This window comes from Streptomyces sp. NPDC003011 (genome assembly GCF_053591515.1).
Map to the genome: position 1 here is coordinate 1 of NZ_JBSFTY010000033.1, position 56,527 is coordinate 56,527.

Below are 56,527 nucleotides of genomic sequence, written 5' to 3' on the forward strand. Positions count from 1 at the left end.
ACGGTCGTCGGCGGTGGCCGGGTCGGCCGACGTCCCTGGATTCAACCAGGTTCGCGGGCCGCGCCGCAGACGCCGGTCAGCGGGGGGTGCCGAAGGTGGCGGAGGTCGAGGGAGCGGTGGTGTCGGGGAGGGGCGCGGTGAGCAGACCCGGCGAGACGAGGTCCAAGGGGGTGGACCACGCGGTCAGCGTGAGGGGCGCGGCGGCACTGAGCGGACGTATCAGCGGTGACATCGCGGCCGCCCCGGCCAGCACGGGCGCCGTCAGCGAATGGACGGACTCATGGTGCCGGTTCCCGGCGGGCGCCGGCACCCCGGGCAGCAGCGGCGCGGACACCTCGGTCGGGGCGACCGGGGTGCTGCCGAGCGGCCCCTGTCCCTGCGCGAGCAGGGGACCCACCCCGCGGCGCCGCTGGCTCTCGGGCGCCGTGGCGGCTCCCGTGCCCTGCGTGCGCGCCGGAGTCACATTGCTGCCGGCGCCGGTGGCGCCGCGCGCGTCCGCCGCCATGTCGCCGGGCGTCACGGTGCTGACGCCGCCGAGCGCGATGGCGGCCAGGGACACCGCTCCGGCCGCGGCGGCCGCGAACCGCAGTCCGCGCGAGGCCGACCGCTCGGCCTCGTGACGGCTGACGTCATGGATACGGAAGGCCCGGTTCCCGGAGGAGGGCGGCAGCACGGAGGGGTGCGCACGAGCCGGCACGTAGTCGAACTCGAACCGCTCGCCACGCCGCAGGCCGAAGACCCCGGTGGTTCCGGGACGTGCGGACAGTCCGCCGGTCAATCCCGGTCCGCCGAAGGGCGAGCCGTCACCGTCGTCCGCGTCGCCCCCCGCGGGAAGCCCCTGAAGACGGGCCAGGAAACTCTCGGAGGGCGGTGGCGGGGCGGCCTCCGCGAAGACGTTCTTCAGTCGGCGCTGCGCGTCGGCCTCTGCCTTGCACTTGGCGCAGGTGGCCAGGTGCGCGAGGACACGGTCGCGCGACTCATGACCGAGCTCTCCGTCCACCAGGGCGGCGAGTCGGTCTCCCAGATGCTGTTCGGACGGGGTAGGACGTGATCCACTCACGCGGACGCGCCCCCTCCCCCCAGCGCGGGAACACGGGCCATGAAGGAGCGACGCTCGGCCCGGGCCTCCGGCGAGCGGTGCGCGAGCGCCTTGCGCAACTGCGAGCGGCCGCGGTGGATCCGGGACCGGACCGTGCCGAGCTTGACGCCCAGGGTCGCGGCGATCTCCTCGTACGACAGGCCTTCGATGTCGCACAGGACGACCGCGGCGCGGAACTCCGGGGCGAGGGTGTCGAGGGCCTGCTGGACGTCCGCGTCGAAGTGGGCGTCGTTGAACACCTGCTGGGGTGATGGCTCGCGGCTGGGCAGTCGCTCGGCCGCGTCCTCGCCGAGGGCGTCGAAGCGGATGCGCTGCTTGCGGCGGACCATGTCCAGGAAGAGATTGGTGGTGATGCGGTGCAGCCAGCCCTCGAAAGTGCCCGGCGTGTACGTCGATAGGGAGCGGAAGACGCGGACGAAGACCTCCTGCGTGAGGTCCTCGGCGTCGTGCTGGTTGCCCGTCAGTCGATACGCGAGCCGGTAGACCCGGCCACTGTGCGTGCTGACGATCTCCTCCCAGGTGGGCGGAGTCCACGCCTGCCCGTCCGCGTCGCTGGAGAAGGTCGCGGTCCGGTCGTACTCAGCGGCGTGGCTGTGGTCAGCAGCGGTGTCGTTCACGGATTTGGGCCTGCCCGCCGACCCGAGAAAGCGCCGCAGCACTCCTCCCCGATCCACAGGTACGGCCGCACCTCCCCTGTCGGCTCTGGTGGTGTCCAGTGGAGCCCCTACCATAGCCACCTCGCCCGTTAGCTCCGGATAAGCGGTTTTACGAGAAATTGATCTGGGGTGACACGGCTCGTGCGGCTGCGTCAGCACTTGCTTGAGCCCCTGCTCGCCATCGTGATCCAACTGTGTCCCCCCGGGTCGTCTCCCACCCCTATAAACGCCCGGTCCCATCTGCGGGTTCCCGGCACCAACGGATACAGTCACGCCCAGGCAACCATGGGGACAGGAGAGGGTCATTACCGGCAACCGGCAGACGAGCTGGGCGTTCGCCGACGCCTATGTCGCCGAGGACGAAACCCTGCGCTGGGCCCGTGACCGGGCCCGCGAGGCGGGGCTGCGCTCGGTGTCGCCCGGCACGGGTGCGGCGCTGCGGTTGCTGGCGGCCACCGTCGACGCCAAGGCGGTCGCCGAGATCGGCACCGGGACGGGCGTGTCCGGGATCCATCTGCTGCACGGCATGCGCCCGGACGGCGTCCTCACCACGGTCGACCCCGAGCCGGAGCACCAGCAGTTCGCCCGCCAGGCTTTCCGTGCCTGCGGCTTCGCCAGCAACCGGGCCCGCTTCATCCCCGGGCGCGCCCTGGACGTACTGCCCCGGCTCGCGGACGCCGGCTACGACCTGGTCTTCTGTGACGGCGACCGCCAGGAATTCCTGGACTATCTCGCTGAATCGTTGCGCCTGCTGCGCCCCGGTGGGCTGGTCGTTTTCGAGGGCGTCTTCGCGAACGGCCGGACGGTGGACTCGGGCCCGCAGCCCACGGAGGTCCTGCGGCTGCGGGAGCTGCTGCGCGCGGTGCGCGAGAGCCAGGAGCTGATGCCGTCCCTGCTGCCGGTCGGCGACGGACTGCTGTGCGCCGTCAAACGATGAGGCCCACCGGCTGACGCGAGGCCCGTCGGTCCGAGGCCCGTCGATGTGGGTTCCGCGTGTTCAATCCGTGTTCTCTCCCGGCGTGTCCCGGGCTGTCGAGCCGTGAAAAACGCTGCCCCGGCACCGTGTGCGATGCCGGGGCAGCCGAAAGGGTATGGTCGCTTCCGCGTCAGCCGACGACCTTCTTGAGGGCGTCACCGAGCGCGTCGGCCTCGTCAGGGGTCAGCTCGACGACGAGTCGACCGCCGCCTTCGAGCGGAACGCGCATGACAATGCCCCGCCCCTCCTTGGTCACCTCGAGCGGGCCATCGCCCGTCCGCGGCTTCATGGCCGCCATGCTCGTTCCCCTTCCTGAAACCAGCTCATAGTCAAAGCCGACAGCCCTGGAGGGCACGCGCATTCCTGGAGTGGGACACGCGACACCGGCATCGAACACATTGCTTCCAGGCCATTATCCCGCATCTCAGGACCCGATGACCAACATCAGTCGGCATCGCTTGGGCAACGCGCGCGAGCAAAACCACTCAATTCGGCGGTGTGACTGCGATACTGCGCCGCCGCACGGACATTCTCCGACCGGATGCCGTCCCGAATTCTTTGACGCAGGTCACACGTCCGGTCGGGGCCCCGGGCGGCGATCTCCGCCATGCTGTCCTTCGGACACTGGGACGTACTGACCGGTACGTCCGAGCCGCGGACACCGGAGGGGAACGCCATGGCCGACACCGTGCTGTACGAGGTGAGCGACGGACTCGCGACGATCACGCTGAACCGCCCCGAGGCGATGAACGCGCTGAACATCGCGACCAAGGTCGCCCTCCGGGACGCGGTGCGGTCCGCGGCGGACGACGACGCCGTACGGGCGGTGCTGCTGACCGCCGCCGGGGACCGGGCGTTCTGCGTGGGGCAGGACCTCAAGGAGCACATCGGGCTGCTGGTCACCGACCGCGAGGCGGGCACGGAGCAGACCATGAGCACGGTGCGGGAGCACTACAACCCGGTCGTGCGGGCGCTCACCGGCATGCGCAAGCCCGTGGTGGCGGGGGTGAACGGGGTGGCGGCCGGGGCCGGGTTCGGTTTCGCGCTCGCCGCGGACTACCGGGTGGTGGCGGACACGGCGGCCTTCAACACGTCCTTCGCGGGCGTGGCGCTGACCGCGGACTCGGGCATCTCCTGGACGCTGCCCCGGGTCGTCGGGCCCGGCCGGGCGGCCGACCTGCTGCTGTTCCCGCGCAGTGTTCCGGCGCAGGAGGCGTACGAGCTGGGCATCGCGAACCGGCTGGTGCCGGCGGCGGAATTGCGGAGCGAGGCGGAGAAGGTGGCGCGGGCACTGGCCGCGGGGCCGACGGTGGCGTACGGGGCGATCAAGGAGGCGATGGCGTACGGGCTGTCGCACTCCCTGGAGGAGACGCTGGAGAAGGAGGACGAGCTCCAGACGCGGGCGGGGTCGTCCGAGGACCACGCCATCGCGGTGCAGGCGTTCGTGAACAAGGCCAGGCCCACGTATCTGGGCCGGTGAATGCGGGCCGGCGGCTCGCTCGCGGGCGGCGGGCCGGCCGGGACCGGCCGGCCGGGTCGTCCTCCGTGCCGTGTCCCCGTGTCCCTAGGAGGCGCGCCTCGCCACGCACGTCTCCAGGTGATCGTCGACCAGTCCGCACGCCTGCATCAGCGCGTACGCCGTCGTCGGGCCGATGAAGCGCAGGCCCCGTTTCTTGAGGGCCTTCGACAGGGCCGTCGACTCGGGGGTGACCGCCGGCACGTCGGAGAGGGTCTTCGGGGCCGGGCGGGCGGCCGGGTCCGGGGCGTGGGACCAGATGAGGTCGTCCAGCTCGCCCGGGGCCCAGTCGGCCAGCACGCGCGCGTTGGCGAGCGTCGCGTCGACCTTGGCGCGGTTGCGGATGATGCCCGGGTCGGCGAGCAGGCGCTCGCGGTCGTCGTCGGTGAAGGCGGCGACCGAGGCGATCCGGAAGTCGGCGAAGGCCGTACGGAAGGTCGGGCGGCGGCGCAGGATCGTGATCCAGGACAGGCCCGACTGGAAGGCCTCCAGGCACAGGCGCTCGAACAGCGCGTCGTCGCCGTGGACCGGGCGGCCCCACTCCTCGTCGTGGTACGTCACGTAGTCCGCGGTGGACAGGGCCCAGGGGCAGCGCGGCGCGCCGTCCGGACCGGCCCGGGCGGCGCCGTCGCTCACGGCTGCTCCTGCGGCCGGACCGGCTTGTCCATGGACAGGTGGGCCGCGGTGGCCCGGGCGCCGGCCAGCGCGGACTCCAGGTCGGCGATACGGGCGTCCCGCTCGGCGAGTTCGGCGGCGAGGCGGCCGAGCGCGTCGTCGACGTCCGCCATGCGGTAGCCGCGGGCGGCGAGCGGGAAGCGCAGGCTCTCGATGTCCGCGCGGTTCACCGGGCGGTCGGGAGGCAGTGGGTCCCGCAGTCGCTCGGGGGCGGCCTCCGGCAGCGGGCCGTCGCCCTCGCCGCCGCCCACGACGGCGAGCGTCACCGCGGCGACCACCACGGCCAGCGCGATGACCAGGAACAAGAACATAACCATCGCTGAGGTCCCCACGCTCTGTGTGCTCGGCTTCGAATGTGTCAGGGTCCGATCGTGCCATGCGAGTCTGACAGTTAGGGTCGCAGGCGGTCGGTCGCCGGGACGAACTAGGAGAGGTCACAGGGGATGCTCAGGCTGGGCAGGCGGGAATTCGGACCGCACGAGCCGGTGATCATGGCGATCGTGAACCGGACCCCGGACTCCTTCTACGACCAGGGGGCGACCTTCCTCGACGAACCCGCCCTCGCGCGCGTGGAGCGCGCGGTGGCGGAGGGCGCGGCCATCGTCGACATCGGCGGGGTCAAGGCCGGGCCGGGCGAGGAGGTGACCGCCGAGGAGGAGGCGCGGCGGACCGTCGGGTTCGTGGCGGAGGTGCGGCGGCGCTTCCCGGACGTCGTCATCAGCGTGGACACCTGGCGGGCCGAGGTCGGTGAGGCGGTCTGCGAGGCCGGGGCGGATCTGCTGAACGACGCGTGGGGCGGCGTGGATCCCGGGCTGGCGGAGGTCGCCGCGCGGTACGGCGTGGGCCTGGTGTGCACGCACGCGGGGGGCGCGCAGCCCCGGACACGGCCGCACCGGGTGACGTACGACGACGTCATGGCCGACATCCTCGCGGTGACCGTGGGGCTGGCCGAGCGGGCGGTGGCCCTGGGGGTGCCCCGGGAGTCCGTGCTGATCGATCCCGGGCACGACTTCGGGAAGAACACGCGGCACAGCCTGGAGGCGACGCGGCGGCTGGGCGAGATGGTGGCGACCGGGTGGCCGGTGCTGGTGTCGCTGTCCAACAAGGACTTCGTGGGCGAGACGCTGGACAGGCCCGTGAAGGAGCGGGTGGTGGGGACGCTGGCGACGACGGCGGTGTCGGCGTGGCTGGGGGCGCAGGTGTACCGGGTGCACGAGGTCGCCGAGACGCGGCAGGTGCTGGACATGGTGGCGTCGATCGCGGGGCACCGGGAGCCGGCGGTGGCGCGGAGGGGGCTGGCGTAGGGTTTTCGTCGCCCCCGCCGCCCCTTCCCGTCCCGTCCCTGGGGGCTGCGCCACCAGACCCCATCGGCCCGAAGGGCCTCGTCCTCAAGCGCCGGACGGGCTGTCATGGCGCCCCGCTAGCGGCCCGCCTCCTTCGACACCAGCGCGACCGCCTCGTCCACGTCGTCCGTGAGGTGGAACAGGAGGAGGTCCTTCTCCGAGGCCTTGCCCTGGGCGATCAGGGTGTTCTTGAGCCAGTCGACCAGCCCGCCCCAGTACTCCGTACCGAAGAGGACGATCGGGAAGCGGGTGACCTTCTGGGTCTGGACCAGGGTCAGTGCCTCGAAGAGTTCGTCCAGCGTGCCGAGGCCGCCCGGCAGGACCACGAAGCCCTGCGCGTACTTGACGAACATCATCTTGCGGACGAAGAAGTAGCGGAAGTTGAGGCCGATGTCGACGTACTGGTTCAGGCCCTGCTCGAAGGGCAGTTCGATGCCCAGCCCGACGGAGATGCCCTTCGCCTCGCAGGCGCCCTTGTTCGCGGCCTCCATGGCGCCGGGGCCGCCGCCGGTGATGACGGCGAAACCGGCTTCGACCAGGCCGCGGCCGAGGCGCACCCCCGCCTCGTACTCCGGTGAGTCCGCGGGCGTCCGGGCCGAGCCGAACACGCTGATCGCGGCCGGGAGTTCGGCGAGTGTGCCGAAGCCCTCGATGAACTCCGACTGGATGCGCAGGACCCGCCACGGGTCGGTGTGGACCCAGTCGGAGGGGCCGCCCGCGTCCAGCAGCCGCTGGTCGGTCGTGCTCGCCTGGACCTGCTCCCGCCTGCGGAGCACCGGTCCCAGGCGCTGCTCCTCCGGCGGCTGCTTCGCGCCCTCGGGGTTGCCAGTAGCCATGTGTGCTCCCTCCGCTTGCGGGTCTTTCCATCTCAGCGTAGATCCACGCGGGTTACGGACGGGGGACGTGAGCATGTCCGCCTTGAAGCGCCCTCGGACACACCTGCGCCGTCCCGTGCGCCCTCACGCCGTCAGCCAGCTCCGCAGCCGCTCCTCGGCCTCCGGGATCAGGGACGCCTTCACCCGCTCGTCCGCCTTGTGCGCCAGCAGCGGCTCGCCGGGGCTGTAGTTCACCGCGGGCACGCCCAGCGCGCTGAAGCGGGCCACGTCCGTCCAGCCGAACTTGGGGCGGGCCTCGCCGCCGACGGCCGCCATGAAGGCCTGGGCGGCCGGGTGGGTGAGGCCGGGGCGGGCGCCGCCGGTGTGGTCGTCGACCACGAACTCGTCGACACCGCAGTCCGCGAAGTAGGCGCGGACGAAGGCCTCCGCCTCCTCCTCGCTGCGGTCGGGCGCGTAGCGGAAGTTGACGACGAGGGTGCAGGCGTCGGGGATGACGTTGGTGGCGACACCGCCCTCGACGCGTACGGCGTTGAGGCCCTCGTGGAACCGGAGGCCGTCCACGACCGGCTCGCGGGGCTCGTACGCGGCGAGCTTGGCGAGCGCCGGGGCGGCGGCGTGAATGGCGTTGGAGCCCATCCACGCGCGCGCGGAGTGCGCCCGCTCCCCCTTGAACTTCAGGAACACCCTGAGCGTGCCCTGGCAGCCGCCCTCCACCTGACCGTCCGTCGGCTCCAGCAGGACCGCGAAGTCGCCCTCCAGCCACTCGGGGTGGGCCGCGGCCACGTGCTTGAGGCCGTTCAGGTCCGAGGCGACCTCCTCGTTGTCGTAGAAGACGAAGGTGAGGTCTCGGTTGGGCGCCGGGACCGTGGCCGCGATGCGCAGCTGCACCGCCACCCCGGACTTCATGTCACACGTACCGCAGCCCCACAGGTAGCCCTCGTCGTCGAGCCGGGAGGGGACGTTGTCCGCGATCGGGACGGTGTCGATGTGGCCGGCGAGGATGACGCGTTCCGGTCGGCCCAGATTCGTGCGGGCGACCACGTTGTTGCCGTACCGGTCGACCGTCAGGTGCGGCAGCGCGCGCAGGGCTACCTCGATCGCGTCCGCCAGCGGCTTCTCGGTGCCGCTCTCGGAGGGGAAGTCGACGAGCTGCGCGGTGAGCCGAGCGGCGTCCAGGGTGAGGTCAAGTGAGGTGTCGGCCATGCTGTCGACCTTAACGCCCGGGCCGTCGGCGGACTGTCCACAGGCGGCACCGCACGCACAGTACTCTCCAGTATCTTGTGCGAATGCCAGAGCAGTCCCCTCCTCCCAAGCGTCGCGGCCGCCTCCTGCGTATCGGGGCGGCCCTCGTGGTCCTGTGCGCCGTCGCCGGTTACCTCGTGGTGCAGTACGTCACCGGAGGCGCGAACACTCCCGGCTGCAAGGTCGTCTCCGGCGAGGACGGCGGAGCCGGCTACGAGTTCAGTCCGGAGCAGGCCGTCAACGCGGCGACGATCGCGGCCGTCGGCACCGGGCGCGGCATGCCCGAGCGGGCCGTGACGATCGCGCTCGCCACCGCGCTCCAGGAGTCGGCGCTGCGCAACATCGACTACGGCGACCGCGACTCGCTCGGCCTGTTCCAGCAGCGGCCCTCGCAGGGCTGGGGCACGCCGAAGGAGATCATGGACCCGACGTACTCGGCGGACATCTTCTACGAGCACCTGGCGAAGGTGCCGGACTACCGGGACCTCCCGCTGACGGTCGCCGCGCAGAAGGTGCAGCGCAGCGGTTATCCGACGGCGTACGCCAAGCACGAGCCGGATGCCGCGCTGCTCGCCGCCGCCCTCACCGGGCAGTCGGCGGCCACGCTGACCTGCGAGGGGCGCCCGGCCACCACCCAGGCCGCCGGTCCGGACGCGGTGCGCTCGGCCCTGGTGCGCGACTTCGGCCGGGACGTGCTGGAGCCGGCCTCGGCCGAGGTGGACGGTTCGCCGACGCCGACACCGACGCCGAAGCCGTCCGCGAGCGCCGCGGGCGGCAGCGACGGGCGGACCGTCACGCTGCCCGTGACCGAGGACACGGCCCCGGGCCCGGACCGCGGCCTGCGCGAACGCGGCTGGCAGCTGGCGCACTGGGCGGTCGCCAACGCGTCCGCGCTGCACATCGAGCGTGTCACGTACGCCGGGCGGGAGTGGGTCGCCGGCACCACGGACAGCCAGTGGCGTACGGCGGACACGGCCGACGCGCAACGGGCCACGGACGCGGTCCGGATCGTGACCGCGCAGTAGTACGGGCGCTCACCCCCAAGGGTTACGCGGGCCATCTGACGGCGGCCGTGTGGGCAGGTTTTCGCCCGGTCACCCCCGTATGCGGCAGATCCCGTGCCGTCACAGGGCTGTAAGGATTCGGCGGACTTTCGGGCCGGGCTCTTTTTGCCCGTTTTTATCCACAGGCGATAATGCGACGCATTGCCAACTCTTTACATCGCGTCGCCGCAACCTTCGCAGGCTTCGAGCGGTAGTCACTGCGTCCGAGCCCGGACGATCACAGCCGAATGAAGGAGCAACATGTCCCTCCCCCTGACCCGACGGATCGCCCGTGCCGCGCTGCTCGTCGCTGCGGGAGCGGCCGCCGGGGTCGGTGCGGCCGGCTCCGCCAGCGCGGCCCCCGAGCTGCCGGCCACTCCGAACCTCGGTGGGCTGACCGCCCTGGACGGGGCGAACGTCGGCAACACCGTCGACGGTGCGGCGCAGAACCTGAGCGGGACCGCGGGTGACACCGGCAGCAAGGCGGTCAAGAAGGCGGTGCCGGTCGCCGGCAAGACCAGCGGCAAGGTCGTGAAGAAGGCGACGCCGGTGGCGCAGAAGGTGGCGGGCGAGGCGGCCGGCTCCGCCGGGGACGTGGTGGGCGACACCGCGTCGACCGCGACGAAGGGCGGACTGCCGGCGGACGCGGTCGCCAAGGACGGGCTGCCGGCGGCGGACTCGCTGCCGCTGAAGGGGCTTCCCCTCGGCTGACGCCGGCTTGCCGCCCGCTGTACGGCGACGGGGTCCAGGGTGTCACCTGGGCCCCGTCGCCTTGTGCGCCGACGGACGCCGGCGCCATGACGCCGGCAGGGGGCGTGGCGGCTACGTGAGCCGCTTCACCGCTGCCCTGATCCGCTCGTCCGTCGCCGTCAGGGCCACGCGGACAAAGGTCTTGCCGGCCTCGCCGTAGAAGTCGCCCGGGGCCACCAGGACGCCGAGGCCGGCCAGGTGCGCGACCGTGTCCCAGCACGACTCGTCGCGGGTGGCCCAGAGGTAGAGGCTGGCCTCGCTGTGCTCGATGCGCAAGCCGTGGGCGAGCAGCGCCTCGCGCAGGGCGGCGCGGCGGGCGGCGTAGCGTTCGCGCTGTTCGCGGACGTGGGTGTCGTCGCCGAGGGCCGCGACCACCGCCGCCTGGGTCGGGGCCGGCGTCATCATGCCGCCGTGCTTGCGGATCTCCAGCAGCGGCCCGAGGACGGCCGGGTCGCCGGCCAGGAAGGCCGCGCGGTAGCCCGCCAGGTTCGAGCGCTTGGAGAGCGAGTGGACGGCGACGATGCCGTCGTAGGAGCCGCCGTTCACGTCCGGGTGCAGGACCGAGACCGGGTCGGCCTCCCACCCCAGCTCCAAGTAGCACTCGTCGGAGAAGAGCAGGATGCCGTGCTCGCGGGCCCAGGCGACGATCCGGGTCAGCTCGTCCTTGGGGATGACCCGGCCCGTGGGGTTGGACGGGGAGTTGAGCCAGAGCAGCTTCAGGCCGGCCGGGTCCAGGGTCGTCGGGTCGTCGTAGACCTCGTACTCCGCGCGGGCCAGCCGCGCGCCGACCTCGTAGGTCGGATAGGCCAGGCGCGGATAGGCCACCCGGTCGCCGGGGCCGAGGCCCAGCTGGGTGGGGAGCCAGGCGACGAGTTCCTTGGAACCGACGACCGGCAGGACGTGCCGGTGGGTGACCTCGCGGGCGCCCAGGCGGCGCTCCAGCCAGCCGGTGATCGCGTCACGCAGCGCCGGGGTGCCCCAGACCGTCGGATAGCCCGGCGAGTCCGCGGCGCCGACCAGCGCCTTCCGGATCAGCTCGGGGACCGGGTCGACCGGAGTGCCGACGGACAGGTCGACGATGCCGTCCGGGTGCGCGGCGGCCGTCTTCTTGTACGGCTCCAGCTTGTCCCAGGGGAAGGTGGGCAGGCGGTCGGAGACTGCGGACACGGTGCTCGGCTCACTTTCTTCGGTACGGCAAACGCCTCGGCCCCGTACGGCGATCAAGGGCGATCGGGCCGTACGGGACCGGGGCGATGAGGGTCCCCCGGTCCCAGCGCGGTCGGGACATGGGGGAGGTGCGGACCGCTCCTACTGGTTCTGCGGCGGCAGCGCGGCGACGAAGGGGTGGTCGCGCTCGATCAGGCCCAGCTTGCTGGCGCCGCCCGGGGAGCCGAGCTCGTCGAAGAACTCGACGTTCGCCTTGTAATAGTCCTTCCACTCCTCGGGAGTGTCGTCCTCGTAGAAGATCGCCTCGACCGGGCAGACCGGCTCACAGGCACCACAGTCGACGCATTCGTCCGGGTGGATGTACAAGGACCGGGAGCCCTCGTAAATGCAGTCGACCGGGCACTCCTCGATGCACGCCTTGTCCTTGACGTCGACACAAGGCTGCGCGATGACGTAGGTCACGCTGTCGTTCCTCCTCGATAGGGCGCTGGCGGGCCTCCTCAGGCTCCGCCGCCTGGCGCGCGGGAGCGCGGCGTCGTCGATGCCCGCACCTAGTATCTCCGTTCCCGGGCATGATCCGAACAGGAGGGGTGAACTGACCTGTGGAAATCTCTGCGACAGGACGCCTCGTGGTCCGTATCTCCGCAGCTGACGTGGGCAAACGGGTGTCCGTCCGGCGGCTGGGCGACGGTGGGGCCACGCGTGAGAAGTTCACCGACACGGTGGGTGTTCTCACATCATGGGACGACGGTGTGCTGCTGATCACGCGCCGGGACGGCCGCAGTGTCCGCATTCCGGAATCCGCGCTGGTCGCGGGCAAGGTCGTCCCGTCCGCACCGGCCCGGCGGCGGGGCCCCGCGGCGTCCTACGAGGAGCTGGCGCGCGTCGCCGCCCGGGCCTGGCGGCCCGTGGAGAGCGAACGGCTGGGCGGGTGGGAACTGCGGGCCGCCGGCGGGTTCACCCGGCGGGCCAACTCCGTACTCCCGCTGGGCGACCCCGGCCGCCCGCTCGACGAGGCCCTGAGCGCCGTACGGCAGTGGTACGGCGACCGTGGGCTGCCCGCCTACGTGCAGACCGCGACCGGGGCCGAGGGGACGCAGGAAGCCCTGTGCGCGGAGCTGGAGCGGCGGGGCTGGACGCGGGAGGTGAGCGCCGAGCTGTGGATCGGCGCGCTGGCGCCCCTCGCCGACCGGGGGGAGCCGGCCGGCGTCACGCTGTCCCGGACGGCGGACGAGGCGTGGCTCGCGCGCTACCAGCGAAAAGGGGTGAGCGAGGTGGCGCTGAAGGTGCTGGGGAGCGGCCCGTCGGTGTGGTTCGCCACGGTTCCCGGCCCGGCGGAGGGCGCGGCTCCCGCGGCCATCGGGCGGTGTGTCGTCGACGGGCGGTGGGCCTCCTTCGCCGCCGTCGAGGTGGATCCGCGCCAGCGGCGGCGGGGGCTGGCCACCGCCGTGCTGGCGGCGCTGGCCCGGCGGGCGCTCGACGAAGGCGCCTCGGCCGCGTGGCTCCAGGTCGAGACGGACAACGCGGGGGCGCGGGCGCTGTACGCCGGGACGGGGTTCTCGGCGCACCACGCGTACCACCACTACCGCGAACCCGGAAGTGTCGAGAACCAGCGGTAGTGATCGCCGTGAAAGGGCACCAGCCTGCTATGCGTCCCCCCTGCCCCCCACCGCCCGAACGCTCCGCCGAACTGCGCCGGCGGTTCGCCGAAGAGGCCCGCGCCGAGCGGCCCGACCTGGCCACGCTGTGTCTGCTGGTGGGCGCGGAGGCGGACGGGACGCTGGACGAGGCGGGTATCGACGCCGCGCAGATCGAGCTGGACCGGCTGGCCGGACAGCTGCCGTTCCGGCCCGGCGGGCCGCGCTCCTGGGCGGTCGCGCTGCGCGAGATGCTCGGGGAGCGGTGCGGTTTCCACGGCACCCCCGCCGACTACCAGCGCCTGGAGTCCTCGCTGCTGCACGAGGTGCTGCGGCGGCGGCGCGGGCTGCCCATCCTCCTGGCGGTGGTGTGGATGGAGGTGGCGCGGCGGGCCGGTGCGCCGGTGTACGGGGTGGCTCTGCCGGGGCATTTCGTGGTCGGGCTCGGAGCGCAGGAGGAGCAGGTGCTGGCCGACCCCTTCGACGGGGGGCGGGTGCTGACCGGCTCCGACGCGGAGCTGCTGGTGGCGGGGGCGACGGGGGGTTCGTTGCATCCGTCGATGCTGCGTCCCGCGGAGTCGCTGGACGTGGTGCTGCGGATCCTGAACAACGTCCGGGCGTGGGCGGCGGCCCGGCCGGAGCGGTCGGATGTGGCGTTGTGGGCCGTCGACCTGTCGCTGCTGCTGCCCGCGCATCCGGCGCGGCTTCGGTACGAGCGGGCGCAACTGCTGGTGCAGCGGGGGGACTTCGTGCAGGGGGCCCAGGAGCTGGAGACGTACGCCGAGGTCGTGGGGGCGGTGGACGAGCCGGCCGCGGCGCGGGTGCGGGAGCAGGCGCGGGCGGCGCGGGCCATGCTCAATTAGTCCCGTCACGAAGCCCCTGCCCGGTGCGGGCAGGGGCTCGTTCGTCCGGCCGGGCGGGGGTCAGCTCGGGTTCACGTCGATGACCTGGATGCGCTCCGCCGGTGTCTTGCCGCGCAGCGCCTTGCCCAGCGCGGAGGCGACGTCCTGCGGCAGGACGTCCCGCTTCCCGCTCGCGCCCTCGATCTGCACGCCGTCGAAGGTGGTGCCGTACGCCTCCTGGAGCGCCTGAAGGTCGTACGTCTCCACGAGCTTGCCGTCGACGGCCTTGAAGCCGAGGATCTTCGGCAGTGACAAGGAGCCGAACTTGATGCTGTGCGCCGCGTCGGTCTGCACGGTGACGACTTCGGACATCGCGGGCTCCGCGAACTCCGTCATCATCCGGTCGACCTCGGCGTTCGGGACGGTCGGCTGCCTGGTGGTCGTCGGGAGCGCCACCGCGGAGGCCGTGCCGGTCTCGACCTGGGTGCGGTACGCCTCCTCGACCGACTCGGTCGACTTGCCGACGTCGATGCCCTTGCCCGGCTTGCCGTACACGGCGACGGCCTTGCCGTTCTCGAACTTGATCGTGCCGTCGGTCGCCGACCCGGCGCCGCCGGCGGCCTCCTGGAGTTCGGCGTGCAGCTTCTCCTCGTCGACCGGCATGACCGGCTCGACGACCCGGTGGTTGCCGAAGAGCGAACCGATCACGGAGACCGGGTTGTAGTCGCTCTGCGCGGCGCCGCTCACCGTGGACTGCATGTCGAACTGGAGCCCGGCCTGCTCCGGCTTCAGCGTGACGGTCCTGCCGTCCACCGAGAGCTTGAGGTCCTTGTTCACCCGGGCGTCGAAGGCCTTGTTGAGCTTCTCGACGGCGTCGTCGCGGGTACCGCCGCCGATGTCGACGCCGAGCACGGTGGTGCCCTTGGGCACGTCGGAGTGGTTCATGAGCAGCCCGGCGCCGTACGCGACACCGCCGACCACGATCACCGCGCCGACCAGCAGCCCGAGCTTGCTGCGCCCCTTCTTCCTCTTTTTGGACGCGGACGCGGCGGGCGCGGTCTGCGTGCCCGTCTCGCCCGACTTCGGGGGCGTGTGCGGGAGCGGCCCGTCGGTGTGCGCGCCCGGCGGGAACGTCGGGTTCCGGTCGGACGGCACGACGGGGATACCGCTGGTGACGGTGTGCCCGGAGACGTTGTCCGCGGCACCGCCGAAGCCGGGGGAACCGGGCTCGGGGGCCGGCTTCTGCGGGGTGAGGATCGCGGTGTCGTCGCTCATACCGGCGGGGCGGGGGGCGGGGGCTCCTGCGGGGCCGGCGCCGGGACCCGCGTGGCGGCCGCTTCCGGGGGGTGTTCCGGGGCCACCGGGGCCGGTGCCGGGAGCGACGGGTCCGCCGGGGCCGGAGGGGCGGCCCGGGCCGTTCTGCGCACCGGGCCCGGAGGGGCCGTTGAAGGCGCCGGGGCCACCGGGGCCGCCGGGGGCGGAAGGGCCACCGGGGGCGGAAGGGCCACCCGGGGCACCGGGACCGCCGAGACCGGGCGAGCCGCTCGCGTGCCGGGGACCGCCGGAGGCGCCGGGGCCACCTGGACGGCCGAGGCCGTCGGACGCACCGGGCCCGCCAGGTCCGCCGGAGCCGCCGGGTCCGCGGAGGCCGTCAGCGCCGGAAGCGCCGCCGGGACCGCCGGGGTGAGCACCGGGCCCGCCGAAGCCGTCCGGTGCGTTGAAGTCGCGGGAACCGCCGAAGGGATCGGCTCCCGGGCCGGTGGGCGGTACCAGCGGTCCGTCGCCGGTGACCGGGCCGCCGGTCGGGCCGGCGGGGCCATGCGGACCGCTCGGTCCACCCGGCCCGCCGTGACCGTTCGGACCGCTGAACCCGCTGGGGCCGCCCTGGCCGCCGTAAGCGTCCTGGCCGTTCTGGCCGCCGTAGGCACCTTGGCCGTTCTGGTGGCCCTGACCGCCCTGACCGCCGTAGCTGCTCAGACCCTCGTCATAGGCGCTCAGAGCGCTCTGACCGTTCTGGGCGTTCTGGGCGTTCTGGGCGCCGCCATTCTGGCCGCCCTGGTCCCCGCCGTTCTCCGAGAAGTACGGCAGGTCGTCGCGGCGCGAGTCACCGGGGCGGGAGCCGTTGCCGCGCGGGCCCGCGCCCAGCGCCTCGGTGACGTCGAAGGATCCCGTGCCGCCACCGTGCCCGGGGGCCACCGGACCTCCGGTCGCACCGGACAGCCCGGCGCCGTTCGTGCCGCCGGGACGGGAGCCGCCCCGCACGCTCATGGAGCCGACCACGCCGCCGGGACGCGCACCGCCGGAGGCAGGCGTACCGGCACCGGTACCACCGGCACCGGTACCACCGCCGGAGGCACCCGCGCCCGAACCGCCCGGCGCACCGGCCCCGTTGGTGGAGCCGCCGCTCTGACCGCCCTTGGCCGGGCCGGACTTGCGGGGCACGAACCAGTCGCTCGGCTTCCCGTCCGCGCCCGGCGCGGGCTCGGCGGACGGTTCGGCGGTGCCCGTGGACGCGGACGCGGACGTGGCGGAGCCCGGCGTCGGCGCCTCGGCGTCCGCGCTGTCGTCGGACCCCTCGCTCTCGCCGACGGGCTTGCGCATGACGACCGGCGGAATCGGCCGTGATCCGGGGATGTTGATCCGGATCCGGGTCGTCAGCGTGGTCTCGGTCTTGCGTTCCTCCGGCGGCCGCGCGGCCGAACGGCCCGCGTCCGGACCGCCGTCGGAAGCCGTGGGCGTCCCGTACGGCGGCGTGCCCGAGGGGTAGGCGGCTCCGCCGCGCCCGTTGGGCCCGGAGGACGGACTGTCAGTTTCACGACTCAAGGCAGGTTCTCCCGGTTGGCTCCGCCGCCCGCGTTACGACCTCTCTCGGGCGGCTCGGCGGCGCGCACCACCATACTGGCCACTTCTGGCGCGTATCCCACGACCGCTGGGGAAACCCACACGGGAATCGCACGGGCGGGGTCCGGCGAAGTGGTACGTCACTTCCCAAGTCGGACGCCGTCACCGCCCGGTTGCCGCCCCGGACCAAGCGTGGCGCAGATCACAGCCACGGCCATCCCTCCGAACAGGAAGAGGTACGCGCTTCTTCCCGCGGCGAAGACGAAGTCGCCCTCCGGCCGGCTGGCGATGAGCAGGACGACCGCGAGCATCCAGCCGCCGGCGGGCGCGACGGCCCCGCCCCGGCTGCCGACGGCCCGCGCCCCGCCCAGGCAGAGGCCCGCCTCGCCGGCGAGCGCGAGCAGCAGCCCGCCGGGGAACCAGCCGGACTGCACCAGCGCCCCGGCCACCGCGACGACCGCGCCGAGCACGAAAAGCCCCAGACAGGCGGCGGCCCGCCCGGCAGAGGGCCGCTGCAACGGCTGGGCCAGCGCGGACGTCGTCCGGTCGCTCATCGCGTCTCCTCGATCCCGGCGAACAGATCGGTCTCCCGAGCCCCGGAGGGTGCCGCCTCCCCGCGCACCAACTCGTAGTACTCGGTGGCGAAGACGGGCTGGGCGAGTGCGTTGGAGAGGGCGAAGTACGGCTCGGCCACGTCGATCTGCGTGGCGTGCGCGCGCATCGCGGCGGCCTTCGCGGCGGCGTACGCGGTGCCGTCGATCCCGGCGGTGATCCGCTCGTCGCCGACCACACCCGGTACGTCGCCGACGTCGGCCGCCTTGTCGAAGCGCAGGCCGGGCAGGTCCCGCTCCAGCCGGGCGAAAGCCTCGTCGGCGACGGAGCGGGGCACCCGGTTCCAGTAGACCTTGGCGATCTCGCACCCCGACTCCGTGGCCAGCTCGACGGCCCGCATGGCCACCCGGTGCGCCTGGATGTGGTCGGGGTGGCCGTAGCCGCCGTTCTCGTCGTACGTGACGAGCACCTGGGGGCGTACCTCGCGGATGACCTCGACCAGGTACCCGGCGGCCTCGTCGAGGTCCGCCTGCCAGAAGCAGTACGGGTCGTCGTTGTCGGCGAGGCCCATCATCCCGGAGTCCTGGTAGCGGCCGGCGCCGCCGAGCTGACGGAAGTCGTCGACGCCGAGCGCGCGCATGGCCTCCGTGAGCTCACGGAGCCGGTGCTCGCCCAGGGCGGCGCCGGTCAGGTGGGCGAGTGCGGGCGGGATGACCTCGCCGCGCTCGCCGAGCGTGCAGGTGACCAGGGTCACCCGGGCACCTTCGGCCGCGTAGCGGGCCATGGTCGCGCCGTTGTTGATCGACTCGTCGTCCGGGTGCGCGTGCACCAGCAGCAGCCGCCGGGCGGGCAGTTCCGTCATGACCCCACCCTACGAGGCCCCTGGCCTCCCCCCTTCACCTCCCCGGACCGCGTGGGGAGGTGAGGGGGCTCACAAGGAATCCTGCGGGCGCCGTGCGAGCGGACTCCTGCGAGGGCCGCCCGCAGGGCGTCCGGGGTCTGCGCGGGACGGGGATCCGCTCGCGTCCACTGTCTGGCCGGATCATCGGGGCGGGGCAGGGCGGGGCGGCGGTAGGGCTGGGCTGGGCTGCGAGCGCGGCGGATGACACGGCGGTGCTGGGCTTGTCCGTCTGTGTGAGCCGGTCATGACCAGGGGCTTCCTGGTCGCGAACTCCGGCAGTCACGGCAGTGGCCGGGTTCGGAAGAACGGAAGGCCCGGTCACAGCCGTCGCAGGTCTGGAGGGGGAGTCGAACGGCCGGCGAGGCAGGGGGTGCTCGGAACGGTGGCGGCGGTGGCAGCTGCGCGGACAGGCGGTGCGCGAGGAAGGCCGCGGGTCGTCGTAGGCCCTCGGGCGGGAGATCGGTGGTCAGGGCCTGCCGTACGGCGGTGGGGCTGACGTCTCGCTCCAGCCAGGCGGCCACGCCGGGAGCGAGGTGGGCCGTGTCGCAGGCGGAGAGGAGGAGGTCCGGGGCCTGGCGGCGGAGGTCGGCGAGGAGATCCGTCGCGGCCTGAAGGAGGGCGGGAGCGGGGTGAGCGGGGCGCGGTACGGCGGGGAGGGGTTTGCGGGGGGCCGGTTTCCTCGGCGTCGGGCGGGCGGGTCGTACCGCCGTCTCGTCGTCCGTCCGGCGGCTCCCGGGCTGGTTGCAGGAGATCGTGCGGGTGACGATGCGGCCGCCGGGGACACGTCGGCGTTCGCGGCGCAGGTAACCGTGGGTCTCCAGTTCGCGCAGGGCCGCGGCGATACGGGTCGAACCCTCGGGGAAGCGGGCGGTGAGGGTCTTGATGTCGACGCGGGCGCCCGCGGGAAGCGACTGGATGTGGACGCCCAGCCCGATCGCGAGCCCCGACAGCTCCGGGTGCTGGGCGAGGTGGTTGCCGATCACCGTGAAGCGGGTGGTGTGGCGGGTGTTGTCGTGGGTGAGGCCGCTGCCGGGAGGGGTGTACCGGTGGGTGTGGTTTTTGCCCGCGTCGCGGGACCGGGCGTGCGGGGGCACGCTAGTGTCGTGCGTATCCATCAGGAAGGTGCTTTCTTCCTCGGTGGTCAGGCCCTCGCACTGGGATTGCCGTCCCGGCGGGGGCCGTCGCATGTCTGCGGTTGTGTTGCGCTGAGCGTAGGGCAGGCAACCACTGCCGAATCCAGCCGAGTTGGTGATGTTCACTCGCGCGGGTGAGAGGCGCCCGGCGCGGCGGGAGGGCGGGGTGGGGCTTGGTGGGGTGCTTTCACCGTCGTGGTCATTGGGGGAAGGCGCCCCTGCCACCGGAGCACGCGTTTCTGGGATCCGGCGTCCGCTCGGAGGCAGGGCAGCGTCGCGGCTCCACCTCGAACGTCTGCGGGAAGCAGGGCAGTTGCGGAACACTGAACGTCAGGCGATGCCGATGGACCACGAGGAGCACGCCGGAGTCGACCGTCCGAAGGCCGACCGGGCGCAGATCCGCCGGCTGATCAGAACTTGATGCTGCCGATCATGCCCGCGATGTTCGTCGTCAGCTCGCTGATCGTCGGGGCCACCGTCGACGAGGCCAGGTAGAAGCCGAGCAGGACACACACGACCGCGTGTCCGCCCTTCAGACCTGACTTCTTGATCAACAGGAAGACGATGATCGCCAGCAGCACCACCGCCGAAATCGAGAGTGCCACGGCGGCTCACCTCCAAAGAACCCAGGGACGTGGGGGATCGGACGGGAACGGAACTATGGGGGCAGATAAATCCGTACGACAGCCAGCAGGTTGATACCCACCATGCGCTAGTGATCATAACTATCCGCACTCGCGCATTGATCGGCGCACAGCCGCACAAGGGGGCGCATGGCCAATATGGTCGTGGCATGACGACCGAGCCTGTCTCCTTCCCCCGTCGGCACGCCCGTACCCAGCGGTTCACCCTCGGCGCGCCGCGCGCGTTCACCGTGGCGCCCGACGGGTCGCGTGTCGTGTTCCTGCGTTCCGAGGCGGGTACCGACCGGGCCAATTCGCTGTGGGTCCTCGACCTGCCGGAGGGCGGGGAACGCGTGGCGGCCGACCCGCGCGCCCTGCTGGGCGGAGCGACGGAGCGCCTCTCGCCCGAGGAGCGGGCGCGGCGCGAGCGCAGCCGCGAGGGCGGCGCCGGCATCGTCGGCTACGCCACCGACGCGGCCGTCGAGTTGGCGAGTTTCGCCTTGTCAGGGCGGCTTTTCGCGGCGGAGCTGCGGGCCGGTACGGCACGCGAACTCCGCGTCCCCGGACCGGTGATCGACCCGCGCCCCTCCCCCGACGGACGGCACATCGCGTACGTCGCGCGGGGCGGCCTGCGGGTCACCGGCGCCGAGGGCGAGGGTGACCGGCCGCTGGCCGAGTCCGAGTCGGAGCAGGTCACGTACGGTCTGGCGGAGTTCATCGCGGCCGAGGAGATGCACCGGCTGCGGGGGTTCTGGTGGTCACCGGAGTCGGACCGGCTGCTGGTGGCACGGGTGGACGACACGCCGGTGCGGCGGTGGTGGATCTCCGATCCGGCCCGTCCGGAGCGTGATCCACAACACGTGCCGTACCCGGCGGCGGGCACGGACAACGCGGACGTACGGCTGTTCGTGATCGGCCTGGACGGGGCGCGTACGGAGGTTGTCTGGGACTGGGCGCGCTATCCGTACGTGGCGCATGTGCACTGGTCAGCGGCGGGTGCGCCACTGCTGCTCGTCCAGGCGCGCGACCAGCGCAGTCAGCTGTTCCTGGCCGTCGATCCGGACACCGGTTCGACCCGGATGGTGCACGCGGACGAAGATCCAGTTTGGCTTGATCTTTTCCCCGGGGTGCCGTGCTGGAGCCCGTCGGGGCAGCTGGTGCGGATCGCCGACGAGGGTGGCGCGCGGGTCCTCGCGGTGGGTGAACGCCCGTTGACCCGGGCGCAGTTGCACGTCCGGGCGGTGCTGGACGTCTCCGACGACGACGTGCTGGTCTCGGCGTCGGCCGGCGAGGACGCGGAGAGCCCCGAGACCGGCGAGGTGCACGTGTACCGGGTGAACGAGCTCGGAGTGGAGCGGGTGTCACAGGAGCCCGGCGTGCACTCGGCGGTGCGCGCGGGGGGCGTGACCGTCCTGGTGTCCGCGACGCTCGACCGGCCGGGCTCCCGGGTGCAGGTACTGCGGGAGGGGAAGCGGGCGGCGACTGTCCCCTCTTACGCCGAAGATCCCGGCCTGTCCCCGCGCGTGACACTCACCGAGGGGGGCGCACGCCGAATCCCGTGCGCCGTGCTTATGCCTACGGACTACACCGGAGACACCCCCCTGCCGGTGCTGATGGATCCCTACGGCGGTCCGCACGGTCCGCGGGTGGTCGCCGCACACAACGCGCACCTCACCTCGCAGTGGTTCGCCGACCAGGGGTTCGCGGTGGTCGTCGCGGACGGGCGGGGCACTCCCGGCCGCTCCCCCGCCTGGGAGAAGGCGATCCACCACGACTTCACCGTGTCCCTGGAGGACCAGGTCGACGCGCTCCAGGACCTCGCGAAGACGTACCCCCTCGACCTGTCCCGGGTGGCGATCCGCGGCTGGTCGTACGGCGGCTGGCTGGCGGGGCTCGCGGTGCTGCGCCGCCCGGACGTCTTCCACGCGGGGATCGCGGGCGCGCCGGTGACGGACTGGCGGCTGTACGACACGCACTACACGGAGCGGTACCTGGGCGACCCGGCCGCCCACCCGGAGTCGTACGCGAAGAGCTCCCTGGTCACGGACGAGGGCCTGTCCTCCCCCGCCGAGCCGCACCGCCCCCTGATGGTCGTGCACGGCACGGCCGACGACAACGTCGTCTTCGCGCACGCCCTGCGCCTGTCCTCCGCCCTGCTGTCCGCCGGCCGCCCGCACGAGGTGCTGCCGCTGTCCGGGGTGACCCACATGACCCCCCAGGAACAGGTGGCGGAGAACCTGCTCCTGCTTCAGGTGGACTTCCTGAAGCGGGCGCTCGGCCTGGCCTGAGCGGCCGATCACACGCAGGGCCGGTGCGAGGCGGTGCGTGGCCGTCAGCCATCGTCCTCATCGGCCTCCGTGCTCGTGACCACGGCGACGGCGACGGCGCTACGCACTCGCTTGGCATCCGCTCAGCTCTGGGACTCGGCCCAGAAGTTGAGGATCCTCGAGAAACCCGCCCGTACGGCGCCGCGCCGTGTGAGCACGGACCGGTCGACTCCGGAGAAGAGAGCGGCGAGGGAGACGTCGGCGGGCAGGACCCGGCCCGCCGCCTCCACGGTCACCTTCCTGCCGCTCCCGAGACCCGACTGCCGCACCGTGACGACGGCACCGGGATCCTCGGCGTCGGGCCGCCGGGACAGCTGGTACGCCCGGCGGTTGATCGCCGTGAGCCTGTACGCGTCGCCCAGATACGTCATGCGCAGGGAGCGCCCCCGGTGCGTGAGCGCCCATCGGTTCCGGCTCATCCGCACGAGCCCGTCGCCCACCCGGAGCGTCGCGCGGTTGAGGGCCGGCATCGACAGGACGTCCGCGTGCAGGCCACGCGTCTCGAACGTGGCCGTGGGGATCAGAGCGCCGCGCACATCCGTGACGATCACGTTCGGTACGTCCCGGCCCGCCGGATACACCACCCGAATGTCTCCGAGCTGCGGAGAAGTGCCCACCCAGCCGAACTTCGTTCGCCCGACGGGCTGTTTCTCCTTCCAGGACGTGAGCGTGAACGGGCTGATGGTCGTGTGCATGTCGTCCCTCGCTAGCCGACCGGGGTGAGCGCGCCGCCCAGCTTCTTCGCGGGGCAGGTGCCGATCTTGACGAGTTTCTTGACTCCCTCGGAGAACGTCCACCCGCGTTCGGCCTGTTCCGCGCGGTCCCGGACGAAACCGGCGTCGTACTCCGCGGGCAGGCGGTGGACGTCGTGACCGCCCTCAGCGCTGGTCAGGGGCGGGTGAGGCAGCCGACGGCAACGACAGGCCCGTGGCAGGCGGCGCCGACCCGGGCCCGGGAGGCACCGAGGGCCGGGGTGTGACGGTCGGCCAGTGGCGGCGTGACGGTCGGCGGCGTGAGGGGCGTGACGGTCGGCCGGTGCGGCGTGGCGTGGCAACGGGCCGGGAGACATGGCGCTCCCGGCCCGTTTACGGCACCCGCACGGCCGTACGCTGTTCAGCCTGACGCGTCCGTATATCGGGATCGGGTCGGCCAAGTTGCCTGCGTGTTAACGCGATTCGTGGGCGTTTGTATGGTTATTCCCGTCCCTCCGCGTGACCGTCGGGCGTGGTCTCCGGCGGGACCACCTGCTTCTCCTCCGCGAAGTGGCACGCCGAGTCGTGGGCCGCCGGGCCGGACGCGTACCGGAACTCGGCGGGCACCGCGAGCGCCGGCACCTCCAGCGCGCAGCGCTCCCGTGCCTTCCAGCAGCGGGTGCGGAAGCGGCAGCCGGAGGGGATGTTCGTCGGGGACGGCACGTCGCCCGCCAGGATGATGCGCTCCCGGTGCTGGCGGGCCTCCGGGTCGGGCACGGGGACGGCGGACAGCAGCGCCTGGGTGTAGGGGTGCGTGGGATGGTCGTAGATCTCGGTGTCCTTGCCGGTCTCCACGATCCGCCCGAGGTACATGACCCCGACCCGGTCCGAGATGTGCCGGACGATCGACAGGTCGTGCGCGATGAAGACGTAGGACAGGTCGAACGCGTCCTGGAGGCTCGCCATCAGGTTGATGACCTGCGCCTGCACCGACACGTCGAGCGCTGACACCGGCTCGTCGGCGACGATGATCTCGGGGCGCAGCGCCAGCCCCCGTGCGATGCCGATGCGCTGGCGCTGGCCGCCGGAGAACTGGTGCGGATAGCGGTTGATGTACTCCGGGTTGAGACCGACGACGTCCAGCAGGTCCTGGACCTTGCGGCGCCGGTCGCCCTTCGGGGCCACCTCGGGGTGGATGTCGTACGGCTCTCCGATGATGTCGCCGACCGTCATGCGCGGGTTGAGCGAGGTGTACGGGTCCTGGAAGACCATCTGGATGTTGCGGCGGACCGCTTTCAGCGCCCGGCCGGACAGTCTGGTGATGTCCTCGCCCTTGTAGCGGATCTCCCCCGCCGTCGGTCTCTCCAGGTTGACCAGCATCCTGGCGACCGTCGACTTGCCGCAGCCGGACTCGCCGACGATGCCGAGGGTCTCGCCCCGGTCCAGTGCGAAGTCGACGCCGTCGACCGCCTTCACCGCGCCGACATGCTTGCGGAAGAGGATGCCCCGGGTGAGCGGGTAGTGCTTGACCAGGCCGCTGACCTGGAGGATCGGCTCAGCCATGCAGGCACTCCCGCCAGAAGTGGCAGGCGCTGCCCCGGTCCTCGTCGACCTCGTAGAGCGGGGGGACGTCGGTCCGGCACACGTCCTGGGCCATCGGGCAGCGCGGGTGGAAGGGACAGCCGGGCGGGATGTGCAGGAGGTTGGGCGGCAGGCCCTTGATGGCGTAGAGCTCCTGGCCCTTCTGGTCCAGGCGCGGGATGGAGTCCAGCAGACCCCGCGTGTACGGGTGGGCGGGCGCCTTGTAGAGGTCGTGGACCGGGGCCGACTCGACGATCTTGCCCGCGTACATCACGGCGATCCGGTCGGCCACGTCGGCGACCACGCCCAGGTCGTGGGTGATGAGGATCAGCCCCATGGCGTACTCGCGCTGCAACTCGGCGAGCAGGTCCATGACCTGGGCCTGGACCGTCACGTCCAGGGCGGTCGTCGGTTCGTCGGCGATGATCAGCGCGGGTTCCAGCGCGAGCGCCATCGCGATCATGATGCGCTGGCGCATGCCGCCGGAGAACTGGTGCGGGTACTGCCTGACCCGTTCCCGGGCGGCGGGGATGCGGACGTGGTCCATCAGCTCGACGGCCTTCGCCCGGGCGTCCTTCCTCGACATCCCCCGGTGCACGACGAACATCTCGCCGAGCTGGTCGCCCACCGAGAGCACCGGGTTCAGGGAGGACAGCGCGTCCTGGAAGATCATCGCCATCTCGGCGCCGCGGATCTTCCGCCGCTCCTCCTCCTTCAGCTTCAGCAGGTCCGTGCCCCGGAAGAGGATCTCGCCGCCGGTGATCCGGCCGGGCGGCATGTCGAGGATGCCCATCACCGCCTGCGCGGTCACCGACTTGCCGGAGCCGGACTCGCCGAGCACGGCGAGGGTCTCGCCCGCGTCCACGCCGTAGTTCACCCCGTTGACGGCCCGGGCGACCCCGTCCCGGGTCCGGAACTCCACGTGCAGGTCGCGCACTTCGAGCAGCATGACGGCGGCTCACCTCAGCTTCGGGTCGAGGGCGTCGCGCACCGCGTCGCCGAGCATGATGAACGCGAGCACGGTGACGGCGAGCGCCCCGGCCGGCCACAGCAGCATGTGCGGGGCGTTGCGGATGTAGGCGGACGCCGAGGAGATGTCGATCCCCCAGCTGACCGTCGGCGGTTTCAGGCCGACGCCGAGGTACGACAGGGTCGCCTCCAGCGCGATGTACGTGCCCAGCGCGATGGTCGCCACGACGATCACCGGCGCGACCGCGTTGGGCGTGATGTGCCGCAGCAGCAGGCGGGAGTTGGAGGCGCCCAGGGCCCGGGCGGCCTGTACGTAGTCGTGCTGCCGGGCGGTGATGACCGCGCCGCGGGCGATCCGGGAGATCTGCGGCCAGCCGAGCAGCACCATGAACCCGATCACCGGCCACACGGTGTCGCTGGTGACGACGGACAGCAGGACCAGGCCGCCGAGGACCACCGGGATCGCGAAGAAGACGTCGGTGGCGCGGGACAGGACCGAGTCCCAGAACCCGCCGAAGAACCCGGCGAGCCCGCCGAGCACCGACCCGAGCAGGGACACCCCGAGGGTGGCGCAGACGCCGACCGTGACGGACGTACGGGCGCCGTGGACGGTGCGGGTGTAGACGTCACAGCCCTGTCCGTCGAAGCCGAAGGGGTGGCCCGGCTGCGAGCCCTCCTGGGCCTTGGCGAGGTCGCACGTGAGGGGGTTGCCCGGGGCGATCAGCGACGGCCACAGGGAGATGACGACGAGGAAGCAGATCACCAGGCCGGAGAGGAGGAAGACCGGGTTGCGGCGCAGGTCGCGCCAGGCGTCGGACCAGAGGCTTCTCGGCCTGCCCCCGGGTTCCGTGCCGTCCGGCCCGCCCGGCCCCTTCTCCAGGGTCGTCGCCTCGCTGGTGGCGAGGTCCATCGCGCCGCCCATGCCGGTCGCGGCGATCACTCCCTCGGGTTCCCGGGGTTCAGGCATAGCGGATCCTGGGGTCGAAGACGGCGTACAGCAGGTCGACGATCAGGTTGGCGACCAGGAACACCAGCACGAGGACCGTCACGAAGCCGACGACGGTCTGGGTGTTCTGGCGGAGGATGCCCTGGTAGAGCTGGTAGCCGACGCCGTGGATGTTGAAGATCCGCTCGGTGACGATCGCCCCGCCCATCAGGGCGCCGATGTCGGTGCCGATGAAGGTGACCACGGGGATCAGCGAGTTGCGCAGCAGGTGCCGGGTGATCACCCGGCGCCGGGGCAGCCCCTTGGCGACGGCGGTACGGACGTAGTCGGAGCGCCGGTTCTCCGCGATGGAGGTCCGGGTCAGCCGGGTCACGTACGCCAGCGACACCGAGGCGAGCACCAGGCCCGGCACGATCAGCTCGCCGAAGGCGGCGTCCGTCGACACGGACGGCTTGATCCAGCCCCACTCGACGCCGAGGAGCAGCTGGAGCAGCAGGCCGGTGACGAAGGTGGGGACGGAGATCACGACGAGGGTGAGCATCAGGACCGAGGTGTCGACGGGCCGGCCGCGGCGCAGACCCGTGATCACGCCCAGGGTGATGCCGAGGACGATCTCGAAGAGGATCGCCACGACGGTCAGCCGGATGGTGACCGGGAACGCCGTCGCCATCAGCTCGGTGACCTTCTGGCCGTTGAACGCGGTGCCGAAGTCGCCGGTGAAGACGTTGCCCATGTAGGTCAGGTACTGCTGCCAGGCCGGCTTATCGAGGCCGAACTCCTGCTTGAGCCGGTCGGCCGTGGCCGGATCGCACTGCCGCTCGCCGCACAGGCCGGCGACGGGGTCGCCCATCACGTTGACCATGAGGAAGATCAGCAGGGTGGACCCGACGAAGACCGGGATCATCTGGAGCAGGCGCCGGACGACGTACCGTCCCATGAACGCTCAGCCGGCCTTGATCTCGTCGTAGACGGGGACGCTGAACGGGTTGAGCCGGACGTCGGAGAGCCGCTCCGAGTAGCCGGCGCTGCCGTTCTGGTACCAGAGCGGGATGGCGCCCATGTTGTCCCTCAGGACCTCTTCGGCCTCCTGGAACTTCTCCACCGCCTTGGCCGTGTCGGTCTCGGCGTTGGCCTCGTCGACGAGCCTGTCGAAGTCCTTGTTGCTCCACTTGCCGTCGTTGGAGGAGGCGTTGGTGTAGTAGAGCGGCTGGAGGAAGTTCTGGATCAGCGGGTAGTCCATCTGCCAGCCGGCCCGGAACGGGCCGGGCATCTTCTCGTCGCCGATCCGGTTGCGGAAGTCGGCGAAGGTGCCGATCGGGTTGCCGACGCAGGCCTTGTCGTTGTCGAGGGCGTTGTTGACGGAGTTGCAGACCGCGTCGACCCACTCCCGGTGCGAGCCGGTGTCCGCGTTGTACGTGATCTTGACCTGGCCGCCGGGGAGGCCGCCGCCCTCCTCGATCAGCTTCTTGGCCTCGTCGGGCCTGTGCTCGCAGGCCTCGCCGCACAGGCCCTCTTTGTAGCCCCCGTCCTCGCCGAGGACCGGGGAGGTCCAGTCGGTGGCGGGGGTGCGGGTCTTCTGGAAGATCGTGTCGGTGATCTGCTCCCGGTCGATGGCCATGGACAGGCCCCTGCGGACCTTCTCCATGCCCGGTTTGCTCCACTTGGCGTCGTAGTGCGGGAAGGAGAGCGTCTGGATGATGCCGGCGGGGGTGTTGATGTACCGGTCGCCGAGGTCGCTCGCGACGTTCTTGAGCTGGGAGGCGGGGACGTCGTCGACCAGGTCGAGGTTGCCCGCCATCAGGTCGGTGTAGGCGGTGTTGTTGTCGGTGTAGACCTTGAGGTCGACGCCGCCGTTGCGCGCCTTGTCCTCGCCGGGGTAGCCGTCCCACTTCCGCAGGGACATCTGGGAGCCCTTGGTGTACGACTCGACGGTGTACGGGCCGTTGCCGACCGGCTTCCGCACCCAGGCGTCGTGGTCGTCGAAGAACGCGCGCGGGAGCGGGGCGTAGGCGGGGTAGCCGAGGGTGTCGGGGAAGGTCGAGAACTTCTGGTTGAGCCTGACGGTGAAGGTTCTGTCGTCGACGACCTTCAACCCGGAGAGGGTGTCCGCGCTCTGCTTGCCGCCGTCCTCCGGGTGCGTCTTGTCGTAGCCCTCGATGTACCCGAAGAAGTACGCGTTCTTCTGGTTGTTCTTCAGACTCGCGCCGTAGTTCCAGGCGTCGACGAAGGACTTGGCGGTGACCTTCTCGCCGTTGCTGAAGGTCCAGCCGTCCTTGACGGTGATGGTGAAGTTCCGCGAGTCCGAGGTCTCGATCCTCTCGGCCAGCATGTCCTCGGCCTCGCCGGTCTCCGGGTCGTACCTCTTCAGGCTCCGGAAGATCATGTCGAGGACCTTGCCGCCCTGCACCTCGTTGGTGTTGGCCGGCTCCAGCGGGTTCTGCGGGTCTCCCCAGGAGGCGCTGAGCACCGCGGCGCCGTCCCCGCCGCTGTCGCTGCCGCCGCCTCCGCAGGCCGTCGCCGCGAGGGCGGCCGCCACCGCGCAGGCGGCCCATGTGGCGTGCGTGGCTCCACGCATGGAGTGCCTCCTCTGAGTGCCCGCGCAGCGCGCTGGGCGCCCGGCGCCGGGATGCTGATCCGTTACGGGCCAATATCGTCACAAACACGCCATACCGCACGCGAGCACGGGCCGTACGGGTCACCGCTCGCACAGCCGTCCGCCGACGTCACCGGCAGGAGGGACAGAAACGGCCGGGGAACATCGCCACGCCCTCACCAGGCAGGCTTCACCGGTATGGACCAATGACTGTCTCCCTTCCGTCAGCGGATTGTTTCCGCAGGCCACACGGCCTTCACGCGCCGTTGACGGGTGCCGAGCAGCGCTGATAGACACACTCATCAATCCGTCGGCGTCACCCGGTTCCGGTCCGATCCAGCACTCCAACAAGCCGTCCCTGTGCGAGCGATGACGCGAGGTCACGACCATGAGCACACCAGTCCACGGCAGAGGGCTCCCGGGCCCGAGGAACGCACGCGCCGCCAAGCTCGTCGCCGTCGCCGTCGCGGGCGCCCTGGCCTTCTCGGCCGGACTCGCGACGCCGCTCGACCCGGCGCCCCGGCAGGCCTCGGCCGCCGAGGGCGACCGCGTCCTGACCGTCGCGGTCGCGCAGAGCGTGGACTCGCTGAGCCCGTTCCTCGCCTCCCGGCTGCTCAGCACGAGCATCCACCGGCTGACGTACGAGTACCTCACCAACTACGACCCGGGGGACGCGCACGCCGTCCCCGGCCTGGCAACCGAGTGGAAGTCGTCCCCCGACAAGCTGACCTGGACCTACACGATCCGCTCCGACTCCATGTGGTCGGACGGCGAGCAGGCCACCGCCGAGGACGCGGCCTGGACCTTCAACACGATGATGACCGACGAGGGCGCCGCCACCGCCAACGGCAGCTTCGTCACCAACTTCCGGAAGGTCACCGCCCCCAGCCCCACCGAGCTGGTCATCGAGCTGAAGAAGCCGCAGGCCACCATGACCGCCCTCGACGTGCCGATCGTGCCCAAGCACGTCTGGGAGAAGGTGGACGACTTCTCGGAGTCCGACAACGACAAGACCTTCCCCATCGTCGGGAACGGGCCGTTCGTCCTCACCGGCTACAAGCCCGACAGCTACGTACGTCTCAAGGCGAACAAGGACTTCTGGCGCGGCGCCCCCAAGTTCGACGAGCTGGTCTTCCGCTACTACAAGGACCAGGACGCCGCCGTGGCCGCCCTGCGCAAGGGCGAGGTCTCCTTCGTCGCGGGCTCCCCGTCCCTGACGCCCGCTCAGGCGGCCTCCCTCGAGGACGAGAAGGACATCCACGTCAACGACGCCCCCGGCCGCCGCTTCTACGCCCTCGCCGTCAACCCCGGCGCCCGGGCGAAGAACGGCCAGAAGTTCGGCGACGGCCACCCCTCCCTGCTGGACCGGCGGGTGCGGCACGCCCTGTTCATGGCGGTCGACCGCGAGACCGTCATCGACAAGGTGTTCCAGGGCCACGCCGTCGAGGGCGCGGGCTACATCCCGCCGCGCTTCTCGCCGTACTTCTGGAAGCCCTCGGCCGCCCAGAAGCTCGCCCACGACCCCGAGAAGGCGGCCCGGCTCCTGGACGAGGCCGGCTACCGGAAGAACAGCGCGGGCAAGCGCCTCGGCAAGGACGGCAAGCCGATCACCTACCGGCTCCTGTGCCACGCCACCGACCCGAACGACAAGGCGGTCGGCCAGTACCTGGAGGAGTGGTGGGGCGACCTCGGCATCGGCGTCACCCTCGACTGCCTGGACAACGTGAGCGACCCGTGGCTCGCGGGCACCTACGACCTCGCCTTCGACGGCTGGTCCGTCAACCCCGACCCGGACTTCGTCCTGTCGATCCACACCTGCGCGGCCCTGCCCGCCACCCCGAAGGACACCGGCGCCACCGACAACTTCGTCTGCGACCAGCGGTACGACGACCTGTACGCGCGCCAGCTCGCCGAGTACGACCCCGCCCGACGGGCCGCGCTCGTCAAGCAGATGCAGTCGCGGCTGTACGACCTGGGGTACATGAACGTCATGGCGTACCCGAACGCCGTCGAGGCCTACCGGACCGACCAGATCAAGTCGATCCGGACGATGCCGAGCGCGGCGGGCAACATCTACGGCCAGGACGGCTACTGGAGCTGGTGGTCGGCGGTCCCGGCGGACCCGGACGGGTCCTCCGACGACTCCGGCACGACCGGAGTCGTCATCGGCGCCGCCGTGGCAGCGGCGGTCCTGGTGGGCGCCGGGGTGCTCTTCGCACTGCGCCGCCGGTCCACCGCCGACGACCGTGAATAGCACCGGCGAGACCGCCGCCCCGGCGCTCGCCGGGCCGACGGCCCGCGTCCGCACTCCCCGGGCGCGCACCACCAGCGCATACGTCCGGTACGGCGCCGGCAAGGTCGGCGGCGCCGCCGTGTCGCTGCTCGCCGTGCTCGTCACCGGGTTCTTCCTGTTCCGGCTGATCCCGGGTGACCCGGTCAGGACCATGACCGGCGGCCGTCCGGTGTCCGCCGAGCAACTGGCCGCCTACCGCCGCGAGTTCGGGCTCGACCTGCCCATGTGGCAGCAGTTCACCGACTACTGCGGCAAGGCGCTCACCGGCGACCTCGGCACCTCGTACCAGTTCCGCGCCCCGGTCGTCGACAAGATCGGCGAGGCGCTGCCGAACACCCTGCTGCTGACCGGCACGGCGTTCGTCCTCTACACCGCGCTCGGCATCACCCTCGGCACCCGCGCCGCCTGGCGCAACGGCCGGCTCGGGGACCGGCTGAACACCGGTCTGGCGCTGACCCTCTACTCCGTCCCGTCGTTCTGGCTGGGTCTGCTGCTCATCATCGTGTTCTCCGTGGGCATCGGCCCGATCCCCGGGCTGTTCCCCACCGGCGGCATGGAGTCGGGCAGCGAGCAGGGGTTCGGGTACGTCCTCGACGTCGCCCACCATCTGATCCTGCCCGTGCTCACGCTGGTCGCGGTCGAGTACGGGCAGACGCTGCTGGTCGCCCGCTCGGCGCTGCTCGACGAGATGGGCAGCGACTATCTGACCACCGCGCGGGCCAAGGGCCTCAAGGACGACCTGGTCCGGCGCCGGCACGCGGTACCGAACGCGCTGCTGCCGACCGTGACGCTGGTCTTCGTCAACCTCGGCCGGACGGTCGCGGGCGTGATCCTCGTCGAGACCGTCTTCTCCTGGCCGGGCCTGGGCGGCCTGTTCTACCAGGCCCTGAGCGTGCCGGACCTGCCCCTGGTCCAGGGCCTGTTCCTCTTCTTCGCCGCGGCGGTGATCATCATGAACACGCTGGCCGACCTGGTCTATCCACTGCTCGACCCACGGGTGGGCCGATGACGACCAAGACACCGCCGCAGGCCGGTCCGGCCGCCCCGGCCGCCCCGGCCGGTCCGCGCCGGCTCGCCCGGCAGCGGCGGCGGCGCTCCCTCGTACGGTTCTGGACCCGGTACCGCACGCATCGCGCCGGGCTGCTGGGCCTGGCCGCGCTCGCCCTGTTCTCGCTCGTCGCGCTGACCGCGCCGCTCACCGTCGGCTCCGACGTGGCCGGGGTGACCCACGCGCCGGGGCAGCCGATGGAGAGCCCGAGCGGCACGTTCTGGCTGGGCACCGACCGGTTCGGCCGGGACCTGCTGGGCCTGCTGGTGTGGGGGTCGCGGGTCTCGCTCCTCGTCGGGCTGCTGGCCGCGGTGCTGTCGGTGACGATCGGCACCCTGGTGGGCATCACGGCCGGGCACTTCAAGGGGGCGTACGCGACCGTGCTGATGCGGGTCACGGACTGGTTCCTGGTGATGCCGACGCTGGTCCTCGCCATCGCGCTGGCCACCGTGATGTCCCGCTCGCTCGGCACGGTGATCCTGGCGATCGGCGTGACCACGTGGCCGACCACCGCCCGGCTGGTGCGGGCGCAGACCCTGGCGGTGGAGTCACGGCCGTACATCGAACGGGCCAGGGCGCTCGGCGGCGGGCACTGGCACGTCATGTCCCGGCACGTGCTGCCCAACGTGATGCCGCTGGTGCTGGCCCAGGCGACGCTGATGGTCTCCGGGGCGATCCTCGCCGAGGCGACGCTGGCCTTCCTCGGGCTCGGCGATCCGACGGTGGTGTCGTGGGGCGGGCTGCTCCAGGAGGCGCGGGAGGCGGGGGCGGTGAGCTCCGGGGACTGGTGGTACCTGGTGCCGCCCGGGATCGCGATCGCCGCGGTCGCGCTGGCGTTCACGTTGTGCGGGCGTGCGGTGGAGTCCGTGCTCGACCCGCGGCTGGGGGTGGAACGGTGACGCTGCTGGAGGTGCGGAACCTGGAGGTGACCTACCCGGGCGGGGTCGCCGCGGTGCGGGGCGTGGATCTGCGGCTCGCGGCCGGGCACAAGCTCGGCGTCGCGGGCGAGTCGGGCTGCGGGAAGTCCACGCTGGCCCTCGCGCTGCTGCGGCTGCTGCCGGCCGGGACCCGGGTCGGCGGGCAGGTCCTGCTGGACGGCGAGGACGTGCTGGCGATGCGGTGGGGGCAGGTGCGGGCGGTCCGCTGGGCGGGCGCCTCGATCGTGTTCCAGGGGGCGATGCACTCGCTGAACCCCGTGCACCGCGTCGGCGACCAGATCGCGGAGCCGATCCTGCTGCACCGCAAGGCGACATCGGCCACGGCGAAGAAGCGGGCCGGGGAACTGCTGGAACAGGTGGGGCTGCCGGCGGCGCGGGCGTCGGCGTATCCGCACGAGCTGTCCGGCGGCCAGCGCCAGCGCGTCATGATCGCCATGGCACTGGCCTGCGCACCCCGGCTGGTCATCGCCGACGAGCCGACCACCGCCCTGGACGTGATGATCCAGGCGCAGATCCTGCGGCTGATCGAGGAGCTGGTCACCGAGCAGGACCTGGGCCTGATCATGATCAGCCACGACCTGGCGGTCCTCGCCGACACCTGCGACCGGCTCGCGGTGATGTACGCGGGCCGGGTGGTCGAGGAGGGCCCCGCCCGGACGGTGCACGAGGACGCGGTGCACCCCTACGCCAAGGCCCTGTCGGCCGCGTTCCCGCGTATCGGCGACCCGGCCTCCCGGTTCGCCCCGCGCGGCCTGGCCGGCGACCCGCCCGACCCGGCCGCGTTGCCCGCCGGCTGCGCCTTCCACCCGCGCTGCCCGGTCGCGCTGGACTCCTGCGCCGTGGACGACCAGCCCCTGCGGGAGGCGGGACCGGACCGGCGGGCGGCCTGCGTGCACGTACCGGAGACGGTGCCGGGCCGCACCGCGACCGAGGACGCGAGGAGCGGCACATGACCCTGTTGAACGTGCGCGGACTGCACGTGGCCCACCCGGGCCGGCACGGCGGCCCGCCGGCCCGCGCGGTGGACGGCGTCGAACTCGACATCCGGGCCGGGGAGATCGTGGCCCTGGTCGGCGAGTCGGGCTGCGGCAAGACGACGCTGGCCCGCGCGCTGCTGGGCCTGGTGCGGCCGACGGCGGGACGGGTCAGCTTCGCCGGGCAGCCGCTGGAGTACTCGTCCCGGGCCCTGAAGGCGTACCGCAAACGCGTCCAGCTGATCCTCCAGGACCCGACCGGTTCGCTGAACCCGAGGCACACGGTGTACGACGCGGTGGCGGAGGGCCTGCGCATCCACGGCCACCGCGGCGACGAACGGGCGACGGTGGCCGAGGCCCTGTCCCGGGCGGGCCTGCGTCCCCCCGAGCGTTTCTTCCTGCGCTACCCGCACGAGCTGTCCGGCGGCCAGCGTCAACGGGTCGTCATCGCGGGCGCGCTGGTCCTGGAGCCCGAACTCCTCGTCGCCGACGAGCCGGTGGCCTCCCTGGACGCCTCCGTACGCGGCGAGATCCTGGCCCTGCTGCTGCGGCTGCGTACCGACCTCGGCCTGGCCGCGCTGGTGGTGACCCACGACCTGGGGCTGGCCTGGAACATCGCGGACCGGGTCGCGGTGATGTACCTGGGCCGGATCGTGGAGACCGGCGCGGTCGAGGAGGTCCTGACGGCCCCGCAGCACCCGTACACCCAGGCCCTGTTGTCGGTCCTCCCGGAGGCGCCGGGCGCCCCTGTGGTCCTCACCGGCGAGCCCCCGGACCCCTCCCGCATCCCCTCCGGCTGCCGCTTCCACGCCCGCTGCCAGATCCTGGCGAGCGGGGAGGCGCGACGGGCGGGAGTCGCGCAGGCGTGCCGGAGCGAGGACCCCGGGGTGCTGGACGGGGGCGGGGAGGCACAGGTCGCGTGTCACTGGGCGCGGACACGGATCACGGCGTGACGTGACACCGGCCGCCCGGAACCGCAGCAGGCCCAGCGGACCGGCGTTCAGGGGCGCGGGGGACCGGCGATCGGCCCCCCACGCACCAACAGCAACAGTGGCAACAGCCCACGGATCCGTGACGATGCCCCGCCTCCACCCCTGATCAGGCATGCCACCACACGCGGTGAACCGTCGCCGACCGGCGTCATCCCGCGAGGGCGCCCGGAGCCGACCGGGGCGAAGCCGGTTCCCGGCACCCTCGTGGGGCGCCGGGAACCGGCCGGGGTCCGTGGGCGCGTCAGGCCGCGTGCACGACGTCCTTCTCCTCGGCGAAGTGGCACGCCGACTCGTGCGCCGCCGGGGTGTCCGCGCCCTTGAAGCGCTCGGGCACGGCCAGCAGCGGCTCCTGCTCGGCGCACTTGTCCTGCGCCTTCCAGCAGCGGGTGCGGAAGCGGCAGCCCGACGGCGGGTTGGCCGGGGACGGCACGTCACCCGTCAGGATGATCCGCTCACGGCCCTCACGGGCCGACGGGTCCGGCACCGGGACCGCCGACAGCAGCGCCTGGGTGTAGGGGTGCGTCGGGTGGTCGTAGATCTGCTCGTCGCTGCCGATCTCGGCCATCTTGCCGAGGTACATGACCCCGACCCGGTCCGAGATGTGCCGGACGATCGACAGGTCGTGCGCGATGAACAGGTACGAGAGGTTGAACTCGTCCTGCAGTCGCTCCATCAGGTTGATGACCTGCGCCTGCACCGACACGTCCAGCGCCGACACCGGCTCGTCGCAGATGATGATCTCGGGGTTCAGCGCCAGGCCGCGCGCGATGCCGATGCGCTGGCGCTGGCCGCCGGAGAACTGGTGCGGATACCGGTTGATGTACTCGGGGTTGAGACCGACGACGTCGAGGAGCTCCTGCACCTTGCGGCGCCGTTCGCCCTTCGGGGCCACCTCGGGGTGGATGTCGAAGGGCTCCCCGATGATGTCGCCGACCGTCATGCGCGGGTTGAGCGACGTGTACGGGTCCTGGAAGACCATCTGGATGTTGCGGCGTACGGCCTTCAGAGCCCGGCCTGACAGCTTGGTGATGTCCTGGCCCTTGTAGAAGATCTCGCCGGCCGTCGCCGTCTCCAGCATCATCAGGAGCTTGGCGACCGTGGACTTGCCGCAGCCGGACTCACCGACGATACCGAGGGTCTCGCCCTGGAAGAGGTCGAAGGAGATGCCGTCGACGGCCTTGACGGCGCCGATCTGCTTCTTGAACAGGATGCCCTGGGTCAGCGGGAAGTGCTTGACCAGGTCGCGCACCTGGAGGATCGGCTCCCCCCGGCCGACGGGCGCCTCGATCGCGGCGACCGCCTCCGTCTCGGAGTGGGCGTCCACGACCTCGACGTCGGAGACGTTCGGCGTGGCGTCCTGCGGCTCGTCGTTCTTGTTGAGCTCAGCCATGGATCGTCTCCTTCCAGAAGTGGCATGCCGACGCGCGGCCGACCAGTTCGCTGCCGTCCGGCTCGGTCACCGGGAAGAGGTCCGGGATGTCCGTGCGGCAGATGTCCCGGGCCTTGGGGCAGCGCGGGTTGAAGGCGCAACCGGTCGGGATGTGCAGCAGGTTGGGCGGCAGGCCCTTGATCGCGTAGAGCTCCTGGCCCTTCTGGTCCAGGCGCGGGATCGAGTCCAGCAGGCCCCGCGTGTAGGGGTGCGCCGGACGGTGGTACAGCTCGTGCACCGGGGCACGCTCCACGATCCGGCCCGCGTACATCACCGCGATCTTGTCCGCGACGTCGGCGACCACGCCGAGGTCGTGGGTGATCAGGATGAGGCCCATGTTGAACTCGCGCTGCAACTCCGCGAGCAGGTCCATGACCTGAGCCTGGACCGTCACGTCGAGGGCCGTGGTGGGCTCGTCGGCGATGATCAGGTCCGGCTCCAGCGCCAGCGCCATGGCGATCATGATGCGCTGGCGCATACCGCCGGAGAACTGGTGCGGGTAGTCGCCCACCCGGGCCGCGGCGGCCGGGATCCTCACCCGGTCCATCAGCTCGATCGCCTTGGCCTTGGCGTCCTTCTTGGACAGGCCCTGGTGCACCCGGAACATCTCGCCGAGCTGGTAGCCGACGCTGAGCACCGGGTTGAGCGAGCTGAGCGCGTCCTGGAAGATCATGGCGATCCGGCGACCGCGGATCTTGCGGCGCTCCTCGCCGGACATCTTCAGCATGTCCTGGCCGCGGAAGAGGATCTCGCCCTGCGGGATCTTCGCCGGCGGCATGTCGAGGATGCCCATGATCGCCTGTGCGGTGACGGACTTGCCGGACCCGGACTCGCCGAGCACGGCGAGCGTCTCGCCCGCCTTGACGCTGTAGTTGACGCCGTTGACGGCCTTGATGACACCCTCGCGGGTGTGGAACTCGACGTGCAGGTCACGCACTTCGAGCAGCGGTTCGCCGTCGCCGTCGCGAGGCGAGGGCACGGTTACTTCTTCGATGACGGTCACGTACGCCTCCCTCAGCGCATCTTCGGATCGAGGGCGTTGCGCACGGCCTCACCGAGCATGATGAATGCCAGCACCGTGATGCTGAGCATGATCGACGGGTAGAGCATGATCCACTGGGCGACGCGGATCTGGTTGCCGCCGTCGGAGATGTCGTTGCCCCACGACACGCCGTTGAGGCCGAGGCCCAGGAAGGACAGCGTGGCCTCGGCGGCGATGTAGACACCGAGCGAGATGGTGGCGACGACGATCACCGGGGCGAGGGTGTTCGGCAGGATGTGCCGGAACATGATCCGCGGGGTGCTCGCGCCCAGCGCCTTGGCGGCCTGTACGTAGTCGGACTGCTTGGTGGTGATGACCGCGCCGCGCATCACGCGGGAGATCTGCGTCCAGCCGAAGAAGCCCAGCGCGCCGATGACGATCCAGGTCGTGCGGTCCGGGAAGGAGTTGAGCACGACCATGGTGCCGAGCAGGAACGGGATGCCGAAGAACACGTCCGTCAGCCGTGACAGGACCGCGTCGACGACGCCGCCGAAGTATCCGGCGATCATGCCGACCAGGCCGCCCACGAGCGTGACGAGGACAGTGGTGCCGAAGCCGACGGCGATGGAGGCCCGGGTGCCGTAGATGAGACGGGCGTACACGCTGCGTCCCTGCTGGTCGTAACCGAGCCACCCGGCCGAGCCGACGTCTCCCAGCTTGGGCTTTTGCAGGTAGTGCTTGGACAGGTCGCCGAGGATCGGTTCCGCGCTGGTGAACCAGCCGGGGAAGAACGTGATCAGCAGCAGGAAGAAGATCAGCACGCTGGAGATGATGAAGATCCAGCTGCGCCGCAGGTCGGCCCAGGCGTCGCCCCACAGACTGCGGGTCTTCTCGGATCTGGTCTCGAGGGCAGCCACCGTGGGCGCCCCGCCGACCGGGTCCGTCGAGCCGGTCTTGACGTCGGTCTTGGTCACGTCAGGCATAGCGAATCCTCGGGTCAAGGACCGCGTAGAGCAGGTCGACCAGCAGGTTGGCGAGGAGATAGATGAGGACCAGGATCGTCACCAGGCCGACCAGCGTGGTCCCTTCACGCCGCACCAGGGCGTGGTAGATCGTGCCGCCCACGCCCTGGATGTTGAACAGGCCCTCGGTGACGACGGCACCGCCCATCAGCGCACCGATGTCGGTGCCCAGGTAGGTGATCACGGGGATCATCGAGTTGCGCATGAGGTGGACGCCCACCACGCGGTTCCTCGGCAGGCCCTTGGCAATGGCCGTACGGATGTAGTCCGCGCGGCGGTTCTCCGCGATCGAGGTGCGGGTGAGCCGGGTCACGTAGGCCAGGGAGGCGGTCGCCAGGACGATCGCCGGCATCAACAGCTGACCGTAGTTCGTCGAGTCGCTCACGTTCGGGTCCAGCCAGTGGAGCTGCTCGGCGAACACGAGCTTGGCGATGAAGCCGAGGACGAACACCGGGACCGAGATGAACAGCAGGGTCATCACGAGAACCACGTTGTCGGTGAGCCGCCCGGCGCGCAGGCCCGCCACGACACCCAGGAAGATACCCAGGACGAGCTCGATGGCGAAGGCCAGGGAGGCGAGGCGGAAGGTCACCGGGAACGCTTCGCCCAGCACGTCCGTGACCGGGCGGCCACTGGCGATCTGCGTGCCGAAGTCGCCGTGCAGGACCATGTCCTTCATGTAATTCCAGTACTGCACCAGGATCGGCTGGTCCAGGCCGTACTCATGTCTCAGCGCGGCGATCACCTGCGGGCTGCCGCCCTTGTCGCCGAAGAGGCCGCGCACGGGGTCACCGGGCAGGGCGTAGACCATGAGAAAGATCAGCAAAGTCGTCCCGATGAACACCGGGATCATCTGGAGCAGTCGTCGTGCGACGTAGCGCCCCATCGTGCCTCCATGTCAGTCACGGCGGCAGCGGACGGGCCCTTCCCCCGCGCACCACGTGTGGATACGTGCGGAAAGGGCCCCCCAGCCGCTGCCGTTCCCCGGGCGCGGTCGCGCCGCGCCCGGGACAACGGTCCGTTGCGGTTACTTCTTGACCTCGACGCCGGTCAGGATCGGGTCGCCGTCCTGGGCGTACTTGACGCCGGTGACCTTCTCCGAGAAGCCCGCGTTGACCTTGTAGTACCAGAGCGGAATGCTCGGCATGTAGTCGGGCAGCTTCTTCTCCAGCTCCTGGTACAGCTTCTCCGACTCCTCCAGCGTCTTCGCGCTGTCGGCCTCGGTGATCAGGGCGTCGATCTCCTTGTTGGAGAAGCCACTCTGGTTGCCGGACGACTTGGTGCCGAACAGGTCGCGCAGGAAGTTGGCGTTGAAGGGGTAGTCGAGCACCCAGCCGGAGCGGTACATGGACTTGACCTCCTTCGCCTCACGCGCCTGGAGGTCGGCCTGGAAGTCGGCCTTGGAGTCACCGGTGCACGCCACGCCGGTGGCCTTGGTGATGGAGTTGCAGACCGCCTCCACCCACTCCTTGTGACCGCCGTCCGCGTTGAACTGGATGGAGATCTTGTTGCCCGGAACGCCGCCGCCGGCCTTGATGAGCTCCTTGGCCTTCGCCGGGTCGTACGTGAAGATGTCGGTGCCCAGGTCCGCCTGGTAGCCGGTGACGCCCTTGGCGACCCAGCCGGTGGCGGGCTCACGGGTGCCCTGGAGCACGGTCTTGGTGATGGTGTCGCGGTCGATCGCCATCGACAGGCCCTGCAGGACCTTCGGGTCGATGCCCTTCCACTGCTTGGTGTAGAAGGCCGGGGCGACCGTCTGGATCGCGGAGTAGGCCTGGTCCACGGCGCGGTCGCCGAGGTCGTTCTTGTAGACGGGCAGGTCACGAGGCGCGATCTGGCGCAGGACGTCGACGTTGCCGGACTTCAGGTCCTCGTAGGCCGTCTCCAGGTTGGTGTAGTTCTTGAAGATCACACCACCGTTCTTGGCCTTGTTCGAACCCTGGTAGTCGTCGTTGCGGGCGACCTCGATCTGCTTCTTGTGGTCCCAGCTGACGAACTTGTAGGGGCCGTTGCCGACCGGCTTCTCGCCCGCGGCCTTCGGGTCCGCGTAGAAGGACTCGGGCAGCGGAGAGAAGACCTCGTAGCCCAGCTTGTAGGTGAAGTACGGCAGCGGGGCGCTCAGCGTGATGGTGAAGGTGCTGTCGTCGACGACCTTCAGGCCGGACATCTCGGTGGCCTTCGCCTTGCCCTTCTCGGGGGCGACGTCCGCGTAGCCCTGGATGTCCGAGAACCAGAAGCTGTTGGTCTGCTTGTTCGCCGGGTTGGCGGCCCAGTTCCACGCCTTGACGTAGGACTCGGCGGTGACGGGGGTGCCGTCGTGGAACTTCCAGCCCGCCTTGAGCTTGACCGTGAAGGTCTTGCTGTCCGTCGTGTCGACCGACTGAGCGTTCATCATGACGATCTTGCCGCTGGAGTCGTAGTCGACAAGCCCGGTGAACAGGGCCTTCGTCACGATGCTGCCGTTGGACTCCATGGTGTTCGCCGGCTGCAGCGGGTTCTCCGGCTCGCCGACCTCGATCGAGAACTTGCCGTTCGGGTCGACCGCGGCCTTGGTGTCGTCGCCGCTGTCACCGCTGCCACCACCACAGGCGGTCGCGCCCAGGGCCACAGCCGCGGCTATCGCGACCCACTTGGCGCTCTTGGCACCGCGCATGGGTTCCTCCTCATGAGTCCAATGATTCACCGCAAAGGGGAGCACATGACACACAACCGTCACCGTCACCGGTACCGGAGAAAGTCAGATGCCCCCGCGCTCGTGAGTCGGCGCAGACTGCCGCGCTTGACCCGTCGATCCGAGCTCTACGCGCCTAACTATCTGCCATGCGCCACGACCGAGCCACACCCGTTTGGTCTCGGTTCGATCACACCTGTCGCCTACATCTTCCAAAATCCGGACAAACAGTTTGCTGAAAGATCCCTGCGAAACGGACTTGTTACACAACTATCGGGCGCGACCGTCCGCATTGCGGACGTTCCGCAGTGAAAAACACCTTGCGTGTCCCCTGGCCACCGTGCTGGATTCCGCCGGCGTGCCCACGAAGCCGCAGACGCGGGAGTGAAAATGTCTGACGCAGTGTCAACGCGCTGTCGACGCACGGTAGGACACCGGCGGACGAGCCACTCACCGGAGCAGGGTAGTGCCGACGACCGGCCCCCGCGGGCCCACCGGTGTAAATAGAGGGTTTTCCCTATGACCCCCCGGACGGCACCGGGCACCCCCGCCGCTCGGCGGGGGTGCCCGGTGGTGCGTCGGCGAAGCCCGGCGTCAGCCGTACCCGGCCGGTCAGCCGTGCTCGGCCCGTCAGCCGTGCTCGGCCCGTCAGCCGTGCTTGGCGCGGCTCGCGGCGCGGGCGCGCTCGCGGGCGTCCAGGTTCACCTTGCGGATGCGGACGGCCTCCGGGGTGACCTCGACGCACTCGTCGTCGCGGCAGAACTCCAGGGACTGCTCCAGCGACAGCTTGCGCGGCGGGACGATCGCCTCGAACGAGTCGGCCGAGGAGGACCGCATGTTGGTGAGCTTCTTCTCCTTGGTGATGTTCACGTCCATGTCGTCGGAGCGCGAGTTCTCACCGACGATCATGCCCTCGTACACCTCGGTGCCCGGGTCCACGAACAGCACGCCGCGCTCCTGGAGGTTCGTCATCGCGAAGGCGGTGACGGCACCGGCGCGGTCGGCGACCAGGGATCCGTTGTTACGGGTCGTCAGCGTGCCGAACCACGGCTCGTGGCCCTCGTGGATGGAGTGGGCGATGCCGGTGCCGCGCGTGCCGGTCAGGAACTCCGTACGGAAGCCGATGAGACCGCGCGACGGGACGACGAACTCCATGCGGACCCAGCCGGAACCGTGGTTCGACATGTTGTCCATCCGGCCCTTGCGGACGCCCATGAGCTGCGTGACCGCGCCCATGTGCTCCTCGGGGACGTCGATCGTCATGCGCTCGACCGGCTCGTACACCTTGCCGTCGACGATCTTGGTGACGACCTGCGGCTTGCCGATGGTCAGCTCGAAGCCCTCGCGGCGCATCTGCTCGACCAGGATGGCCAGCGCCAGCTCACCGCGGCCCTGCACCTCCCAGGCGTCGGGGCGCTCGGTGTCCAGGACCCGGAGGCTGACGTTGCCGACCAGCTCGCGGTCGAGACGGTCCTTGACCTGACGGGCGGTGACCTTGCGGTCCTTGACCACGGCCTTGTTCTCCGCGCCCTTGCCGGTGCCGCCCCGGCCGACCAGCGGCGAGGTGTTGGTGCCGATGGTCATGGAGATCGCCGGCTCGTCGACCGTGATCAGCGGAAGCGGGATCGGGTTCTCGGGGTCGGCGAGGGTCTCGCCGATCATGATGTCCGGGATACCGGCGACGGCACAGATGTCACCGGGGCCGGCCTTCTCGGCGGGCTTGCGGGTGAGCGCCTCGGTCATCAGCAGCTCGGTGATGCGCACGTTGGACATCGTGCCGTCGCGCTTGATCCACGTGACGGTCTGGCCCTTGCGCAGCTCGCCCTGCTCGACGCGCAGCAGCGCGATACGGCCGAGGAAGTTGTCCGCGTCCAGGTTGGTGACGTGCGCCTGGAGCGGGGCCTCCTCGTCGTACTCGGGGGCCGGGACGTGCGACAGGATCGTGGTGAAGAACGGCTCCAGGCTGTCGCTGTCCGTGGGGACGGTGCCGTCCTCCGGCTTGGTCAGCGAGGCCACGCCGTCCCGCGCACACGCGTAGACGATCGGGAACTCGATCTGCTCCTCGTCGGCGTCGAGGTCGAGGAAGAGGTCGTAGGCCTCGTTGACGACCTCGTCGATGCGCGAGTCGGGGCGGTCCGTCTTGTTGATGCACAGGATGACGGGCAGGCGGGCCTGCAGCGCCTTGCGCAGCACGAAGCGGGTCTGCGGGAGCGGGCCCTCGGAGGCGTCCACGAGCAGCACGACCGCGTCGACCATCGACAGGCCGCGCTCGACCTCACCGCCGAAGTCGGCGTGGCCGGGGGTGTCGATGATGTTGATGGTGATGACATCGCTGCCATCCTTCGGGTGGTACTTCACCGCCGTGTTCTTGGCCAGGATCGTGATGCCCTTCTCACGCTCCAGGTCGTTCGAGTCCATCATGCGGTCGTCGAGCGACTCGGCGGCGTGCGCGGCGAAGGCACCCGCCTGCTTGAGCATGGCGTCGACGAGGGTCGTCTTCCCGTGGTCGACGTGGGCGACGATGGCGACGTTACGGATGTCGTGGCGCGTGGCCATATTGCGGCGTACTCCCGGAGTGTGAGGACGGCTGCGCGTACATCTGTGTTACGCGCGCCCTGCCGGGCTGAACATGCCACGGCCTCACCCCATGGTACGGGGCCATGAGGGAAGCGGCTTGCGCGGGCCGCCGCGCACCGCCCGCAGGGGGCCGGATCAGGCCTTCTCGGTGGCGGCCGGTCCCGTTGCGCGGGACGCCGGGCCGAGGGCGGCAGGCGTCGTGCGGTCTTCGAGGCGCGGGCGCGGATCAGTCGTCGGACGACCCCCCGGCCGACGGACGCGTCCCCTTCTTCTTCAGGAAGCCCATGTCCTCGTAGACCGGTGTCCGGAAGCCGAAGGCGCCCGCGTTGACGACGTCCTTGCGCACGGCTGTCAGCTGGGGGCGCTGGAAGAGGGGGATGGAGCCGGCGGCGGCCCAGATGCGGGAGTCCGCCTTGCGGATGAGGCTGCGGCTCTCGTTCTGGTCGAGCGTGCCGACGGCCTGGTCGAAGAGCTGGTCGACCTGGTCGGTGCCGACGCGGGTGTAGTTCTGCTCCACGTTCAGGGAGCCGTCGGCGGCCGGGACCGGTTTGGCGAAGATGGGGCGGGCGTCGGTCGCGGGGAAGGCGGTCGCGGGCCAGGAGTAGAGCGCGAGGTCGTACTGGCCGGACGCGATGTGGTCCTTGAAGTAGCTCTCGTCCGCGACCTTGGAGACCTCGGTGCGGATGCCGACCTTCGCCAGCATGCCCGTGATGTGGTCGGCGACGGTCCGCAGCGGCTGCGAGCCGGGGCCCGAGGGCAGCACGAAGCGGAGCGTGAGCGGCTTGCCGTCCTTGGCGAGCGCGCCGGCCGCGGCACCGGCCGGCGCGGCGGTCCCCTTGGGGGCGTACGCCCCGGGCGCGCCGCCCTGCTTCACCTGGTTCGCGTACTGCCTGCCGTCCTGGGCGAGGTGCGTGCCGCCGTCCTCCCCGTGCCTTTCGCGATCCCCCGGGTCCGCCTCGCCGCGCGCCTTGTCGTCCTCGCCGACGATGTACGTGCCCTCGTCACCGCCCGCCGACTCCTCGTCGTCCTGCTTCTGGGACCCGCCGGCCTTCTCGCCCTCCGCGCCGGCCGCCTTCTCGCCCTTCTTCTTCTCCTTCTTCACCGGGCCGCCCGGCACCCACCCGGCGTCCGCGAGCAGCGCCCGCGCCTCCGCGGTGTCCTGGCCGCCGAGCGCGCCGCTGTTGTCGGCGTAGGCGGCCTGCCCGGCGAGCGCGAGGTGGCTGCCGACGGGCACCGCGGGCAGACCGAGCGGCGAGAGGACCACCTTGGCCAGTTCCTTGCGGTCGAGGGCGCGGGCCACGGCCCGGCGGACCCGCTCGTCGGCGAGCGGACCGTCGGCGCCGTTGAGGGCGAGCTGGGTGTAGGCGGGTTCCAGCGACTTGCGGACCTCGAAGCCCCGCAGGGCCGCCTGCTGGCGCTCGTACCGGGCGACCGCCCGGCGCTGCTTCTTGCGCGCCCTGATCTCCTTGTCGGCGGCCTCCTCGTCGTCGGAGCCGTGGGCGACGGCCCACGAGCGCAGGGCGTCGGCGGCGGACAGGGCGGCACGGCTGCCGCCCGGACCCTGGAGCGGGGCGCCCGTGCCCTGGGCGCGGGCGGCGCGGGTGATGCGCCCGGCCGCCTCGGGGTCGATCTCGGCCAGGTCCAGCTTCCCGGCGGCCAGCGCCGCGGTCCGCTTGTCGCGCGGTACGGCCCGCAGCACGATCCCGGACAGCTTGGCGGGCTCGCCCCACCAGCGCGGATTGCGGGTGAGGGTGACCTCGTCGTCCTCGCGGTCCACCTTCTTCAGCGAGAACGGGCCGGCGGTGACCTTCAGCTTCCGCCGGGCCCCGTCGTTGAAGGAGTCCGGGCTGCCCATGACGTCCTTCGGGTACAGCGGCGAGAACAGCGACTGCCAGTCGGCGTACGGCCGCCCGAAGGTGACCTTGACCTCCAGGTCGTTCGCCCCGCGCTCGATTAGCTCGATGCGCTCGTAGCCGGCGTTGCGGGCGGTCCAGTACGCGGTGTCCTTGCCGGACAGGGCACGCCACTGGGCGGCGAAGTCGGCGGCGCCGACCTCCCGGCCGTCGCTCCACACGGCCTGCTGGTTCAGCTTGTACAGCACCACCTGCCGGGGTTCGGTCTCGACGATCTTCGCGGACTCCAGGTAGTCCGGGTCGCGCTCCGGCCGCCCGTTCCCGTCCAGCCGGTACATCACCGGCAGCACGGCCTGCGCGATCCGGGTGGTGGTGGCGTCCGCGTCCGCCTGGAAGGTGTTCAGCGTCTCCGGTACGGCGTCCACGGCCCAGCGCAGCGTGCCGCCGTCGGCGACCCGGGCGCGGGCGGCCGGCGCGATGTCCTGGCCGGCGAGGGGCTTGCCCGCCTGGTCCTCGGAGCTGCAGCCGGCCAGCGCGGACACCGCGAGGGCTCCCGCCGTGAGGAGGACGGCCGGCCGCAGGGCCGCGCCGGACGCCCCGCGGCAGGCCGGGGAGGGACGAGAGGGCCTGGGTCCGGCGCCGTCGTGGGACATCTCTGCTTACCTCCGGGTGCCGCGGGCGTTATGATCACATTTGGCGGTATATAGAGCTGATCACATGTATGCGGCCACTGAAGAGGAAAGGGTTCGGCAACGGACGGCGACACGGCGACCACAGCCGGGAAGCCCACCCGTGCGGCGCAACGCACCAGGAGTGCACCCATCCGCCTCGGCCAATCGGTGCACATCCCTTCCCACCGGCAGGTGTGACGCGCAACACTCGCAGGCGCATGAACGTTGCCGCCCAGGGCACGCCCGCCCACGGAAGTGAGGTCACGTCATGTCCGTGCACGACGAGCTGATGTCAGTCCAGCGCTGCCTCGACGAGCTGACCCGGTCGGTCAAACGCCTGGAGCAGCAGTTCGGCGGCGGCGGCCTGGAGATACGCCGGGTCCGCACCGACGCCGACCACCTGCGCGAGAGTGTCGCGCTGCTGCGCGAGGCGGCCGCCACGGCCGTCTCGCCCAAGCGCCCGGATCTCGTCACCATCTCCGACACCCCCTACGACGACTCGCTGTGGATCGACACGGACGACGAGGGACTCGGCGCCCGCGACCGCCGCGCACCCTGAGCCGTCCGGAGTCCCGAACCGACCGGAGTCACGCATTGGCCACTGGTACGGAACCCCCCGCCACCGAAGACCCCCATCCCCCGGGCGGCGGCGTACGCACCCCTACGCGCGCCGCGATCGACGCCCCGCACCTGCGCACCGACCGCTGGTGGCTGGCCCCGGCCGCCACGGCCGCGGGCCTGCTCGCGTTCATCGTGTACTCGACCTGGCGGGCCTTCGCGAACACCGACTACTACGCGGCGCCCTACGTCTCGCCGTTCTACTCGCCGTGCCTCGCGGAGAACTGCGACGCGATGCGCTCCGGCCCCAACGGGGACCTGTTCGGCGGCTGGTGGGGCATGTCCCCCGCGATCATCATCCTGATCTTCCCGCTCGGCTTCCGGCTGACCTGCTACTACTACCGCAAGGCCTACTACCGGGGTTTCTGGGCGTCCCCGCCGGCCTGCGCGGTGGCCGAGCCGCACAAGAAGTACACCGGCGAGACCCGCTTCCCGCTGGTGCTGCAGAACATCCACCGGTACTTCTTCTACGCCGCGATCCTCGTCGCCGGGATCCTGACCTACGACACCGTGCTCGCCTTCCGCGACGAGCACTACGACTGGGGCCACATGGGGCTGGGCACCCTGGTCTTCCTGGTCAACATCGTGCTGATCTGGGCGTACACGCTCTCCTGCCACTCCTGCCGGCACATCGTCGGCGGCAAGCTCAAACACTTCTCGAAGCATCCGGTGCGCTACCGGATGTGGCGGTGGGTGGGAAAGCTCAACGCCCGGCACATGCAGCTCGCCTGGGCGTCGCTGGTCAGCGTGGCGCTCGCCGACTTCTACGTGTACCTGGTCGCGTCCGGTGCCTTCGACGATCCGCGCTTCTTCTAGACGAGTGACGAGTGGGGACGTGAGATGACCGTGGTCGACCGCCAGGAGTGGGACGTCGTCGTGGTGGGCGCGGGCGGCGCGGGCCTGCGCGCCGCCATCGAGGCACGTGAGCGCGGTGCCCGTACCGCCGTGATCTGCAAGTCGCTGTTCGGCAAGGCGCACACGGTGATGGCCGAGGGCGGCATCGCGGCGGCGATGGGCAACGCCAACGCCGGAGACAACTGGCAGGTCCACTTCCGCGACACCATGCGCGGCGGCAAGTTCCTCAACCAGTGGCGGATGGCCGAGCTGCACGCCCAGGAGGCGCCGGACCGGGTGTGGGAGCTGGAGACCTGGGGCGCGCTGTTCGACCGGACGAAGGACGGCCGGATCTCGCAGCGCAACTTCGGCGGCCACGAGTACCCGCGCCTCGCGCACGTCGGCGACCGCACCGGCCTGGAACTCATCCGCACCCTCCAGCAGAAGATCGTCGCGCTCCAGCAGGAGGACCACCGGGAGACCGGGGACTACGAGTCCCGGCTGAAGGTGTTCCAGGAGTGCACGGTCACCCGGATCCTCATGGACGGGAACCGTGTCTCGGGCGCCTTCGGGTACGAGCGCGAGTCCGGCCGCTTCTTCGTGCTGGAGGCCCCGGCCGTGGTGATCGCGACCGGCGGCATCGGCAAGTCCTTCAAGGTGACGTCGAACTCGTGGGAGTACACGGGCGACGGCCATGCGCTGGCCCTGCTCGCCGGCGCACCCCTGCTGAACATGGAGTTCGTGCAGTTCCACCCCACGGGCATGGTCTGGCCGCCGTCGGTGAAGGGCATCCTGGTCACCGAGTCGGTGCGCGGCGACGGCGGCGTCCTGCGCAACTCCGAGGGCAAGCGGTTCATGTTCGACTACATCCCCGACGTCTTCAAGGAGAAGTACGCCCAGTCCGAGGAGGAGGGCGACCGCTGGTACGAGGACCCGGACCACAACCGGCGCCCGCCCGAGCTGCTCCCCCGCGACGAGGTGGCCCGCGCGATCAACTCCGAGGTGAAGGCGGGTCGCGGCTCCCCGCACGGCGGGGTCTTCCTGGACGTGTCGACGCGGATGCCCGCCGAGGTCATCCGGCGCCGGCTGCCGTCCATGTACCACCAGTTCAAGGAGCTGGCCGACGTCGACATCACCGCGGAGGCGATGGAGGTCGGGCCCACCTGTCACTACGTGATGGGCGGCATCGCCGTCGAGTCCGACACCGCCGCCGCCCGCGGGGTGCCGGGGCTGTACGCGGCCGGTGAGGTGGCCGGCGGCATGCACGGCTCCAACCGGCTCGGCGGCAACTCCCTCTCCGACCTGCTGGTGTTCGGGCGGCGGGCGGGCCGGCACGCGGCGGAGCACGCGGCCGGGCTCGCGGCCGACCGGCCGCCGGTGGACGACGTCCAGGTCGACACGGCGGCGGCGGAGGCGCTGCGGCCGTTCTCGGCGGAGGCCGAGGAGCCCGCCGGGGCGCCGCCGGAGAACCCGTACACCCTGCACCAGGAGCTCCAGCAGACCATGAACGACCTGGTCGGCATCATCCGCCGCGAGGGGGAGATGGAGCAGGCCCTGGAGAAACTGGCGGACCTGCGCGTACGGGCCCGCCGGGCCGGCGTGGAGGGGCACCGCCAGTTCAACCCCGGCTGGCATCTCGCGCTGGACCTGCGGAACATGCTGCTGGTCAGCGAGTGCGTGGCCCGGGCCGCGCTGGAGCGCACGGAGTCGCGCGGCGGCCACACCCGCGAGGACCACCCGGCGATGGACCGCGAGTGGCGCCGGGTCAACCTCCTGTGCCGGCTCACGGATCCCACCGGGGGGCTGGCGGCGACCGACCCGGTGCGCGGCCAGATCGACCTCACCCGTGAGTCCACCGAACCCGTCCGCCGCGACCTGCTGGCCCTCTTCGACAAGGAGGAGCTGGTCAAGTACCTCGCCGAGGAGGAGCTGTACGAATGAGCAGCTACGACGCCCGCTTCAAGGTGTGGCGGGGTGACATCGAGGGCGGCGGCCTTCAGGACTTCGAGGTCGAGGTGAACGACGGCGAGGTCGTCCTGGACATCATCCACCGCCTCCAGGCCACCCAGGTCCCCGATCTCGCCGTCCGCTGGAACTGCAAGGCGGGCAAGTGCGGTTCGTGCTCGGCCGAGATCAACGGACGCCCCCGGCTGCTGTGCATGACCCGCATGTCGGTGTTCACCCGCGAGGAGACGATCACCGTCACGCCCCTGCGCGCCTTTCCGGTGGTACGGGATCTCGTCACGGACGTCGGCTTCAACTACGCGAAGGCCCGCGAGGTCCCGGCGTTCGTGCCGCCCGCCGGACTCGGCCCCGGCGAGTACCGGATGATGCAGGAGGACGTGGACCGGCCGCAGGAGTTCCGCAAGTGCATCGAGTGCTTCCTTTGCCAGGACACCTGCCATGTGGTCCGCGACCACGAGGAGAACAAGACGGCGTTCGCCGGCCCGCGCTTCCTGATGCGGATCGCGGAACTGGACATGCATCCGCTGGACGCCGCCGCCGAGTCCGGCCTGGACCGCAAGAAGACCGCCCAGGACGAGCACGGACTCGGCTACTGCAACATCACCAAGTGCTGCACGGAGGTCTGCCCCGAGAACATCAAGATCACGGACAACGCGCTGATCCCCCTGAAGGAACGGGCCGTGGACCGCAAGTACGACCCGCTCGTGTGGCTCGGGAACAAGATCCGGCGGCGGCCGGCGTCCGGCTGAACCGCGCGGATCAGGCGGAGGCCCGCAGATACCCCGAGTGCGCCACCTGGCCGAGGTGGGTGAACCGGGTGTCCGTGGCCATGTGCTTCTCGAACGCCTCTTTGATCCCGGGCCACTTGGGGTGCCCGAAGTCGTCCAGGACGACGATCCCGCCGGGGGCGACGATCTGCTCGGCCCACTCCAGGTCCGCCGCGACACCAGCGGCGGAGTGGTCACCGTCGACGATGACGACACCGTAGGAGCGGTCGGAGACCAGGGCGCGCACCTCGGGGTCCTCGGAGAAGCCCTGCTGGATCCGGGCCGCCGCGCCGGCCGCGCCCGCCAGAGCCAGGTTGATACGCACCGCGGCCCCTTGCACGGGCGTGCCCGAGGCGTCGCCGCCCATGGTGGCGCCGGGTTGCAGCTGGGTGCCCGCGAGCGGGTCGACGATCGTCAGCCGCGGGTCGCGCCCCGCGCGCTCCAGCATCCGGATCAGGGCCGCGCCGAACATCCCGTACAGGGTGCCGATCTCCAGGACCTCGTCGTTCGGCGGGTCGAGCAGCGGTACGGCGGACAGCTTGCCGACGATGTTCATGGTGCCGCCGGCGATCCGGCCGACCCCGAGCGCCTCCATCGCGATGACCAGCCGGAACGCCTGGGCGACGGTGCGCTCGGCGCCGTCCCGGTCGCCGGTGACCCGCGCCAGCTCGGCGATCGTGCGGTCGAGGTGGGGCGCCGACGGCAGCCGGGACGCGCCGCGCCCGGTGCCGTCGAAGAACAGCTCCAGGGGGCGCTGGCGGTTGCGCAGCGTCTTCAGTTCCTGGTGCAGGGCCGCGTCAGGGCCACTCGCGACGGCCGCCCGGGGGCTCCCGAGGGCGCGGCGGACATGGCGCTCGATGCGCTGATCGATGAGGTCGGCCATCGGGCGCAGAGCGCGCCGGGCAGCCTTGCTGGTCAGTAACGCTCGCATCCGTGGACCGTAGGCCGCGCACAGCGCGTCCACAACCAACGGAAGGGCCCGTGCGGGCGAAGCACGCATGACGTCTGGGCCACGGGAGGCTTAACCCCGCCGCCCGAGCAGTTCGAGCGCCATGCGCAGATTGTGCTCGGCGATGGCCCGCATCGGTTCCGGGTCCGGGAAGTCGCCGTCGAGGAGACGCAGCGGGCCGGAGACCAGGGACAGCCGCATGGCCAGGCGGTACAGGCGCAGGCGGTCCTCGTCCAGGCCGGGGGCGCGCAGGACGTCGTACGCCTCGTGGAAGCGCAGCTCCAGGAACACGTGCTCCCACTCGACGTCGAAGTACATCAGGCCCTCGATGTCGATCAGGGCGGGGCGGCCCTCGGCGTCCAGCAGGACGTGGTCGGGGCCGAGTTCTCCGTGGACGAGGGAGTACCGGGCCCGGGGGCGGACGGCGGCGGCCAACTCCGTCACCCTGGCTCGCAGTTCCTCTTCCACGGCGGCGATCCGCCGGTCCCGTACGACGGTCTCCGTGATGTCGCGCAGGGCGCGGCCGGTGACCCGCTCCTCGCAGGAATGGGCCGACGGGACACCCCCGTCGTCGACGAGGACGACCTTGCCGGGGGCCGGCCCCTCGTGCGCGTGGAGGCCGGCGAGCTGGGCGGCCAGCCGTTTCAGGGCGGCGCGTCCGGTGGCCGGGTCCCGTTCCAGGGCCTCCTCCAGGCTGCCGCCCCGCAGGTCCTCGACGACCGCCGCGTCGGCCGGCAGCCGCGTGTGCGTGGCGTCGGCGTACAGGAGGCGGGGCGTGCGGACGCCGACGGCGGCCAGGCGGTCGTGTGCGGCCGTGAACAGGTCGAGGCCCGTGCCGTGCGAGAAGGGGTCGCGGGGGTCGGGGGGACCGGCGTCCCAGTAGTCCTCGTCCGCCGACCAGACGTACGCGACGGCCGTGGAGCCGTCGTCGAAGCGCAGCCGGTAGACGCCCTTCTTGGTGCCGCCGCGCAGCCGGGCGACGGCGGCGAGGGTGCGGTGGGGGCCGGTCGCCGCCCGGGCGAGGGGAGCGAGGTCGTCGCGGGTGAGGGTCGTGCGGGTGGCGGTCATCGTCGGATGCTCGCACCGGCGGGAGCCGGCCGCGGCCCGTTCTCCGTGGTCGCCGGGTGTCTCAGCGCACCCAGCCCTCCCGGTACGCCGTCCAGTCCCCCTCCTCCGCCGCGAAGTCGACGTACAGCGCGACGCCGAAGCCGGCGCGGTCGGCGTCCGTGCGGGACAGGCCCAGGCGGACACCACGCACGGCGGCGGGGACGGTCTCCGCGTGATTCCAGTGGCCGAACCGGTTCTCGTGGTAGAAGGGCAGGCCCATCAGCAGGTCGGTGGAGTCCGGGGTGACCTCCAGGGCCAGCGAGGTCTGCTGGGCGACATAGCCGCCGTACGTGCTCTCCAGCGGCTGCATCGTGTCGTACGACATCACCGCGATCTGGTCGACGCGGCGCGCCACCTGCCCGAAGAACTCCTGCGACCACCACTTCGGGTGCCCGGCGACCGTGCCCCAGAAGGAGTGGAACCCCGGGACCGGGTCGATCTGGTGGGCGGCGATCGACAGCTGCGCGTCCCGCGCGCGGGTGACGCGGCGCAGCGAGTCGAGGAGGGTGAGGTAGTCGCCGTCGCCGGAGTGCAGCGGCTCCAGGTCGAAGTGGACGCCGTCGAAGCCGACGGCCAGGATCTGCCGGGTGGAGGCGACGACGGCCGCACGGGTCGCGGGTCGCCCCAGCCGCATCCCGTCCGGGCTCTCGGTGGCGAGCACGTCACCGAGCCAGGCCTGGACGCGGATGCCGGGCGCCGCCTCGTGCACCGCGTCGACGAACCAGCGCGCCCGCGGGTGGAGCGACGCGGGCAGCGTCCCGTCGTGCTCCAGGGGGCCCGAGTGGACGTACAGGTCACGGATGCCGGTGGTCTCCAGCCGCCGGGCCAGCGCGGTGACGTCGGCGTCCTTCTTCCGTCCGTCGACCCAGGCGTGGCCGAGCCAGATCGCGTCCTTGCCCCTGGTGTACGTGCCGTCCGCCGGGTCGCCGGTGTAGTTCACCCGAAGGGCGATCTGGGCGGTGAGCAGCGGCAGGACGAGGGCCAGCGCCAGGCCGAGTGCGATGCGCCGGACCCGGCGGACCCACGGCCGGCGTCCGGACCCCGGGCGCGGCTCCGGCGCGGCCTGCTCGCCGTCGTCGGGCGCGGCCGGTGTCCGTCCCGCCTCGGCCTGGTGCTCCGCATCCATCCCCTGCTCCGCGTCCATCCCCGTCCCCCCAGAACGTCTCATCACGCGTTCCCTCCCCCTGTGCCGCCACCGGCCACCCCGCTCACCCCGCCCCGGTCGCGCCACCGCATTCCTGCTCATACGCTCCCCAACGTGACGTCATTCCTGATCCGGGGCCGGCCACGGCGCACCGTCCCGCACCTGTCCGTGCGGGTGGCGCACACCGTGCTGGGCGGTGCGGCCGGGATCGTGTGGCTGGTGTTGCCGGGGATGACGATCGACACCGGCCTCCCGGTTGCGCCCGGCGGCACCGCCGCGCACACCGTCACCCCGGCCGCCCCCGCCGCGACCGCGGGCGCCACCGCCCAGGAGGAGGACGGGACGTCCGCCGCCGACCTCGTCCTGCCGCTCGTCGTGGTGGGCGCCGCGGGCGCTCTCGCCGGGTACGCCTACGTGCGGCGCACCCGGCGGGCCCGGACCCGTACGACCCCCGGCGGCGCCCGCGCCGCGTCCAGCGCGCCGCCGCTGTCCGCGCTCGACGAAGAGTCCCGGACCCTGCTCACCGAGGCCGACGACTGGATCCGCGTCAGCCGCGAGGAACTCGGCTTCGCCGAGGCCCGGTCCGGGTCCGAGGCGGTCGCCCCCTTCGCGCGGGCCCTGCGGGACGCGGAGTCCGAGCTGTCCGCCGCGTTGCGGATACGGGAGCGGTACGACGACGGCGTCCCGGTGGACGACGCCTCCCGGCGGCATGTGCTCGCGGGCGTGGTGGGCCGGTGCCAGGAGGCCGGCCGGCGGCTCGACGCCGAGGCCCCCGGATTCGACGGACTGCGCGCGCTGGAGCGGGAGCCGGGCGAGGCCCTGGCGGTCGCGGAGACCCGGTTCCGGGAACTCGCCGGGCGCACGGCGGTCACGGAGGCCACCCTCGCGGATCTCGCCGAGCGGTACCCGCCCTCCGCCGCCGCCCCGGTCACCGGGTACGTCGAACAGGCCAAGGACCGCCTGGTGTTCGCCACCAGCCGCCTCAACCAGGCCCGCCAGGCGGCCGACCAGGCCGATCACGAGTCGGCGGCCCGCCACCTGCGCGCCGCCGAGGGCGCCGTCGCCCAGGCCGGCGTCCTCGTCACCGCCGTCGACCGGCTCGCCGACGAGCTGAGCGCGGCGACGGCCCTGGTGCCGGCCGCGCTGACCGGTATGGAGGCGGCACTCGCGGGCGTGCGGGGGCGGCGGCCCGCGACTGCGGACGTTCCCCCCGCCGAGTGGCACGCGCGGATCCGGCGCGCCGACACCGCCCTGGCCGCGGTACGGGACGAGGTGACCGGCGGCCCGTACGACCCGCTCGACGCGCTGCGCCGGATCGTGCGGGCGGCCGTGCCGCTCGGCTGGGGGCGGGACGGGGTGGTGTCGGCGGCCGGGGTGCTCGTGGCCCGGAGCGCCACCGCCCTGGCGGACGGTTTCGTCGCGGCGCACCGGGGTGCCGTGGGCGGGGCGGCCCGGCTGCGGCTGGCGCGGGCGCGGCGGCTGTCGGCCGCCGACGAGCACGTGAGGGCCGACGACCTGGCCCGGCAGGCCCGTGACCTCGCCGAGCAGGACGTCCGCGGGTACGGCAATCCGCTCGCCGGGGCGGCCGGGGAGGCGAGCGGGGTCGCCGGGGCCGTCCTCGGCGGGATCCTCCTGGGCGGTGACCCGGACGGCGGCCCGCCGCCGAGTTTCGGCGGTCCCCGGACCCGGGCCCGGCGAGCGCCGGGGGCCCGGCTCAGAACAGGCTGAGCAGCGCCTCCGCCGGATCCGTCAGCCCGCTCTCCCCGTCCGGCAGCGGGAGTTCGAACCACACCGTCTTGCCGCGCGGGGTGCGCCGGGAGCCCCAGGCCGCGCTGAGCAGGCCGACGAGTTGCAGGCCCCGGCCGCCCTCGTCCGTGTCCCGGGCGCGGCGGCGGCGCGGCTGGACCAGGCCGGAGTCCCAGACCTCGCACACCAGCGTGCGGTCCAGCAGGAGCCGCAGTCTGATCTCGCCCTCGCCGTACCGCAGGGCGTTCGTCACCAGCTCGCTGACCAGCAGCTCCGTGGTGTCGACGAGCGGTTCCAGGTCCCAGCTCAGCAGCTGGCCGCGCGCGTACTCGCGCGCCCGGCCCACACTGCGCGGCTCACGCGGCAGCGTCCAGTCGCCGACCGAGTCGGCGGGCAGTCCCTGGACGCGGGCCATGAGCAGCGCGATGTCGTCCTCGCCGTGGTGGCTGTCGAGGGTGTTCAGGACGTGGTCGCAGACGTCCTCCAGGGGCGCGGAGGGGTCGGTGAGCGCGCCGACGAAGGCATGGAGGCCCTCGTCCAGGGGGTGGTCGCGGGACTCGACCAGGCCGTCCGTGTAGAGCGCGAGCAGCGCGCCTTCGGGGAGTTCGACCTCGACCTCCTCGAAGGGCTCCCCGCCGACGCCGAGCGGCATGCCCGGCGGCACGTCGAGCATCAGGGCGTCCTCGCCGGGTTCGACCAGGACGGGCGGCAGGTGGCCCGCGTTGGCGAAGGTGCAGCGCCTGGTCACCGAGTCGTAGACCGCGTACACGCAGGTCGCGAGGTAGACCTCCAGGAGGTCGGCCTCGCGGGGGCGGCGGGCGGCCCGGGTGGCCTGCTGGACGCCGCCGGGGGCGCCGAGCCCGCGCGCGATCTCGTCCAGCGCGGAGAGCACCTCGGCCGGTTCGAGGTCGAGCAGGGCCAGGGTCCGGACGGCGGACCGGAGTTCGCCCATCGCGACCGCCGCCCGCAGGCCGCGGCCCATCACGTCGCCCACCACCAGGGCCGTG

49 protein-coding genes (1 of these 49 cut by a window edge) are annotated in these 56,527 nt (G+C 71.6%); 18 read left to right on the forward strand and 31 right to left on the reverse strand.

Translation table 11 applies throughout. The features are described 5' to 3' along the window. Positions 1-76 precede the first annotated feature (76 nt). Positions 77-1,060 carry a zf-HC2 domain-containing protein gene (locus ACWD0J_RS18350; RefSeq protein ID WP_451496842.1) on the reverse strand — a complete coding sequence of 328 codons (984 nt, stop codon included), beginning with the start codon at positions 1,058-1,060 and terminating at the stop codon, positions 77-79. Continuing rightward, complete coding sequence (gene sigE / locus ACWD0J_RS18355) at positions 1,057-1,830, reverse strand: RNA polymerase sigma factor SigE (RefSeq protein ID WP_451496843.1); 774 nt, start codon at positions 1,828-1,830, stop codon at positions 1,057-1,059. Before sigE ends, ACWD0J_RS18350 begins: the two co-directional genes overlap by 4 nt. Positions 1,831-1,993: 163 nt before the next feature. On the opposite strand from sigE, the gene ACWD0J_RS18360 reads away from it, so the two are divergent. Continuing rightward, on the forward strand, positions 1,994-2,692 hold the full coding sequence (locus ACWD0J_RS18360; protein ID WP_451496920.1) for an O-methyltransferase: 699 nt from the start codon (positions 1,994-1,996) through the stop codon (positions 2,690-2,692). A gap of 169 nt (positions 2,693-2,861) precedes the next feature. Here the strand turns inward: ACWD0J_RS18360 and ACWD0J_RS18365 are convergent, their stop codons facing one another. Beyond that, positions 2,862-3,029, reverse strand: a complete 168-nt coding sequence (locus tag ACWD0J_RS18365; protein ID WP_003966491.1) for a DUF3117 domain-containing protein — start codon at positions 3,027-3,029, stop codon at positions 2,862-2,864. Positions 3,030-3,407: 378 nt separating this feature from the next. Here ACWD0J_RS18365 and chcB point away from each other — a divergent pair, with 378 nt between their 5' ends. Further along, entirely contained in the window at positions 3,408-4,211 is an 804-nt protein-coding gene (gene chcB / locus ACWD0J_RS18370) for a 2-cyclohexenylcarbonyl CoA isomerase (protein ID WP_451496921.1), read from the forward strand. A gap of 84 nt (positions 4,212-4,295) precedes the next feature. On the opposite strand, the gene ACWD0J_RS18375 is transcribed toward chcB, so the two are convergent. Continuing rightward, positions 4,296-4,883 carry a DNA-3-methyladenine glycosylase I gene (locus ACWD0J_RS18375; RefSeq protein ID WP_451496844.1) on the reverse strand — a complete coding sequence of 196 codons (588 nt, stop codon included), beginning with the start codon at positions 4,881-4,883 and terminating at the stop codon, positions 4,296-4,298. After that, complete coding sequence (locus ACWD0J_RS18380; protein WP_451496922.1) at positions 4,880-5,233, reverse strand: DivIVA domain-containing protein; 354 nt, start codon at positions 5,231-5,233, stop codon at positions 4,880-4,882. The genes ACWD0J_RS18375 and ACWD0J_RS18380 overlap by 4 nt, the downstream gene beginning before the upstream one ends. A 132-nt stretch (positions 5,234-5,365) precedes the next feature. Between ACWD0J_RS18380 and folP the strand changes: the two genes are divergently transcribed. Beyond that, positions 5,366-6,226, forward strand: coding sequence for a dihydropteroate synthase (folP, locus tag ACWD0J_RS18385; RefSeq protein WP_451496845.1), 861 nt, complete (start codon positions 5,366-5,368; stop codon positions 6,224-6,226). 116 nt (positions 6,227-6,342) lie between these two features. Here folP and ACWD0J_RS18390 read toward each other — a convergent pair whose 3' ends face one another. Both ACWD0J_RS18390 and dapE read right to left on the reverse strand, forming a co-directional pair. Then, complete coding sequence (locus ACWD0J_RS18390; RefSeq protein WP_451496846.1) at positions 6,343-7,101, reverse strand: LOG family protein; 759 nt, start codon at positions 7,099-7,101, stop codon at positions 6,343-6,345. Between the two features lie 123 nt (positions 7,102-7,224). After that, positions 7,225-8,304 carry a succinyl-diaminopimelate desuccinylase gene (gene dapE / locus ACWD0J_RS18395; protein ID WP_451496847.1) on the reverse strand — a complete coding sequence of 360 codons (1,080 nt, stop codon included), beginning with the start codon at positions 8,302-8,304 and terminating at the stop codon, positions 7,225-7,227. Between the two features lie 83 nt (positions 8,305-8,387). On the opposite strand from dapE, the gene ACWD0J_RS18400 reads away from it, so the two are divergent. Continuing rightward, positions 8,388-9,368, forward strand: a complete 981-nt coding sequence (locus ACWD0J_RS18400) for a heavy metal transporter (protein WP_451496848.1) — start codon at positions 8,388-8,390, stop codon at positions 9,366-9,368. 279 nt (positions 9,369-9,647) lie between these two features. Then, positions 9,648-10,097 carry an ATP-binding protein gene (locus ACWD0J_RS18405; RefSeq protein ID WP_451496849.1) on the forward strand — a complete coding sequence of 150 codons (450 nt, stop codon included), beginning with the start codon at positions 9,648-9,650 and terminating at the stop codon, positions 10,095-10,097. 111 nt (positions 10,098-10,208) lie between these two features. On the opposite strand, the gene ACWD0J_RS18410 is transcribed toward ACWD0J_RS18405, so the two are convergent. Next, positions 10,209-11,303, reverse strand: coding sequence for a bifunctional succinyldiaminopimelate transaminase/glutamate-prephenate aminotransferase (locus ACWD0J_RS18410; RefSeq protein ID WP_451496850.1), 1,095 nt, complete (start codon positions 11,301-11,303; stop codon positions 10,209-10,211). A gap of 141 nt (positions 11,304-11,444) precedes the next feature. Next, positions 11,445-11,765 (reverse strand): ferredoxin, encoded by a 321-nt coding sequence (gene fdxA / locus ACWD0J_RS18415; RefSeq protein ID WP_019058397.1) that lies wholly within the window; start codon positions 11,763-11,765, stop codon positions 11,445-11,447. A gap of 140 nt (positions 11,766-11,905) precedes the next feature. Here fdxA and ACWD0J_RS18420 point away from each other — a divergent pair, with 140 nt between their 5' ends. Continuing rightward, a complete protein-coding gene (locus ACWD0J_RS18420; protein ID WP_451496851.1) occupies positions 11,906-12,922 on the forward strand; it encodes a GNAT family N-acetyltransferase in 1,017 nt (338 codons plus the stop codon). A gap of 29 nt (positions 12,923-12,951) precedes the next feature. Continuing rightward, positions 12,952-13,803 carry a transglutaminase family protein gene (locus tag ACWD0J_RS18425; protein WP_451496852.1) on the forward strand — a complete coding sequence of 284 codons (852 nt, stop codon included), beginning with the start codon at positions 12,952-12,954 and terminating at the stop codon, positions 13,801-13,803. A 60-nt stretch (positions 13,804-13,863) separates the two neighbouring features. Here the strand turns inward: ACWD0J_RS18425 and ACWD0J_RS18430 are convergent, their stop codons facing one another. The 5 genes from ACWD0J_RS18430 to ACWD0J_RS18450 all read right to left on the reverse strand — a co-directional run bounded on the left by ACWD0J_RS18430 (position 13,864) and on the right by ACWD0J_RS18450 (position 19,814). Then, positions 13,864-16,605: a hypothetical protein gene (locus tag ACWD0J_RS18430; RefSeq protein ID WP_451496853.1), complete on the reverse strand. Its 2,742-nt coding sequence runs from the start codon at positions 16,603-16,605 to the stop codon at positions 13,864-13,866. A 158-nt stretch (positions 16,606-16,763) separates the two neighbouring features. Next, positions 16,764-17,177: a DUF6113 family protein gene (locus ACWD0J_RS18435; RefSeq protein ID WP_451496854.1), complete on the reverse strand. Its 414-nt coding sequence runs from the start codon at positions 17,175-17,177 to the stop codon at positions 16,764-16,766. Then, positions 17,174-18,037, reverse strand: coding sequence for an N-acetyl-1-D-myo-inositol-2-amino-2-deoxy-alpha-D-glucopyranoside deacetylase (gene mshB / locus ACWD0J_RS18440; RefSeq protein WP_451496855.1), 864 nt, complete (start codon positions 18,035-18,037; stop codon positions 17,174-17,176). The genes ACWD0J_RS18435 and mshB overlap by 4 nt, the downstream gene beginning before the upstream one ends. Positions 18,038-18,318: 281 nt before the next feature. Further along, entirely contained in the window at positions 18,319-19,191 is an 873-nt protein-coding gene (locus tag ACWD0J_RS18445) for a helix-turn-helix domain-containing protein (RefSeq protein WP_451496923.1), read from the reverse strand. Between the two features lie 428 nt (positions 19,192-19,619). Then, a complete protein-coding gene (locus ACWD0J_RS18450; RefSeq protein ID WP_030038342.1) occupies positions 19,620-19,814 on the reverse strand; it encodes a hypothetical protein in 195 nt (64 codons plus the stop codon). Between the two features lie 188 nt (positions 19,815-20,002). Here ACWD0J_RS18450 and ACWD0J_RS18455 point away from each other — a divergent pair, with 188 nt between their 5' ends. Continuing rightward, positions 20,003-22,120 (forward strand): prolyl oligopeptidase family serine peptidase, encoded by a 2,118-nt coding sequence (locus tag ACWD0J_RS18455; RefSeq protein ID WP_451496856.1) that lies wholly within the window; start codon positions 20,003-20,005, stop codon positions 22,118-22,120. A gap of 122 nt (positions 22,121-22,242) precedes the next feature. Here ACWD0J_RS18455 and ACWD0J_RS18460 read toward each other — a convergent pair whose 3' ends face one another. The 6 genes from ACWD0J_RS18460 to ACWD0J_RS18485 all read right to left on the reverse strand — a co-directional run bounded on the left by ACWD0J_RS18460 (position 22,243) and on the right by ACWD0J_RS18485 (position 28,922). Further along, on the reverse strand, positions 22,243-22,854 hold the full coding sequence (locus ACWD0J_RS18460; protein ID WP_451496857.1) for a hypothetical protein: 612 nt from the start codon (positions 22,852-22,854) through the stop codon (positions 22,243-22,245). Between the two features lie 498 nt (positions 22,855-23,352). Then, positions 23,353-24,414 carry an ABC transporter ATP-binding protein gene (locus ACWD0J_RS18465; RefSeq protein ID WP_451496858.1) on the reverse strand — a complete coding sequence of 354 codons (1,062 nt, stop codon included), beginning with the start codon at positions 24,412-24,414 and terminating at the stop codon, positions 23,353-23,355. Then, positions 24,407-25,381 carry an ABC transporter ATP-binding protein gene (locus tag ACWD0J_RS18470; RefSeq protein WP_451496859.1) on the reverse strand — a complete coding sequence of 325 codons (975 nt, stop codon included), beginning with the start codon at positions 25,379-25,381 and terminating at the stop codon, positions 24,407-24,409. Before ACWD0J_RS18470 ends, ACWD0J_RS18465 begins: the two co-directional genes overlap by 8 nt. 9 nt (positions 25,382-25,390) lie before the next feature. Next, complete coding sequence (locus ACWD0J_RS18475) at positions 25,391-26,368, reverse strand: ABC transporter permease (protein ID WP_451496860.1); 978 nt, start codon at positions 26,366-26,368, stop codon at positions 25,391-25,393. After that, complete coding sequence (locus tag ACWD0J_RS18480) at positions 26,361-27,284, reverse strand: ABC transporter permease (RefSeq protein WP_451496861.1); 924 nt, start codon at positions 27,282-27,284, stop codon at positions 26,361-26,363. Before ACWD0J_RS18480 ends, ACWD0J_RS18475 begins: the two co-directional genes overlap by 8 nt. Positions 27,285-27,290: 6 nt before the next feature. Then, positions 27,291-28,922: a peptide ABC transporter substrate-binding protein gene (locus ACWD0J_RS18485; RefSeq protein WP_451496862.1), complete on the reverse strand. Its 1,632-nt coding sequence runs from the start codon at positions 28,920-28,922 to the stop codon at positions 27,291-27,293. 406 nt (positions 28,923-29,328) lie between these two features. Here ACWD0J_RS18485 and ACWD0J_RS18490 point away from each other — a divergent pair, with 406 nt between their 5' ends. From ACWD0J_RS18490 to ACWD0J_RS18510, 5 genes are read left to right on the forward strand one after another with little or no spacing between them, the layout of a single operon-like run. Continuing rightward, positions 29,329-31,194 carry an ABC transporter substrate-binding protein gene (locus ACWD0J_RS18490; RefSeq protein WP_451496863.1) on the forward strand — a complete coding sequence of 622 codons (1,866 nt, stop codon included), beginning with the start codon at positions 29,329-29,331 and terminating at the stop codon, positions 31,192-31,194. Then, positions 31,187-32,242, forward strand: coding sequence for an ABC transporter permease (locus ACWD0J_RS18495; RefSeq protein WP_451496864.1), 1,056 nt, complete (start codon positions 31,187-31,189; stop codon positions 32,240-32,242). Before ACWD0J_RS18490 ends, ACWD0J_RS18495 begins: the two co-directional genes overlap by 8 nt. After that, positions 32,239-33,180, forward strand: a complete 942-nt coding sequence (locus ACWD0J_RS18500; protein WP_451496865.1) for an ABC transporter permease — start codon at positions 32,239-32,241, stop codon at positions 33,178-33,180. The genes ACWD0J_RS18495 and ACWD0J_RS18500 overlap by 4 nt, the downstream gene beginning before the upstream one ends. Next, a complete protein-coding gene (locus tag ACWD0J_RS18505) occupies positions 33,177-34,172 on the forward strand; it encodes an ABC transporter ATP-binding protein (protein ID WP_451496866.1) in 996 nt (331 codons plus the stop codon). The genes ACWD0J_RS18500 and ACWD0J_RS18505 overlap by 4 nt, the downstream gene beginning before the upstream one ends. Next, positions 34,169-35,146, forward strand: coding sequence for an ABC transporter ATP-binding protein (locus ACWD0J_RS18510; RefSeq protein ID WP_451496867.1), 978 nt, complete (start codon positions 34,169-34,171; stop codon positions 35,144-35,146). Before ACWD0J_RS18505 ends, ACWD0J_RS18510 begins: the two co-directional genes overlap by 4 nt. 280 nt (positions 35,147-35,426) lie before the next feature. Here the strand turns inward: ACWD0J_RS18510 and ACWD0J_RS18515 are convergent, their stop codons facing one another. The 7 genes from ACWD0J_RS18515 to ACWD0J_RS18545 all read right to left on the reverse strand — a co-directional run bounded on the left by ACWD0J_RS18515 (position 35,427) and on the right by ACWD0J_RS18545 (position 46,372). After that, the gene (locus tag ACWD0J_RS18515) at positions 35,427-36,575 is read right to left on the reverse strand and encodes an ABC transporter ATP-binding protein (RefSeq protein WP_451496868.1); all 1,149 of its coding nucleotides are present in this window, start codon (positions 36,573-36,575) and stop codon (positions 35,427-35,429) included. Then, positions 36,568-37,617 carry an ABC transporter ATP-binding protein gene (locus ACWD0J_RS18520; protein ID WP_451496869.1) on the reverse strand — a complete coding sequence of 350 codons (1,050 nt, stop codon included), beginning with the start codon at positions 37,615-37,617 and terminating at the stop codon, positions 36,568-36,570. Before ACWD0J_RS18520 ends, ACWD0J_RS18515 begins: the two co-directional genes overlap by 8 nt. 11 nt (positions 37,618-37,628) lie before the next feature. Beyond that, a complete protein-coding gene (locus tag ACWD0J_RS18525) occupies positions 37,629-38,579 on the reverse strand; it encodes an ABC transporter permease (protein ID WP_451496870.1) in 951 nt (316 codons plus the stop codon). Continuing rightward, positions 38,572-39,504 carry an ABC transporter permease gene (locus ACWD0J_RS18530; protein ID WP_451496871.1) on the reverse strand — a complete coding sequence of 311 codons (933 nt, stop codon included), beginning with the start codon at positions 39,502-39,504 and terminating at the stop codon, positions 38,572-38,574. Before ACWD0J_RS18530 ends, ACWD0J_RS18525 begins: the two co-directional genes overlap by 8 nt. Before the next feature lie 141 nt (positions 39,505-39,645). Next, positions 39,646-41,271 (reverse strand): peptide ABC transporter substrate-binding protein, encoded by a 1,626-nt coding sequence (locus tag ACWD0J_RS18535; RefSeq protein ID WP_451496872.1) that lies wholly within the window; start codon positions 41,269-41,271, stop codon positions 39,646-39,648. A 666-nt stretch (positions 41,272-41,937) separates the two neighbouring features. Next, complete coding sequence (typA, locus tag ACWD0J_RS18540) at positions 41,938-43,845, reverse strand: translational GTPase TypA (protein ID WP_451496873.1); 1,908 nt, start codon at positions 43,843-43,845, stop codon at positions 41,938-41,940. A 247-nt stretch (positions 43,846-44,092) separates the two neighbouring features. Continuing rightward, positions 44,093-46,372, reverse strand: coding sequence for an ABC transporter family substrate-binding protein (locus ACWD0J_RS18545; RefSeq protein ID WP_451496874.1), 2,280 nt, complete (start codon positions 46,370-46,372; stop codon positions 44,093-44,095). 286 nt (positions 46,373-46,658) lie between these two features. Here ACWD0J_RS18545 and ACWD0J_RS18550 point away from each other — a divergent pair, with 286 nt between their 5' ends. Genes ACWD0J_RS18550 through ACWD0J_RS18565 form a run of 4 tightly spaced genes read left to right on the forward strand, consistent with a single transcriptional unit; the run spans position 46,659 to position 50,556 of the window. Then, positions 46,659-46,949: a hypothetical protein gene (locus tag ACWD0J_RS18550; RefSeq protein ID WP_451496875.1), complete on the forward strand. Its 291-nt coding sequence runs from the start codon at positions 46,659-46,661 to the stop codon at positions 46,947-46,949. A 35-nt stretch (positions 46,950-46,984) separates the two neighbouring features. Next, entirely contained in the window at positions 46,985-47,824 is an 840-nt protein-coding gene (locus tag ACWD0J_RS18555; RefSeq protein WP_451496876.1) for a hypothetical protein, read from the forward strand. A 24-nt stretch (positions 47,825-47,848) separates the two neighbouring features. Further along, positions 47,849-49,783 carry a fumarate reductase/succinate dehydrogenase flavoprotein subunit gene (locus ACWD0J_RS18560; RefSeq protein ID WP_451496877.1) on the forward strand — a complete coding sequence of 645 codons (1,935 nt, stop codon included), beginning with the start codon at positions 47,849-47,851 and terminating at the stop codon, positions 49,781-49,783. Next, a complete protein-coding gene (locus ACWD0J_RS18565; RefSeq protein ID WP_451496878.1) occupies positions 49,780-50,556 on the forward strand; it encodes a succinate dehydrogenase/fumarate reductase iron-sulfur subunit in 777 nt (258 codons plus the stop codon). The genes ACWD0J_RS18560 and ACWD0J_RS18565 overlap by 4 nt, the downstream gene beginning before the upstream one ends. A gap of 10 nt (positions 50,557-50,566) precedes the next feature. Here the strand turns inward: ACWD0J_RS18565 and ACWD0J_RS18570 are convergent, their stop codons facing one another. The 3 genes from ACWD0J_RS18570 to ACWD0J_RS18580 form a co-directional block, all read right to left on the reverse strand. Continuing rightward, the gene (locus tag ACWD0J_RS18570) at positions 50,567-51,505 is read right to left on the reverse strand and encodes a class I SAM-dependent methyltransferase (protein ID WP_451496879.1); all 939 of its coding nucleotides are present in this window, start codon (positions 51,503-51,505) and stop codon (positions 50,567-50,569) included. Positions 51,506-51,595: 90 nt separating this feature from the next. Continuing rightward, positions 51,596-52,591, reverse strand: a complete 996-nt coding sequence (locus tag ACWD0J_RS18575; RefSeq protein ID WP_451496880.1) for a phosphotransferase family protein — start codon at positions 52,589-52,591, stop codon at positions 51,596-51,598. 61 nt (positions 52,592-52,652) lie between these two features. Then, positions 52,653-53,798 (reverse strand): hypothetical protein, encoded by a 1,146-nt coding sequence (locus tag ACWD0J_RS18580; protein ID WP_451496881.1) that lies wholly within the window; start codon positions 53,796-53,798, stop codon positions 52,653-52,655. Between the two features lie 90 nt (positions 53,799-53,888). Here ACWD0J_RS18580 and ACWD0J_RS18585 point away from each other — a divergent pair, with 90 nt between their 5' ends. Then, positions 53,889-55,502, forward strand: coding sequence for a hypothetical protein (locus ACWD0J_RS18585; protein ID WP_451496882.1), 1,614 nt, complete (start codon positions 53,889-53,891; stop codon positions 55,500-55,502). On the opposite strand, the gene ACWD0J_RS18590 is transcribed toward ACWD0J_RS18585, so the two are convergent. Continuing rightward, a protein-coding gene (locus ACWD0J_RS18590; protein ID WP_451496883.1) for a SpoIIE family protein phosphatase crosses the window boundary here: on the reverse strand, positions 55,489-56,527 show its end. The gene runs 1,586 nt beyond the window's last position; 1,039 of the gene's 2,625 nt are visible here — the last part of the coding sequence; the start codon falls outside the window, past its right edge; it ends in the stop codon at positions 55,489-55,491. The genes ACWD0J_RS18585 and ACWD0J_RS18590 overlap by 14 nt on opposite strands.

What these genes read in the sequence shown, in the direction of transcription:
- sigE (WP_451496843.1), bottom strand. Translation starts at nt 1,830, where the DNA reads ATGGTAGGGGCTCCACTGGACACCACCAGAGCCGACAGGGGAGGTGCG.
- ACWD0J_RS18365 (WP_003966491.1), bottom strand. Translation starts at nt 3,029, where the DNA reads ATGGCGGCCATGAAGCCGCGGACGGGCGATGGCCCGCTCGAGGTGACC.
- chcB (WP_451496921.1), top strand. Translation starts at nt 3,408, where the DNA reads ATGGCCGACACCGTGCTGTACGAGGTGAGCGACGGACTCGCGACGATC.
- ACWD0J_RS18380 (WP_451496922.1), bottom strand. Translation starts at nt 5,233, where the DNA reads ATGTTCTTGTTCCTGGTCATCGCGCTGGCCGTGGTGGTCGCCGCGGTG.
- folP (WP_451496845.1), top strand. Translation starts at nt 5,366, where the DNA reads ATGCTCAGGCTGGGCAGGCGGGAATTCGGACCGCACGAGCCGGTGATC.
- ACWD0J_RS18390 (WP_451496846.1), bottom strand. Translation starts at nt 7,101, where the DNA reads ATGGCTACTGGCAACCCCGAGGGCGCGAAGCAGCCGCCGGAGGAGCAG.
- dapE (WP_451496847.1), bottom strand. Translation starts at nt 8,304, where the DNA reads ATGGCCGACACCTCACTTGACCTCACCCTGGACGCCGCTCGGCTCACC.
- ACWD0J_RS18400 (WP_451496848.1), top strand. Translation starts at nt 8,388, where the DNA reads ATGCCAGAGCAGTCCCCTCCTCCCAAGCGTCGCGGCCGCCTCCTGCGT.
- ACWD0J_RS18405 (WP_451496849.1), top strand. Translation starts at nt 9,648, where the DNA reads ATGTCCCTCCCCCTGACCCGACGGATCGCCCGTGCCGCGCTGCTCGTC.
- ACWD0J_RS18425 (WP_451496852.1), top strand. Translation starts at nt 12,952, where the DNA reads ATGCGTCCCCCCTGCCCCCCACCGCCCGAACGCTCCGCCGAACTGCGC.
- ACWD0J_RS18435 (WP_451496854.1), bottom strand. Translation starts at nt 17,177, where the DNA reads ATGAGCGACCGGACGACGTCCGCGCTGGCCCAGCCGTTGCAGCGGCCC.
- mshB (WP_451496855.1), bottom strand. Translation starts at nt 18,037, where the DNA reads ATGACGGAACTGCCCGCCCGGCGGCTGCTGCTGGTGCACGCGCACCCG.
- ACWD0J_RS18445 (WP_451496923.1), bottom strand. Translation starts at nt 19,191, where the DNA reads ATGGATACGCACGACACTAGCGTGCCCCCGCACGCCCGGTCCCGCGAC.
- ACWD0J_RS18455 (WP_451496856.1), top strand. Translation starts at nt 20,003, where the DNA reads ATGACGACCGAGCCTGTCTCCTTCCCCCGTCGGCACGCCCGTACCCAG.
- ACWD0J_RS18460 (WP_451496857.1), bottom strand. Translation starts at nt 22,854, where the DNA reads ATGCACACGACCATCAGCCCGTTCACGCTCACGTCCTGGAAGGAGAAA.
- ACWD0J_RS18465 (WP_451496858.1), bottom strand. Translation starts at nt 24,414, where the DNA reads ATGGCTGAGCCGATCCTCCAGGTCAGCGGCCTGGTCAAGCACTACCCG.
- ACWD0J_RS18470 (WP_451496859.1), bottom strand. Translation starts at nt 25,381, where the DNA reads ATGCTGCTCGAAGTGCGCGACCTGCACGTGGAGTTCCGGACCCGGGAC.
- ACWD0J_RS18475 (WP_451496860.1), bottom strand. Translation starts at nt 26,368, where the DNA reads ATGCCTGAACCCCGGGAACCCGAGGGAGTGATCGCCGCGACCGGCATG.
- ACWD0J_RS18480 (WP_451496861.1), bottom strand. Translation starts at nt 27,284, where the DNA reads ATGGGACGGTACGTCGTCCGGCGCCTGCTCCAGATGATCCCGGTCTTC.
- ACWD0J_RS18485 (WP_451496862.1), bottom strand. Translation starts at nt 28,922, where the DNA reads ATGCGTGGAGCCACGCACGCCACATGGGCCGCCTGCGCGGTGGCGGCC.
- ACWD0J_RS18490 (WP_451496863.1), top strand. Translation starts at nt 29,329, where the DNA reads ATGAGCACACCAGTCCACGGCAGAGGGCTCCCGGGCCCGAGGAACGCA.
- ACWD0J_RS18500 (WP_451496865.1), top strand. Translation starts at nt 32,239, where the DNA reads ATGACGACCAAGACACCGCCGCAGGCCGGTCCGGCCGCCCCGGCCGCC.
- ACWD0J_RS18510 (WP_451496867.1), top strand. Translation starts at nt 34,169, where the DNA reads ATGACCCTGTTGAACGTGCGCGGACTGCACGTGGCCCACCCGGGCCGG.
- ACWD0J_RS18515 (WP_451496868.1), bottom strand. Translation starts at nt 36,575, where the DNA reads ATGGCTGAGCTCAACAAGAACGACGAGCCGCAGGACGCCACGCCGAAC.
- ACWD0J_RS18525 (WP_451496870.1), bottom strand. Translation starts at nt 38,579, where the DNA reads ATGCCTGACGTGACCAAGACCGACGTCAAGACCGGCTCGACGGACCCG.
- ACWD0J_RS18530 (WP_451496871.1), bottom strand. Translation starts at nt 39,504, where the DNA reads ATGGGGCGCTACGTCGCACGACGACTGCTCCAGATGATCCCGGTGTTC.
- ACWD0J_RS18535 (WP_451496872.1), bottom strand. Translation starts at nt 41,271, where the DNA reads ATGCGCGGTGCCAAGAGCGCCAAGTGGGTCGCGATAGCCGCGGCTGTG.
- typA (WP_451496873.1), bottom strand. Translation starts at nt 43,845, where the DNA reads ATGGCCACGCGCCACGACATCCGTAACGTCGCCATCGTCGCCCACGTC.
- ACWD0J_RS18545 (WP_451496874.1), bottom strand. Translation starts at nt 46,372, where the DNA reads ATGTCCCACGACGGCGCCGGACCCAGGCCCTCTCGTCCCTCCCCGGCC.
- ACWD0J_RS18550 (WP_451496875.1), top strand. Translation starts at nt 46,659, where the DNA reads ATGTCCGTGCACGACGAGCTGATGTCAGTCCAGCGCTGCCTCGACGAG.
- ACWD0J_RS18560 (WP_451496877.1), top strand. Translation starts at nt 47,849, where the DNA reads ATGACCGTGGTCGACCGCCAGGAGTGGGACGTCGTCGTGGTGGGCGCG.
- ACWD0J_RS18565 (WP_451496878.1), top strand. Translation starts at nt 49,780, where the DNA reads ATGAGCAGCTACGACGCCCGCTTCAAGGTGTGGCGGGGTGACATCGAG.
- ACWD0J_RS18570 (WP_451496879.1), bottom strand. Translation starts at nt 51,505, where the DNA reads ATGCGAGCGTTACTGACCAGCAAGGCTGCCCGGCGCGCTCTGCGCCCG.
- ACWD0J_RS18575 (WP_451496880.1), bottom strand. Translation starts at nt 52,591, where the DNA reads ATGACCGCCACCCGCACGACCCTCACCCGCGACGACCTCGCTCCCCTC.
- ACWD0J_RS18580 (WP_451496881.1), bottom strand. Translation starts at nt 53,798, where the DNA reads ATGAGACGTTCTGGGGGGACGGGGATGGACGCGGAGCAGGGGATGGAT.